This is a genomic window from Streptomyces sp. NPDC055966 (assembly GCF_042269865.1).
Classification (GTDB): Bacteria; Actinomycetota; Actinomycetes; order Streptomycetales; family Streptomycetaceae; genus Streptomyces.
The window spans coordinates 128,189-185,262 of the sequence record NZ_JBHJYK010000018.1 but is presented as its reverse complement, the minus strand read 5'-3'; the positions used below and the strand labels follow the sequence as shown (position 1 = coordinate 185,262).

47 protein-coding genes and 1 pseudogene (1 of these 48 cut by a window edge) are annotated in these 57,074 nt (G+C 72.7%); 23 read left to right on the top strand and 25 right to left on the bottom strand.

Annotation, left to right across the window (positions count from 1 at the left end):
* The 3 genes from ACFC8N_RS33195 to ACFC8N_RS33185 all read right to left on the bottom strand — a co-directional run.
* A protein-coding gene (locus ACFC8N_RS33195; protein ID WP_356029558.1) for a phospholipid carrier-dependent glycosyltransferase crosses the window boundary here: on the bottom strand, positions 1-1,689 show its 5' portion. 30 nt of this gene lie to the left of the window's left edge; the window shows 1,689 of its 1,719 coding nt (coding positions 1-1,689); the start codon lies at positions 1,687-1,689; the stop codon falls past the left edge of the window.
* A 92-nt stretch (positions 1,690-1,781) separates the two neighbouring features.
* Entirely contained in the window at positions 1,782-3,689 is a 1,908-nt protein-coding gene (locus ACFC8N_RS33190) for a phosphatase PAP2 family protein (RefSeq protein ID WP_376292264.1), read from the bottom strand.
* A gap of 230 nt (positions 3,690-3,919) precedes the next feature.
* Positions 3,920-4,819 (bottom strand): BadF/BadG/BcrA/BcrD ATPase family protein, encoded by a 900-nt coding sequence (locus ACFC8N_RS33185; protein WP_376292262.1) that lies wholly within the window; start codon positions 4,817-4,819, stop codon positions 3,920-3,922.
* 248 nt (positions 4,820-5,067) lie between these two features.
* Here ACFC8N_RS33185 and ACFC8N_RS33180 point away from each other — a divergent pair, with 248 nt between their 5' ends.
* The 6 genes from ACFC8N_RS33180 (at position 5,068) to ACFC8N_RS33155 (ending at position 13,368) form a co-directional block, all read left to right on the top strand.
* Entirely contained in the window at positions 5,068-6,213 is a 1,146-nt protein-coding gene (locus ACFC8N_RS33180; RefSeq protein ID WP_376292259.1) for an ROK family transcriptional regulator, read from the top strand.
* A gap of 276 nt (positions 6,214-6,489) precedes the next feature.
* The gene (locus ACFC8N_RS33175; protein WP_376292257.1) at positions 6,490-7,818 is read left to right on the top strand and encodes an extracellular solute-binding protein; all 1,329 of its coding nucleotides are present in this window, start codon (positions 6,490-6,492) and stop codon (positions 7,816-7,818) included.
* Between the two features lie 117 nt (positions 7,819-7,935).
* A complete protein-coding gene (locus ACFC8N_RS33170; protein ID WP_376292255.1) occupies positions 7,936-8,847 on the top strand; it encodes a carbohydrate ABC transporter permease in 912 nt (303 codons plus the stop codon).
* Positions 8,844-9,746 carry a carbohydrate ABC transporter permease gene (locus ACFC8N_RS33165; RefSeq protein ID WP_356029567.1) on the top strand — a complete coding sequence of 301 codons (903 nt, stop codon included), beginning with the start codon at positions 8,844-8,846 and terminating at the stop codon, positions 9,744-9,746. The genes ACFC8N_RS33170 and ACFC8N_RS33165 overlap by 4 nt, the downstream gene beginning before the upstream one ends.
* Positions 9,747-9,748: 2 nt before the next feature.
* On the top strand, positions 9,749-11,467 hold the full coding sequence (locus tag ACFC8N_RS33160; RefSeq protein ID WP_376292252.1) for a hypothetical protein: 1,719 nt from the start codon (positions 9,749-9,751) through the stop codon (positions 11,465-11,467).
* A gap of 71 nt (positions 11,468-11,538) precedes the next feature.
* Entirely contained in the window at positions 11,539-13,368 is a 1,830-nt protein-coding gene (locus tag ACFC8N_RS33155) for a hypothetical protein (protein ID WP_376292251.1), read from the top strand.
* Between the two features lie 3 nt (positions 13,369-13,371).
* Here the strand turns inward: ACFC8N_RS33155 and ACFC8N_RS33150 are convergent, their stop codons facing one another.
* A complete protein-coding gene (locus ACFC8N_RS33150; RefSeq protein WP_376292249.1) occupies positions 13,372-14,034 on the bottom strand; it encodes a nucleoside/nucleotide kinase family protein in 663 nt (220 codons plus the stop codon).
* Positions 14,035-14,141: 107 nt separating this feature from the next.
* Between ACFC8N_RS33150 and ACFC8N_RS33145 the strand changes: the two genes are divergently transcribed.
* Together ACFC8N_RS33145 and ACFC8N_RS33140 are read left to right on the top strand one after the other, a co-directional pair.
* Positions 14,142-14,882: an HAD family hydrolase gene (locus ACFC8N_RS33145; protein ID WP_376292246.1), complete on the top strand. Its 741-nt coding sequence runs from the start codon at positions 14,142-14,144 to the stop codon at positions 14,880-14,882.
* Positions 14,879-17,242, top strand: a complete 2,364-nt coding sequence (locus tag ACFC8N_RS33140) for a glycosyl hydrolase family 65 protein (RefSeq protein ID WP_356029574.1) — start codon at positions 14,879-14,881, stop codon at positions 17,240-17,242. The genes ACFC8N_RS33145 and ACFC8N_RS33140 overlap by 4 nt, the downstream gene beginning before the upstream one ends.
* A gap of 45 nt (positions 17,243-17,287) precedes the next feature.
* Here the strand turns inward: ACFC8N_RS33140 and ACFC8N_RS33135 are convergent, their stop codons facing one another.
* Together ACFC8N_RS33135 and ACFC8N_RS33130 are read right to left on the bottom strand one after the other, a co-directional pair.
* Positions 17,288-18,181 (bottom strand): M56 family metallopeptidase, encoded by an 894-nt coding sequence (locus ACFC8N_RS33135; protein ID WP_376292243.1) that lies wholly within the window; start codon positions 18,179-18,181, stop codon positions 17,288-17,290.
* Positions 18,178-18,561, bottom strand: coding sequence for a BlaI/MecI/CopY family transcriptional regulator (locus ACFC8N_RS33130; protein WP_356040217.1), 384 nt, complete (start codon positions 18,559-18,561; stop codon positions 18,178-18,180). The genes ACFC8N_RS33135 and ACFC8N_RS33130 overlap by 4 nt, the downstream gene beginning before the upstream one ends.
* A 215-nt stretch (positions 18,562-18,776) precedes the next feature.
* Between ACFC8N_RS33130 and ACFC8N_RS33125 the strand changes: the two genes are divergently transcribed.
* From ACFC8N_RS33125 to ACFC8N_RS33100, 6 genes are all read left to right on the top strand, one after another.
* Positions 18,777-19,784, top strand: coding sequence for a lysylphosphatidylglycerol synthase domain-containing protein (locus ACFC8N_RS33125; RefSeq protein WP_376292241.1), 1,008 nt, complete (start codon positions 18,777-18,779; stop codon positions 19,782-19,784).
* A gap of 74 nt (positions 19,785-19,858) precedes the next feature.
* Complete coding sequence (gene prcB / locus ACFC8N_RS33120; protein WP_376292239.1) at positions 19,859-20,713, top strand: proteasome subunit beta; 855 nt, start codon at positions 19,859-19,861, stop codon at positions 20,711-20,713.
* 228 nt (positions 20,714-20,941) lie between these two features.
* Positions 20,942-21,634 (top strand): DUF6230 family protein, encoded by a 693-nt coding sequence (locus ACFC8N_RS33115; RefSeq protein ID WP_376292236.1) that lies wholly within the window; start codon positions 20,942-20,944, stop codon positions 21,632-21,634.
* Between the two features lie 37 nt (positions 21,635-21,671).
* The gene (locus ACFC8N_RS33110; protein ID WP_376292234.1) at positions 21,672-22,115 is read left to right on the top strand and encodes a DUF6114 domain-containing protein; all 444 of its coding nucleotides are present in this window, start codon (positions 21,672-21,674) and stop codon (positions 22,113-22,115) included.
* 151 nt (positions 22,116-22,266) lie between these two features.
* Entirely contained in the window at positions 22,267-22,815 is a 549-nt protein-coding gene (locus ACFC8N_RS33105) for a hypothetical protein (protein WP_376292232.1), read from the top strand.
* 108 nt (positions 22,816-22,923) lie between these two features.
* Entirely contained in the window at positions 22,924-23,829 is a 906-nt protein-coding gene (locus ACFC8N_RS33100) for an alpha/beta fold hydrolase (protein WP_376292230.1), read from the top strand.
* Between the two features lie 4 nt (positions 23,830-23,833).
* Here the strand turns inward: ACFC8N_RS33100 and ACFC8N_RS33095 are convergent, their stop codons facing one another.
* Together ACFC8N_RS33095 and ACFC8N_RS33090 are read right to left on the bottom strand one after the other, a co-directional pair.
* The gene (locus tag ACFC8N_RS33095; protein ID WP_356040236.1) at positions 23,834-24,283 is read right to left on the bottom strand and encodes a hypothetical protein; all 450 of its coding nucleotides are present in this window, start codon (positions 24,281-24,283) and stop codon (positions 23,834-23,836) included.
* Positions 24,280-24,738 carry an RNA polymerase sigma factor gene (locus tag ACFC8N_RS33090; RefSeq protein ID WP_376292228.1) on the bottom strand — a complete coding sequence of 153 codons (459 nt, stop codon included), beginning with the start codon at positions 24,736-24,738 and terminating at the stop codon, positions 24,280-24,282. Before ACFC8N_RS33090 ends, ACFC8N_RS33095 begins: the two co-directional genes overlap by 4 nt.
* A 454-nt stretch (positions 24,739-25,192) precedes the next feature.
* Between ACFC8N_RS33090 and ACFC8N_RS33085 the strand changes: the two genes are divergently transcribed.
* Positions 25,193-25,729, top strand: coding sequence for a transglycosylase SLT domain-containing protein (locus ACFC8N_RS33085; RefSeq protein ID WP_376292225.1), 537 nt, complete (start codon positions 25,193-25,195; stop codon positions 25,727-25,729).
* Positions 25,730-25,735: 6 nt separating this feature from the next.
* Here the strand turns inward: ACFC8N_RS33085 and ACFC8N_RS33080 are convergent, their stop codons facing one another.
* Together ACFC8N_RS33080 and ACFC8N_RS33075 are read right to left on the bottom strand one after the other, a co-directional pair.
* A complete protein-coding gene (locus tag ACFC8N_RS33080) occupies positions 25,736-25,894 on the bottom strand; it encodes a hypothetical protein (protein WP_356039336.1) in 159 nt (52 codons plus the stop codon).
* 76 nt (positions 25,895-25,970) lie between these two features.
* Entirely contained in the window at positions 25,971-27,311 is a 1,341-nt protein-coding gene (locus tag ACFC8N_RS33075) for a S53 family peptidase (RefSeq protein ID WP_362819533.1), read from the bottom strand.
* Positions 27,312-28,133: 822 nt separating this feature from the next.
* Here ACFC8N_RS33075 and ACFC8N_RS33070 point away from each other — a divergent pair.
* Complete coding sequence (locus tag ACFC8N_RS33070) at positions 28,134-29,003, top strand: trypsin-like serine protease (RefSeq protein WP_356039341.1); 870 nt, start codon at positions 28,134-28,136, stop codon at positions 29,001-29,003.
* An 821-nt stretch (positions 29,004-29,824) separates the two neighbouring features.
* On the opposite strand, the gene ACFC8N_RS33065 is transcribed toward ACFC8N_RS33070, so the two are convergent.
* Positions 29,825-30,010: a hypothetical protein gene (locus ACFC8N_RS33065; RefSeq protein ID WP_376292222.1), complete on the bottom strand. Its 186-nt coding sequence runs from the start codon at positions 30,008-30,010 to the stop codon at positions 29,825-29,827.
* Between the two features lie 794 nt (positions 30,011-30,804).
* Here ACFC8N_RS33065 and ACFC8N_RS33060 point away from each other — a divergent pair.
* A pseudogene (locus tag ACFC8N_RS33060) lies at positions 30,805-30,987 on the top strand (IS630 family transposase); the annotation flags it as partial.
* Positions 30,988-31,027: 40 nt separating this feature from the next.
* Here the strand turns inward: ACFC8N_RS33060 and ACFC8N_RS33055 are convergent.
* The 6 genes from ACFC8N_RS33055 to ACFC8N_RS33030 form a co-directional block, all read right to left on the bottom strand.
* Positions 31,028-31,687, bottom strand: coding sequence for a formylglycine-generating enzyme family protein (locus ACFC8N_RS33055; RefSeq protein ID WP_362819536.1), 660 nt, complete (start codon positions 31,685-31,687; stop codon positions 31,028-31,030).
* Positions 31,688-31,965: 278 nt separating this feature from the next.
* Positions 31,966-33,339 (bottom strand): sensor histidine kinase, encoded by a 1,374-nt coding sequence (locus tag ACFC8N_RS33050; protein ID WP_376292219.1) that lies wholly within the window; start codon positions 33,337-33,339, stop codon positions 31,966-31,968.
* A 44-nt stretch (positions 33,340-33,383) separates the two neighbouring features.
* Positions 33,384-34,049 carry a response regulator transcription factor gene (locus tag ACFC8N_RS33045; RefSeq protein ID WP_376292216.1) on the bottom strand — a complete coding sequence of 222 codons (666 nt, stop codon included), beginning with the start codon at positions 34,047-34,049 and terminating at the stop codon, positions 33,384-33,386.
* On the bottom strand, positions 34,003-34,758 hold the full coding sequence (locus ACFC8N_RS33040) for a phosphatase PAP2 family protein (protein WP_376292213.1): 756 nt from the start codon (positions 34,756-34,758) through the stop codon (positions 34,003-34,005). The genes ACFC8N_RS33045 and ACFC8N_RS33040 overlap by 47 nt, the downstream gene beginning before the upstream one ends.
* The gene (locus tag ACFC8N_RS33035; RefSeq protein ID WP_356039359.1) at positions 34,755-35,357 is read right to left on the bottom strand and encodes a phosphatase PAP2 family protein; all 603 of its coding nucleotides are present in this window, start codon (positions 35,355-35,357) and stop codon (positions 34,755-34,757) included. The genes ACFC8N_RS33040 and ACFC8N_RS33035 overlap by 4 nt, the downstream gene beginning before the upstream one ends.
* The gene (locus ACFC8N_RS33030; RefSeq protein WP_356039361.1) at positions 35,354-36,016 is read right to left on the bottom strand and encodes a DedA family protein; all 663 of its coding nucleotides are present in this window, start codon (positions 36,014-36,016) and stop codon (positions 35,354-35,356) included. Before ACFC8N_RS33030 ends, ACFC8N_RS33035 begins: the two co-directional genes overlap by 4 nt.
* 238 nt (positions 36,017-36,254) lie before the next feature.
* On the opposite strand from ACFC8N_RS33030, the gene efeU reads away from it, so the two are divergent.
* The 3 genes from efeU (at position 36,255) to ACFC8N_RS33015 (ending at position 40,949) form a co-directional block, all read left to right on the top strand.
* The gene (gene efeU, locus ACFC8N_RS33025; RefSeq protein WP_376292211.1) at positions 36,255-38,291 is read left to right on the top strand and encodes an iron uptake transporter permease EfeU; all 2,037 of its coding nucleotides are present in this window, start codon (positions 36,255-36,257) and stop codon (positions 38,289-38,291) included.
* Positions 38,292-38,350: 59 nt separating this feature from the next.
* Positions 38,351-39,622 (top strand): iron uptake transporter deferrochelatase/peroxidase subunit, encoded by a 1,272-nt coding sequence (gene efeB / locus ACFC8N_RS33020; RefSeq protein WP_362819551.1) that lies wholly within the window; start codon positions 38,351-38,353, stop codon positions 39,620-39,622.
* A gap of 175 nt (positions 39,623-39,797) precedes the next feature.
* Positions 39,798-40,949, top strand: coding sequence for a HoxN/HupN/NixA family nickel/cobalt transporter (locus ACFC8N_RS33015; RefSeq protein WP_376292208.1), 1,152 nt, complete (start codon positions 39,798-39,800; stop codon positions 40,947-40,949).
* Positions 40,950-41,033: 84 nt separating this feature from the next.
* On the opposite strand, the gene ACFC8N_RS33010 is transcribed toward ACFC8N_RS33015, so the two are convergent.
* Entirely contained in the window at positions 41,034-41,237 is a 204-nt protein-coding gene (locus ACFC8N_RS33010; RefSeq protein WP_356034002.1) for a hypothetical protein, read from the bottom strand.
* A gap of 153 nt (positions 41,238-41,390) precedes the next feature.
* On the opposite strand from ACFC8N_RS33010, the gene ACFC8N_RS33005 reads away from it, so the two are divergent.
* Positions 41,391-43,244, top strand: coding sequence for a glycoside hydrolase family 15 protein (locus tag ACFC8N_RS33005; protein WP_376292205.1), 1,854 nt, complete (start codon positions 41,391-41,393; stop codon positions 43,242-43,244).
* Between the two features lie 225 nt (positions 43,245-43,469).
* On the opposite strand, the gene ACFC8N_RS33000 is transcribed toward ACFC8N_RS33005, so the two are convergent.
* Both ACFC8N_RS33000 and ACFC8N_RS32995 read right to left on the bottom strand, forming a co-directional pair.
* Positions 43,470-46,094 (bottom strand): SpoIIE family protein phosphatase, encoded by a 2,625-nt coding sequence (locus ACFC8N_RS33000; protein ID WP_376292345.1) that lies wholly within the window; start codon positions 46,092-46,094, stop codon positions 43,470-43,472.
* A 197-nt stretch (positions 46,095-46,291) separates the two neighbouring features.
* A complete protein-coding gene (locus ACFC8N_RS32995) occupies positions 46,292-48,793 on the bottom strand; it encodes a SpoIIE family protein phosphatase (RefSeq protein ID WP_376292203.1) in 2,502 nt (833 codons plus the stop codon).
* 230 nt (positions 48,794-49,023) lie between these two features.
* Here ACFC8N_RS32995 and ACFC8N_RS32990 point away from each other — a divergent pair, with 230 nt between their 5' ends.
* Entirely contained in the window at positions 49,024-50,637 is a 1,614-nt protein-coding gene (locus ACFC8N_RS32990; RefSeq protein WP_376292201.1) for a hypothetical protein, read from the top strand.
* A gap of 1 nt (position 50,638) precedes the next feature.
* Here the strand turns inward: ACFC8N_RS32990 and ACFC8N_RS32985 are convergent, their stop codons facing one another.
* The 4 genes from ACFC8N_RS32985 to ACFC8N_RS32970 all read right to left on the bottom strand — a co-directional run bounded on the left by ACFC8N_RS32985 (position 50,639) and on the right by ACFC8N_RS32970 (position 54,682).
* Positions 50,639-51,352, bottom strand: coding sequence for a 2-phosphosulfolactate phosphatase (locus ACFC8N_RS32985; protein WP_376292199.1), 714 nt, complete (start codon positions 51,350-51,352; stop codon positions 50,639-50,641).
* A gap of 29 nt (positions 51,353-51,381) precedes the next feature.
* Positions 51,382-51,669, bottom strand: a complete 288-nt coding sequence (locus ACFC8N_RS32980) for a DUF1232 domain-containing protein (protein WP_376292197.1) — start codon at positions 51,667-51,669, stop codon at positions 51,382-51,384.
* A gap of 40 nt (positions 51,670-51,709) precedes the next feature.
* On the bottom strand, positions 51,710-52,951 hold the full coding sequence (locus tag ACFC8N_RS32975; RefSeq protein ID WP_376292195.1) for a hypothetical protein: 1,242 nt from the start codon (positions 52,949-52,951) through the stop codon (positions 51,710-51,712).
* Positions 52,952-53,317: 366 nt separating this feature from the next.
* A complete protein-coding gene (locus ACFC8N_RS32970) occupies positions 53,318-54,682 on the bottom strand; it encodes an FAD-dependent oxidoreductase (protein WP_376292192.1) in 1,365 nt (454 codons plus the stop codon).
* Positions 54,683-54,898: 216 nt separating this feature from the next.
* Here ACFC8N_RS32970 and ACFC8N_RS32965 point away from each other — a divergent pair, with 216 nt between their 5' ends.
* On the top strand, positions 54,899-55,963 hold the full coding sequence (locus ACFC8N_RS32965; protein ID WP_376292190.1) for an NAD-dependent epimerase/dehydratase family protein: 1,065 nt from the start codon (positions 54,899-54,901) through the stop codon (positions 55,961-55,963).
* A gap of 9 nt (positions 55,964-55,972) precedes the next feature.
* Here the strand turns inward: ACFC8N_RS32965 and ACFC8N_RS32960 are convergent, their stop codons facing one another.
* Entirely contained in the window at positions 55,973-57,067 is a 1,095-nt protein-coding gene (locus ACFC8N_RS32960; protein WP_376292342.1) for an NlpC/P60 family protein, read from the bottom strand.
* Positions 57,068-57,074: the final 7 nt, after the last annotated feature.

Here is a 57,074-nt window from a genome sequence, read left to right as displayed (position 1 = left end):
CACATCGCCGACCGGATGACTGGAAGCGATCAGTTCGGCCAGTCGGCCGCGTGCCTTGGCGACCGCCGAATCCGACACCACGAGCAGCCCGTGCACCCGGTCCGGCGGCACGCCGCGCGGATCGGCGGCGCGGATGCCGTAGTACGACGGCACACCACTGCCCTTGTACACCAGCCACACCCGCTCGCCCGGATCGTCCCGGCGCAGCCGGTCGGCGAGCCGGCCCAGGTCCTGTCCCCAGTCCACGTTGGAGTCGTGCAGCAGCCGGTGGGTCTGCGCGGGCCCGCCGAACGCCTCGTTGGCGTACGGCAGGTAGTACGGGAAGGTCCGCAGCGAACTCACGGCCGTCCACAGCGCGAGCACGGCCGTCACGGCGGCCGCCCACCGCCTTCGCGGCCACGGCACCCGGCCCGGCATACCCGTCGGCGAGCCCGCCGGCACGCAGCAGGCCGCCGTCACCGCGAGGAACACCGGCACGCACAGCGCGTACCGCGTCCCGAAGTCCCGCGATCCCGTCATCGCTGCCGCCAGCAGCACGGCGGGCGGCAGCAGCAGGTACGGCGCCGCGGCCCGCAGCCGCCGCAGCGCGACCACCGCCACGGCACCGGCCGCGCCCAGCGCCAACAGGCCGAGCGGTGTCTTCACCAGCAGGGCGACGGGCAGGTAGTACCAGCGCCGGCCGGTGTACACGTGCCCGAACAGATAGCCCTGCCACGGGTAGTCCTCCAGCCCGAACTGCACCCGCATCCCGGCCCGGTACGCGGGCGGCAGCGGCAGCAGGTCGACCAGCGTCCCGCGCGGTCCGTGCAGCGCCGGGACCGGTTCGGCGGGGGAGAACCGCAGCCGGGGATCGACCACCAGATACGCGACCCAGACCACGGCCACCGCCACCAGCGCCATGCCGCCCGCGGCGGCGAGCGCGGTCAGCACCCGGCGCCGCCGGCCGGCCCCCGCGCACGCGACGCCCACGGACACCGCCGCGAGCCCCGTCAGCACCGGCACCGCCGGCAGTGCGCTCATCTTGGTCGCCACGGCCGCCCCCAGCGCCACCCCCGCCAGGGGCACGTACATCCTGGGCCGCCGGCGCGCCCGCCAGAGCAGCCATACCGCGGTCAGGACGAAGCCGGTCACCGGCATGTCCAGCGTGGCCAGGGAGCCGTGGGCGACCAGGTCGGGCGTGAAGGCGTACAGGGCGAGCGCCACCACCGCGCCCGCCGTGCCCGTCAGGTCGCGGGCGAACGCGAAGGCGACCAGCCCGAACAGCAGCGTCAGCACGATCACCGGCAGGCGTGCCCACAGCATCAGCCGCCCGGGGTCGTTGCCCGACTCGTACAGCAGATGCCGGCCCACGTCCCCCTGCGTGCCGGGGTACGACGCGTCGTAGCGCGGGTCCGCCACCGCCACCCCGGCCTCGATCAGCAGCTTGCCGAGCGGCGGATGCTCGGGGTTGTAGCGGATCCGGTGCTCGTGCAGATAGTCGGTGGCCGTCGCGACGTACACCGGCTCGTCGATCGTCGGGCTCTGCTGCACGGCCGTCGTCACCATCACCGCGGCCATCTGGGCGAGCAGCAGCAGCGCCACGAGCGGCACCAGCCACCGCCGGTGCCGGTGCAGCCCGGCGTACGGGCGGGCCGGGGCCGCGGCGGGAGCCGCCGGGCCGAGGACCAGGTGCTGTTCGTGCGCCATCATCCGCCCCGCGGTGGCACCGGCCGTACGGCGGCGGGAGCGTGCGTGGGCCGGATCATGGCCCTACTGTCGCACCGCTCCCGCCACCGGGGGCGTCACCGCTGCACGAGTCGTACCGACAGACCTTCTGCCGTGTACACGGGTACGGCCCGCAGCCGGTCGGAGTTCACCTCGATCCGCGCGAACCGGCCGCGCAGCCGGGGCACGTCGAGGACCGGCAGCGTGCTGCCCGCGGCCGGCGGCCGCTCGGTGTCGAGGCGCAGCGACAGCGCGGCCCCACCGCCCAGCACCGCCAGGTGACGGACCGTCAGCGGGGCCTTGCGGCCGGCGCGCAGGGTGATCTCCAGCGTGCCCGCGTCCTGGGCGTAGGCGCCGCGCACCCGCAGCCGCCCGGCCACCCGCAGGGTGCCGTCCGTGATCCGCACGTCCCCGTGGCCGAGGGCGTCCTCGCCGCCCGCGACCAGCGCGCCCTCGGCCAGCACGGTCCCGCCGGTGTAGCGATTGCGGCCGGTCAGCGTGAGCGTGCCGGTGCTGCGCTTGGTCAGGCCGCCGCGGCCGTCGATGTCGTTGCGCCAGGCGTCGGCCGCCGAGAAGCCGCCCGCCGCCGCGTCCAGCGTGACGGTGACGTCCGTGTCGAAGGCGCCGTAACCGTCCGCCGCGGCGAACAGGTCCAGCCGGCCCCACTGCTCGAAGCCGTCGAGCAGCACGTAGCCGGAGGGCAGCGCGGTGCTGCGCAGCACCGCGCGGCGCTGGTCCGCGCTGAGATACGGCAGCCGGGTCTCCAGCAGCACTTCGGCGCCCTTCGGCACGGTGAGCGGCACGTCGGGGCCCTGCCGGGTGAGGACGTACGTCAGCCGGGGCCGGACCGCGCGGGCGTTGGCGGCCCGGTCGGCGTACGGGTCGGCGCCGGTGTGCGCGTAGGAGAAGAGGGTGTCGGCGGTGGTGCCGGTCCGCTCGGTGAACCAGGCGAGGGCCTGGGCGCGGGCGGCGGCCTTCAGCTGGGCGTTCGCCGGGTCGGCGAGGGTGGCCGCGGCGAGCGCGGTGGCCATGATCCGGCCGCCGATGACGTCGACGGGGTGGTGCATGCCCGCCACGATCCGGGTGTGGCTCAGTTCGACGGCCCGCGCCACCAGCTCCTGGAAGCGCTCCGGCACGGCGTACGCGTAGGCCAGCGCGGCCAGGTGGAAGGCGTTGGTGTGGCCGCTCGGGAAGCCGCCGTCGTCGGTGGCGGAGGTGCCGCGCTGGCGCAGCAGCTGCGGGGCGACGGACACCGGGGAGTCGTACACCGGGAAACCGAACGCGTCCGTCCTGCCGGTGTCGACGACCTCGCTGTCCTCGTTCAGCCGCCACGGACGCGGGTACTCGTAGGCGTACTTGGCGGGGTTGCCGGAGGCGTACGGGCCGCGCACCGTGTCGACCAGTTCGGCGACCTTGCCGAGCGCCGAGTCGTGGGCGCCCGCGCCGAGCGCCGAGCCGGCCGGGGCGTCGGCGGGCACGGCGTCGCTGACGGTGGTCGCCGGAGTGCCGTCGGGGGCGCCGGTGATCGAAGTGACCGCCTTGGCGCCCGTCTTGTACAGGCCGGCCAGCGGGCCGAGGCCCGCGATCATCGCGTAACTCTGGTGCTGGCGGTCGTAGACGAACGCTTCCTTCGCCTGGGCGTCGGTGCGCTCGGCCGTGGTGCGGGCGCAGTAGCGCAGGTCGGCGCGGAGGATCTCGGGGCGCAGCGGGGTGCCGGTGTTCCAGGCGGCGCCGGTCTTCCACACCTGGGCGAAGCCGCCGAGGACCCGGACCACGGCGTTGGTCTCGGGCGTCAGGTTGGCGGCGACGTTGGTCCGGTAGTCGTCCACGAACGCGGCCGGCGCGGTGGCGGCCTTGGCGTCGGCCGCGGGCAGCCAGACGGCGATGGCCGGGGCGGCGAGCACGCCCGCCGACGCGGCCAGCGCGGTGGTGAGGAACCCGCGCCGGTTCAGCGCGGCGGAGGGGTGCCCGGCAGGTGACGGCATGCCTGTGCCTCTCGGAAGCGGTCCACGGAACGCGGGGCGCGATGTGCCGGCGTGTGCGAAACCGTGGAGAAGAAGGAGGAAGAAGTTGAACGAGTGAATATCTAGGGGTGGGGTGTGACCCGTCGGGAAGGTCCGGGTGATGTGCGTCCGGTCGGCAGGTGAACGCGGGGCGTTCGGCACACAGAAACCGACAACCGGCGCCCGGCACACCCCCGGTTCCGGCGCCGTGCTCACAGCAGCCCGCGCGCGAGCGTCACCGCCCCCGCCACCGGCGGCACCCGCAGCGGGCGCGGCCGGGCCGACGGCAGGGACGCGGCGAGGGCCGCGGCGAAGGCGTCGTACAGCGCGGGCTGGGCGAGGATCGTGCCGCCCGCGACCACCACGTCGTCGGTCGCCGCGCCCCGCCGGTCGAGGAGTTCGACCAGCGCGGCGAGCGAGCGGCCGCCGGCGGTGATGACGCCATGGGCGAGCGCCGAACCCGCCTCGGCGGCGGCGAAGACGGCCGGGGAGTGCCGGCCCCAGGTGGCGGACGGCTCGGGGGCGCTCTCCAACGCCGCGCCCAGCGCGGGCACTTCGGGCACGCCGAACGCGTCGAGGAGGGCCGCCGCCAGCGCGTCGGGTGCCTCGCCGCGGTCGTGGGCGGCCCAGCAGACGCGCACCGCCTCGCGGACCAGCCCGGCCGCGCCGCCCTCGTCGCCGAGCACCGCGCCCCAGCCGCCCACCTGCACGGCCGTGCCGTCGGCGCGCCGCCCCACCGCCACCGAGCCGGTGCCGGCGACGAGGCCGGCGCCCTTGTCCAACCCGGCGGCGGGGACGAGGAGTTCGGCGTCGCCCACGACCAGCGTGGGCACGTCGAAGTGGAGGTGCAGGGCGGTGCGGAGCTGCTCGCACTGGCGCGCGGTCTCGCAGGCGTGGCCGCCCACCGCCAGCGCCGCCGGACGCGGGCCGGCCGGCAGGGCCTCGGCGATCAGCCGGGCCAGCCAGCCGGCGGCGGCGACCGGGTCGTGCGGCCGCCAGCCGCCGCTCGTACGGACGTGGTCGGCGAGCGGGGTGTCCCCCGCCACGGCACGCAGCCGGGTCTTGGTGCCGCCCACGTCGATGCCGACGAGGACGGGCGTGGAGTCCTGCACGGGACCTCTTTCGTCGTGCGTCGTGTGCGCTGTGTTCTTCGTGCGCGCGGTGCAGCGACGGCGGGCGAACCGTGCCGGGGGAGCCGGGGGCAAGCCGGTGAAAGCCGGGAAACGGGGTGGTCGCAGCGGTCGGGAAGCCCCGGGACGGGCCTCTGGCGGAGCACGGCAGGCGAGTACCGTGAAGTTCGTTAGGAAATTAACTAACGAAGTACAGTGCGTCAAGAGTCCTCGCGACCTGTGGGAGAACCGTGGAACACGACGTGGTGGCGGCACCCCGGCTGACCGAGAGCGCGAGCGCGGTGTTCGCCGTGCTCGCGCAGGCGGGCAGCGCGACCCGGCCGCAACTGGCGAGCCTGGCCGGACTGTCCAAACCGACGGTGTCCTCGGCCGTCGCGGAGCTGGAGAGCGCCGGGCTCGCAGCCCCCTCCGGCACCGCCTCCAGCGGCACCGGCCGCAGCGCCGCCGTCTACCGGCTCGGCCCCGGAGCCGGCGCCGTCCTCGCCGTCGACCTCGGCCCGGAGCTCACCCGGGTCCGCGGCTGTGCGCTCGACGGCAGCCTGCTCGCCGAGGTCACCGCGCCCCGGGCCGAGGCCGCGGACGCCGTCCGCGAGGCACTCGGCGCGCTGCCCGCCGCGCTCCCGCCGCGCGCCATCGTCATCGCCGTCGGCGATGTCACCGCACCGTCCGGGAAGGGCGCGCAGATGCGTCCCGCGACCGCCAAGGCCGGTCCCGTCTTCGACGCCGTGGCCGTCGCGCTGCCCCCGGGCGTCCCCGTGCACCTGGAGAACAACGTCAACTGCGCCGCGCTCGCCGAGCTGCACGAGGGCGCCGCCCAGGGCCGTGCCACCTTCGCGTATCTGCGCGTCGGCGTGGGCGTCGGCCTCGGCATCGTCATCGGCGGACAGGTGGTGCGCGGGGCGAACGGCGCCGCCGGCGAGCTGGCCCGGCTGCCCTACCCCTGGGACGACGGCAGCGAGCCGCGCCTGGAGGCCCTGGAGGAGTACATGGGCGCGCGTTCCCTGCTGCGCCGCGCCGCCGAGGCCTGGCGCGAGACGGACGGGCCGTGCCCCAAGACCGCCGAGCAGCTGTTCGCACTGGCCGGCGAGGGACGGGCGCCGGCCCGCGCCGTCGTCGCCCGGCACGCCGCCGACGTCGGCCGGCTGGCCGCCGCCGTGACCGCCGTGCTGGACCCCGGGCTGATCGTGCTCGGCGGCAGCACCGGCGCGGACCCCCGGCTGCTGCCCGGGGTGCGGGCCGAACTGGCCCGGCTGAGCTGGCCCACCGAGGTGGTCAGCAGCACGGTCGGCGACCTGGGCACCGTCGTGGGCGCGGCCCGCCTCGCGGTGGCCCGAGGTGTCCGAACCGTGACCGAGCCCGGGCGGCGGAAGGATTGACGGCTTCCGGCCCGTTCTGCCAATGTCCGGACAAGCGCTTTCTAAGCCGGTCGGGACGTCGGCTTGGGTCGGCGTCCCGACCGTACGCGAAGTACGGCAGCCGCACGAGGGCGAGCTTGTGCGACGACGGCACTCATGGCCGGGGATCCCACCCGCGAAGGCGACGCGGCCGGGCGAGGCCGCGCCCCCGGGAAGCGAAATTTCACCTGCAGAATGCACCCGTGCCGCCTCGGTCGGCGCCGTGCTCCGTCCCCCTACGACGAAAAGGGATCGAAGATGACCAGTGTGGGTGTGCGGCGCTCCCGCCGACTCGGCCGCGGCGGCATACGCCGCGTGGTTCCCCTCGCTGCCGTGGCCGCGGCAGGTGCCCTTCTGCTCTCCGCCTGCGGGTCGGGGTCCGGCTCGGGCGGCAACTCCAAGTCGCTGACGTTCTGGATCTCCACGGTTCCGGGGCAGGACGCGGGCTGGAAGAAGCTGGTGGCGCAGTACAAGAAGGAAACCGGCGTCGACGTCAAGCTCGTCAACATCCCCTACGACGGCTACCCGGCGAAGCTCCACAACGCCGCTCAGGCGAACGCTCTGCCGGACGTGGCGGACGTGCCCGCGCTGGACCCGATCTGGTCGAACAAGCTGCTCGACCTCAGCTCCGTCGCCAACGACAAGAGCAACAACATCAACGGCAACTTCCTCGCCAAGGACTCGTCCGGGAAGGTGCTGTCCATCCCCTCGGACGTCACCGCGTCCGGCCTGTACATCAACGAGACCCTGTTCAAGAAGGCCGGCGTCTCCTTCCCGGCCTCGCCCCAGAAGACCTGGACCTGGACCGACTTCATCAAGGCGGCGAACACGGTCCGGGAGAAGACCGGCGCCAAGTACTCCCTGACGTTCGACCAGTCGCCGTCCCGGCTCCGCGCCATGGTGTACGAGATGGGCGGGCAGTACGTCCACGCCGACTCCTCCGGCAAGTTCTCGGTGGACGATGCGACCAAGAAGGCCGTGAACTACTTCGTCGGACTGAACGACGACAAGACCATGCCGAAGTCGGTGTGGACCAGCGGCGCCGACCCGTCGGCCATGTTCCAGAGCGGTGACGTGGTCGCCTACTGGTCCGGCGTGTGGCAGGTTCCCGCCTTCGCGGAGAGCATCAAGAAGTTCGCCTGGGCGAGCGTCCCGACTCCCGCCGAGCCGGTCCAGGCGAGCGACGTCAACAGCGGCGGCATGATGGTCGGGTTCAACAACAACGGCGCCGCGGCCACCGCCGCGCAGAAGTTCCTGGCCTGGGTGTACGCGCCGAAGCAGTACACCGAGCTGGTCGAGTCCTCCGGGTTCCTCCCCGTCGAGAGCGGTCTGAACCCGAAGTACCCCTTCACCTCCGAGGCGGCGCAGGCGGCGTTCAGGCTGTACAACCAGGAGATCCCGCTCTACGCCCCGATCTCCGGGTACTTCAACACCGCGCAGACGAACTGGGTGCTGAAGGGCAAGAGCCTCACCACCGACCCGACCAAGACGGAGCTCGGCAAGGCGATCAACGGCCAGCAGTCGGCCGACAAGGCCCTGGAGAACATCGTGGCCGGCTACAACCAGCAGGTCGGCGGCGGGTCGTAGACCACAGGGCCGGGCGGCGGGGCCGAGACACCGCCGCCCGGCCCCGGCCGCCCACGTGACGCCGGGCTCATGGCGTGAGCCCACAGGAACCCCTTCCACCAGCACGGAGTCAGGAAGATGACAAAACGCGCCTCGGACGTGTCCGCGAGCCCGCCCAGGAGACGCCGCAGCTACACGATCGCGCCGCTCGTCCTCATCGCGGCCAACGTCGTGCTCTTCGCGCTGTTCTTCGTGTGGCCGGCGGTGATCGGGCTCGTCTACTCCTTCACGAACTACACGGGGGTGGGGGCGTTCCAGTTCGTCGGACTGGACAACTACAGCAACCTGTTCGGGGACTCCTCCTTCTACGACGCGCTCACCCGGACGCTGCTGTACACCGTCCTCTTCGTTCCGCTGAACTTCGCGCTCTCGCTGCTCATCGCCAACATGCTGGTGAGCAAGCACGCCAAGGGCACGTCGGTCGCCCGCGTCGTCTTCTTCATCCCGTGGCTGCTGTCGCCCATCGTCGTGGGTGTCCTGTGGCGGTGGCTGTTCGGCGAGAACTTCGGACTGGTCAACTACGTCGTCGAGAAGCTCGGCGGGCACGCCGTGCCGTGGCAGTCGAACGCGGACCTGTCGCTGCTGGTGGTGGTGATGGCGGCGTCCTGGGCCTGGACGGGCTTCTCGATGCTGCTGTTCATCGCGGCGATCAAGAACGTACCGGTGTCGTACTACGAGGCGGCCTCGCTCGACGGCGCCGGCCCCTGGCGCCAGTTCATCAGCATCACGCTGCCGAGCATCGCGCCCACTTCGTTCATCGTCATCCTGCTCAACACGATCAACGCGATGAAGGAATACCCGCTGTTCGTCTCCCTCAACAACGGCGGACCCGGAACGTCGAACAACCTGCTGGTCCAGTACATCTACCAGACCGGCTTCCAACGGGGCCAGATCGGCTACGCGAGCGCCGCGTCGTTCGTGCTCATGCTCATCCTGATGGCCGTCGCGATCGTCCAGCTGATCGTCAACCGGCGGGTGGAGAACCGATGACAACCACAGACATGCCACGCCCGGTCGACGCAGGTCCCGGACGGGCCGTCTCGAAGAAGCGGACCCGCAGCGCGGGCAGCGGCGGGGTCCGGCGGGCGGTGTCCGCGACGACACTGCTGTGGATCCTGGCGTGCCTCTACGGGTTGCCGGTGCTGTGGTTCATCCTCAGCTCCCTCAAACCGGCCGGGGACCTGTTCTCCTATCCGCTGACGCTGGTTCCGCACCACCCCACCCTGTCGGGATACCTGACGGCGTGGCGCAGCGCCAACTTCTCCCAGTACTTCGTCAACACGACCCTCGTGTGCGTGATCACGACGATCCTCACGGTGGGAGCCAGCTGCTGCACCGGGTACGCGCTGGCCAAGTACGACAACAAGTGGCTCAAGGTCTTCTTCATCTGCATCCTGGCCACCACGATGCTGCCGTCCGAGGTCATGCTCGCCCCGGAGTTCCTGGTGGTCCGCAACCTCGGCCTCTACAACTCCTTCACCGGCATCATCCTCCCGGCCGTGCTCACCGCGACCGGATGCTTCATGTTCCGCCAGTTCTTCCTGACGGTTCCCGACGAACTCGTCGAAGCCGCACGCATCGACGGCGCCCGCGAACTGTCGATCTTCGTGCGGATCATGGTGCCGCTCTCCCGGCCCATCATGCTGACCCTCGCCATCCTGTCCTTCCAGTGGCGGTGGAACGACTACATCTGGCCGCTTCTGATGCTCAACGACCCCGACAAGTTCACCGTGCAGATCGGCATCCAGAGCATCGTCGGCGCGCAGAACATCAACTGGTCGGTCCTGCTCGGCGCATCGGTCATCTCCATGATCCCGCTGATCGTCATCTTCCTGGTCTTCCAGCGCTACGTCATGGGCGCCGACATCAATGCCGGACTGAAGGACTGACCGTGCCCACCCCGCTCGACCACGAGTTCGTCCGCGCGGTGGCCCGCGCCGCCGACCGGCTGGCCGCGCCGCTGGCGGCCGGCCCCGACGAGGAACCCGCCGGTGTACCGCACCGCGGCCTGGCACGCCGGGCGAAGACCCTGGTCGCGGCGTACCGTTCCCCGCACTCGGCACTGCACGGCAGCAGGCAGGCCGTCGCCGCCACGCTGACGCACCTCCGCGCCCTGCGGGCCGCGCAGACGCCCTCAGGCCTCTTCGCCGGCGGCGACAACGTGCAGTCACCGCCGGACTCCGCGTTCACCGTCAACGACGTGTGCGACGCGCACGTCCTCGCCGCCGGCGCCGGGCCCGAACTGCGCGACGTCACGGCCGCGCTCGCCGAGATCGCCCGCTCCGCCTCCGGCAGTCTCCTGACCGGCGGGGTGCACACCCCGAACCACCGCTGGGAGCTGTGCGCGGCGCTGGCCCGGCTGCACCGGTCGTTCCCCGACGGCCGGCTGCTCGACCGCGTCGAGGAGTGGCTCGCCGAGGGCGTCGACATCGACGCGGAGGGCCTGTACTCGGAACGGAGCGCCAACTACGCGGCCCACGTGTCCAACCCCTCCCTCCTGCTGCTGGCCGGCGTGCTCGGCCGCGCCGACCTGCTGGACGCCGTCGAACGCAATCTCGCCACGACCCTGGACCTCATCAGGCCGGACGGCACGGTGGAGACCGTCCACTCGCGACGGCAGGACCAGAACCACCCGTTCCCGCTGGCGCCCTACCTGCCGCACTACCGGCTGCTCGCGATCCGCACCGGCCGAGGCGACTTCAGCCGGGCGGCCCGGCTGGCGGCCGTCGGCGGCATCGAGGACCCCGGCCTGCTCGCCGAGACCCTCCTCACCCCGGACCTGTGCCGCGCACTGCCCGCACCGGCCGCGGAGACCCTGCCCCGTGACCGGTACCTCACCACCGCACGCCTCGCCGCCCGCGCTTCGGCCGGCGCGCACACGGTGGTGTACGGCGGCTCCGACGTGCCCGAGCACCGGCGCATCCGCTCGGGCCTCGCCTGCAATCCCACCTTCCTGCGTCTGTTCGCAGGCGACGCCGTCCTCGACGCGGTCCGTCTCTCGCGGGGCTTCTTCGACATGGGCCCGTTCCGCGCCGCCGGCATGCAACGCCTCGCCGACAGCCGCTACCGGCTCACCGAGACCCTCTCGGCCGCCTACTACCAGCCGCTCCCGCCGGGCCGGCGCCGGGACGACGGCGCCTACCGGATCGCGGACGAGGGACGCTTCTCGGCCGCGATGGCCTTCCCGGACCGGCCTCGGGACGAGGTCTCCCACACGACGCGCGTCGAGGTGGACCTGCGGGAGGACGGTGCCGACCTGCGGATCGACATCCGCGGACCACGGGTGCCCTGGGCCCTCGAACTGACCTTCCGGCCGGGCGGCGTGCCAGAGGGCGCCGTACCGATCGGCGACGGACGCTGGTGCCTGACGAGGGGGCCGATGACCTACCGGGCCGGCGACGACGAGATCCAGGTCGAGGCCGGCGTCGAGGCAGGCGAACCGCTTGCCGGGCCGGACCGGAGCGACGTACTGCGGTACGACCCGGGTCAGGACCACACCGTGGTGGGCGGCACCGATGCGACGACCGGGAACCGCGTCTACATTGGTGGACACGGCCCGCACACACTGACCGTCGCACTGCGCGCCCGCCGGCCCGCACCTGTCGTGTGACCCCGACGACCCACGCCATGGCCACCTCAGGCATGAAGGGCTGATCCCCGTTGCGCCTCCCGCCCCCTCCCGTGCACCTCCCCCGCCAGCTCCGCCCCCTGCACGACCTGCCCGACACCCCCGAGGCGTACGACGCCGTCCTCGCCGATGTCGTCGAGCAGGCCCTCGCCCGCCTCACCCCCGAGGGCAGCCTCGAACACCCCGACGCCCTCGACGACATCGGCGACACCTCGCTCGGCATCACCGCCCTGCTCGCCCTCGCCTGGCAGCGCGGCAAGGACCCCCGGCTGCCCGAGGCCGTCCGCCGCGGCCTCGCCTTCCACCTCCGCGAGCGTGTCTACACCGGGGACAACCCCGGATACCCCAACCTGCGCCTGACCAACTCGGGTCTGCCGTATGCCCGTTATGTCCTCGAAGCGGGTGCCCACCCCATCGGCGACTGGCCCAGCACGGTCTGGGCGTTGCTCCAGGCGGTCAACCTCCTCGACCGGGCCGAGGGCCTCATCGACGACGAACAGCACGCGAAACTAGGGCAGTTGGCCCACGGCTACTGGCGCTGGCTGACCGAGGCGACCTTCTTCAACCCGCAGGAGGCCGGCAACCAGGCCATCGGCTGCGTGGTCGGCGGTCTGATGCTCGCCCGCCATCTCCCGGAAAGGGAGGGGGAGTCGGTACGGGCACGGGCGCTGAGACTGTACGCCGAGGAGATCCGCGCCCACCGGGTCCGCGACCGGGGCGTCCTGCTGCCGCCCGAGCACGGCGGCGCCTACGACAACAACTACGGCCCCATCTCCCTGTCCTTCCTCGCCCAGGCCCACCGGGTCAGCGGCGCGGAGATGTTCGCCGAGGACGGCGACACCCTCGCCCGCTACCTCGACGCCCGGCTGACCAGCGGCGGCTACGACTGCGGCGGCCCGCGCTACAGCGAACAGCACTCCGGCTTCGAATCCGTCCTCGGCCTGCGCTACTTCGGCGCGCGCATCGGCGCCGACCTGGGCCGCTACCGGGGCGACACCCGCTGGGGCCGGCACGCGGTCCAGGATGACGGCCGGATCGACGGGCACTTCGCCTTCATGCTGGTCTGGCAGATCCAGGACCCCACGCGCTGGCACCGCACCCCGTCGACCGCCGTCGCCCGCCACCAACTGCGCTCCGGCACCGTCTCCGTGGCCTTCGACAGCCGGATGACCCCGGCCCTGATCGAGGCCGCCGGCACCTACTACCTGCCCGCCGCCGTGCACCGCCGGCACGGTTTCGGCCCGGTCACCGACGGCTTCCTGCTGTGCCGCCCGATGGGCGAGGTACGGGTTCGCGACGTCCGCGCCGACGGGCTCGCCGCCAAGCTGGTCACCAAGCCGGTCGTCGGCCGCGACCACGTCCTGCGCCACGTCCGCTCGCTGTACGTCACCGACGGCACGCGCCTGTGGGTGACGGTCGCCCTGGAACGGCTCGACGCAGCGCCGTACCTGCTGTGCGGGCTGCCGTACGCCGCCGACGACGGCGACCGGGTGCGCCGCGTCGCCGAGGGCGAGGTGACGTCGGCGGGCGCCCTGCGTCTCACCCACCCGGCGGCGGCGGGCGACGACCACTTCGACGCCCGCGCCGAACTCACCCAGGAACAGGCCGCGTTCGCGCTCGCCGCCGACCCGCGCGGCTACGGCAACCCCGACGAGGGCTGGCGGCACCTGGTCTCCTCCACCGCCCTGGAGGCCGGCCCGGCCCCGGGCGCGCCGCAGGGGCTGCACGTGTTCGCCGTACGGTACGGGCCGGGCGGAGCGTTCGCGCCCGTCCTGGAAGCGGCCGGGGAGGAACTCACCGTGCGCACCGAGGAGTTCACGGCGGTCCTCGGCCCTGTGGCCGGGGACGAGCGGGGCGAGCCCGCGCTCACCCTGCGCCGCTGAGCCTCAGCGCTCGCGGAGCACGACGGCCGGGAGCGCGGCGGGCGGCACCACCAGGTCCGCCCGCCCCCGCGTCGCCGCCACCAGGTCGGCGTTGCGCTGGTCCGTGCCCAGCACCCAGGCCACGGCGCTCTCGTGGTCCTTGCCGAACTCCTCGTGCCGCGCGACCAGTCGGCCGATCCGCTCGTCCTCGGCGATCTCGCAGAACCACACCTCGTCCAGACACGGCCGCACCCGCGCCCACGAACCCTCCGCCACCAGCAGGTAGTTGCCCTCGGTCACCACCAGCCGGGCGGCCGGCGCCACCGGGATCGCGCCCGCCAGTGGCTGCTCCAGGACCCGCTCGAACCCGGGCGCGTACACCACCTCGCCGGTGTCCTCGCGCAGCCGGCGCAGCAGCGCCGCGTACCCGGCCGCGTCGAAGGTGTCCGGGGCGCCCTTGCGGTCCCTGCGGCCCAGGCGGTCCAGCTCGGCGTCGGCCAGATGGAAACCGTCCATCGGGACGTGCGCCGCCCAGGGCGGTCCGTCCCCGTTCAGGGCGCGCACCACCTGCTCGGCCAGGGTCGTCTTGCCCGCGCCGGGGCCGCCCGCGATGCCGAGCACGGCACGCCGGCCGTCCCGGACGAGGCCACGGGCGCGATCGAGAAGGTCGTCGAAGGTCAGCGGCACACCGCACAGTGTGGCACCGCCGCGCGCGCCTCGGACTTTGCCGAGAAGTACCCTGCGGTGTGGCGTGCGCCACCCCTCGAACGCCGATCGTGGGGAAGAGTGCCGGTATGACTCAGCTCGGTCTGCCAGAAGCGATCCAGGCCTGTCTGTTCGATCTCGACGGGGTCGTGACCAAGACGGCCCTCGTGCACGCGGCCGCCTGGAAGGAGACGTTCGACGCGTTCCTGCGTGACTACGACGGCGAGACGGGGCGGCCGTTCGACGCGGACGCCGAATACGACGAGTGCGTCGACGGCCGCCCCCGCGCCGACGGCGTGCGCGCCTTCCTCGACTCGCGCGGCATCCACCTGCCCGAGGGCACCCCCGACGACCCACCCGGGACCCGCAGCGTCCACGGCCTCGGCAACCGCAAGAACGCCCTGCTCCTCGAGAAGATCCGCACCGGCGGCGTGGAGGCCTACGCGGGCACCCTGCGCTATCTGGAGGCGGTGCGCGCCGAGGGGCTGCGCACGGCGATCGTGTCCTCCAGCGCCAACTGCCGCGACGTGCTCCGCGCGGTCGGCGCCGAGCACTACTTCGACGTGCGGATCGACGGGGTCGTCGCCGCCGAGCGGCACCTGCCGGGCAAGCCGCACCCCGACACCTTCCTCGCCGCCGCCCGCGACCTCGGCGTCGAGCCGTCCCGTGCCGCCGTCTTCGAGGACGCCCTGGCCGGCATGGACGCGGGCCGCTCGGGCGGGTTCGGGTACGTCGTCGGCGTCGACCGCGTCGGCCAGCGCGAGGCGCTGTACGCGCACGGCGCGACGATCGTCGTGAACGACCTCGCGGAGCTGGGAGGCAAGGAATGATCACCGACCGGTCGTACGCCGTCGAGCCGTGGGCCGTCCGCGAGACCGCCCTCGACCTCGGCGTCCTCGCCCAGAGCGAGTCGGTGTTCGCGCTGTCCAACGGCCATGTCGGCTGGCGCGGCAACCTCGACGAGGGCGAGCCGCACGGCCTGCCCGGCAGCTACCTCAACGGCGTGCACGAGGTGCACCCGCTGCCGTACGCCGAGGCCGGGTACGGCTACCCGGAGTCCGGCCAGACCGTCATCAACGTGACCAACGGCAAGATCCTGCGACTGCTCGTGGACGACGAGCCGTTCGACCTGCGCTACGGCCGGCTCGTCGCCCACGAACGCGTCCTGGACCTGCGCCGCGGGGTGCTGGAGCGGACCTGCGAGTGGACCTCGCCGGCCGGCTCCACGGTCCGGGTGCGCTCCACCCGGCTGGTGTCGCTGACCCAGCGCGCGGTGGCCGCCGTCGCCTACGAGGTCGAGGCCGTCGGCTGCCGCAGCCGCGTGGTGATCCAGTCCGAACTGGTCGCCAACGAGACGCTGCCCGCCTCCGACGGCGACCCGCGCGCGGCCATGGCCCTCCAGTCGCCGCTGGAGCAGGAGGACCACTTCGCCGCCGACCAGCGGCTGCGGCTGGTGCACCGCACCAAGCGCAGCGGTCTGCGCGTCGCCGTGGCCGCCGACCACGTCGTGAGCGGCCCGGAGCGTACGACGACCCGCAGCGAGAGCGGCTTCGACGTGGCCCGGCTGACCGTCACCTCCGTGCTGGAGCCCGGGCAGACGCTGCGGGTGGAGAAGCTCGTCGCGCACGGCTGGTCCGGCACTCGCTCGCTGCCCGCGATGGCCGACCAGGTCGACGCCGCCCTCGCCGCCGCCGCGCACGACGGCTGGGCGGGGCTGCTCGCCGACCAGCGGGCCTTCCTGGACGACTTCTGGGCCCGCGCGGACGTCGAGGTGGAGGGCGACGAGGAGATCCAACAGGCCGTCCGCTTCGCCCTGTTCCACGTCCTGCAGGCCGGCACCCGCGCCGAGCAGCGCGCGATCCCGGCGAAGGGCCTGACCGGCTCCGGATACGACGGGCACGCCTTCTGGGACACCGAGATGTTCGTGCTGCCCGTGCTCACCCACACCGCGCCCACCGCCGTCGCCGAGGCCCTGCGCTGGCGGTACAACACCCTGGACGAGGCCCGCGAGCGCGCGGCCCAACTCGGCCTCGCCGGCGCCGCGTTCCCCTGGCGGACCATCGCCGGACCGGAGGGCTCGGCGTACTGGCCGGCCGGCACCGCCGCCTTCCACGTCAACGCCGGGATAGCCGACGCCGTCGTCCGGTACGTCGAGGCCACCGGTGACGACGGCTTCGAGCGCGAGGTCGGCGCGGAACTGCTCGTGGAGACGGCCCGGTTGTGGCGCTCGCTCGGCCACCACGACACCCGCGGCGACTTCCACATCGACGGCGTCACCGGACCCGACGAGTACAGCGCGGTCGCCGACGACAACACCTACACCAACCTGATGGCCCGGCGGAACCTGCTCGCGGCGGCCGACGCCGTCGAACGCCACCCGGACCAGGGCGCCCGGCTCGGTGTGGACGCGGAGGAGAGCGCGGCCTGGCGGGACGCCGCCGCGGCGATGCACGTCCCCTACAACGCCGAACTCGGCGTCCACGAACAGCACGCCGGGTTCACCCGCTACCAGCGCTGGGACTTCGCCGGCACCCGCCCCGGCCAGTACCCCCTGCTCCTCCACTTCCCCTACTTCGACCTCTACCGCAAGCAGGTCGTCAAACAGGCCGACCTGGTGCTGGCCATGTACACCTGCGGCGACTGGTTCGAGCGGGGCGACGCGGGCGCGGCCGAGGAGCAGATCGCCCGGAACTTCGCCTACTACGAGCCGCTGACCGTCCGGGACTCCTCGCTGTCCGCCTGCTGCCAGGCCGTCATGGCCGCACGGACCGGTCATCTCGACCTCGCCTACGCCTACACCGCCGAGGCGGCCCTGATGGATCTTCAGGACCTGGAGCACAACACCCGCGACGGGCTGCACATCGCCTCGCTGGCCGGCACCTGGATGGCGCTGGTGGCGGGCTTCGGCGGACTGCGCCGCGACGGCGAGAACCTGCGCTTCGCACCCCGGCTGCCCGAGCGGCTGAGCCGGCTCGCCTTCCACGTCCGGTTCCGCGGCCGCACGCTGCGCGTGGACATCGGACCGGACAAGGCGACGTACGCGCTCCTCGCCGGCCCGCCCCTGACCCTGCGCCACCACGGCGAGCCGCTGACGGTGACCACCGCCGACCCGGCCGTCCGCGCCGTTCCGCCACCGGTGCGCCGCCCGGCCCCCGAGCAGCCGCCGCACCGGACGCCGCACGCGGACTGAGGCCCGGCGGCACACGCCGCGCGGGCGCGACGTGTGCCGCCGGGCTCAGCTCAGTGCGCCGGACAGCAGCCCCATCAGATCGCCCGTCGCGTCGGCGGCCAGCAGGGCGGGCAGGGCGCCCAGGGCGAGGACGGCCGCGGCGGCGGTCCACAGGCGTGGGGGAGGGGTGGTCTGGAGGGCCGCGATCCGGCGGGTGACGGCCCGGTCGGTGAAGCCGAGGGCGCAGGCGGCCCGGGCGCGGCCCGCCGTGAGCGCGGCCCGGGCCAGCGCGCGGGCGGTGGTCCGGCGGTCCCCGACCAGGTCCGCGGCCTGCTCGTCCGCCCAGCGCTCCACCAGGAACGCGACGGCCGTACGCACCGGGCGCAGCAGCGGATTGGCGGCCGCGGCGAGCGTCACCGCCGTCACCAGCGCCCCGTGCCGGTACGTGAGATGGGCGCGCTCGTGCGCGAGCAGCACCCGGCGTTCGGCCGGGGTCAGTGCGCTCAGCATCGCCGAGGTCACCAGGATCCGGCCGGGCCGGCCCGGAATCGCGAACGCCTGGGGCACCGCGGAGGCCGCGACGATCAGCTCGGTGTCCGCCGGCTGCCCTGCGCACAGCCGCCGCAGCGCCCGCCGTGTGGACCGCTCGGCGCGCACCGCCCGGTGCAGCCGTACGGCGACGACCAGCAGCGCGGCACTCGCGCCGAGCCCGATCACCTCCGGCACCGGGTCCATGACCGGACGGCCCGCCTCGCGCGCCTCACGGATCACCGGCGGGGCGTCCCCGAGGAGCGCGGCGGCCAGCAGCACCAGCGACCAGGTGGTGGCCGCGGCCGTCAGCATGGCGGCCGACGCCAGTACCGGTGCGGCCAGTGCCGGGGCGACGCGCCGGGCGATCACCGGTCCGACCAGTGCCAGCAGCAGGGACAGCACCAGCGGTCCGTACACGTCGAAGATCATGCGCCGCCCCCGGCGAGCACCTCGCGCAGCGCGCGCTCCTCCTCGGGGCTCAGCCCGGTGACGAACTGCTGGAGCGCGGCGATCGGGTCCGGGCCCCGGTCCAGGGCCTCGTGCATCGCCTCGGCGGTCAGCTGGGCCGCGTTCTTCGCCGGCCGGTACGCGCCGCGCCGCCCGGCCGCGTCGCGCAGCACCAGCCCCTTGTCGTACAGACGCTTGAGGATCGTGTGCACCGTGTTGTAGGCGAGCGCCCCGTCGACCTCGGCCTGGATCTCCGCCGGGGTCAGCGGCCGCTCGGTGGCCCACAGCGCGGCCAGCACCTCGCTCTCCAGCTCCCCGGCGCTGCGCCGCTCCGCCCTGCCGCGGGACTCCGTGCCAGCCATGCCCCCACCTTACAGCGCGTAGTGCGTGGGCCGGATGGGCCTGTCCGTCCGACAAGAGGCAGCGATACGGGGTAGTTTGGGGGTGTTTCCCCTTGGCCCTACAGGCTGTAGGGTTGCAGGGGCTCGGCCCGCCACGGGGCAAGAGGGGTGATCATGGCCGCCAGTGCGCACGCCACACACGCGGTATCGCGCGATGCCCACGCCCGGAGCGGCCGATGACGGCTCCCGGAACGGAAACGACCGCGGGCACGCAATCGTCCCCGCCCACGGCGACGGCCCTGCCCGCGGAACTCGCCTCCTCCTCCGTCGTCCACCGGCCCGCGCCCTGGCACCTCGGTGTCCTGCTCGCCGTCCTGCTCGGCGGGGCCTACCTGGCCCGCCGGCACTGGCCCGCGCTGGAGAGCGGAGCCGGGCGACTGGCCGGTGCCGACCAGGGGTGGATGCTGGTCGGCGCGACCGCGGCCCTCGGCACCTGGGCGGCCTCGGCGCTCGCCCAGCAGGGCGCGGTCGTACGGCGGCTGCCCCGACCCCGGCTGGTCGCCGCCCAGTTCGCCGCCTCCGCCGCCAACCACCTGCTGCCCGCGGGCCTCGGCGCGGGCGCGGTCAACGTACGGTTCCTGATGCGCTGCGGACTGCCCGCCGCCCGCAGCGCCGGCGCCCTCGCCGTCAAGGCCGCCACCGGTGCCGTCGTCCGCCTCGCACTGATCGCGCTGCTCGTCCCGGCCTGCCCCGGCCTGCTGCGGCTGCCGCACCTGTCCACGACCGTCCTCGCCTGCGCCCTGGGCGCCGTACTCCTCCTGGCCGTGCTGCTGGTGACCCCCTGGTGGCCGCGGTGCCGCCGGGCCCTCACCACCGTCCTCGCCGACATCCGTGCCCTGCACGCCCGCCCCGCCCGCGCGGCGGCCCTGTGGGGCGGCTCCCTCGCCTTCGCCGGGCTGCACTCCCTGGTCGTCGTGGCCGTCGGCCAGGCCGTCGGACTGCCGCTGCCCCCGCTCCAGGTCGCCCTGCTGTACCTCACCGCGAGCAGCGCCGCCGCGCTGCTGCCCACACCGGGCGGGCTCGGCTCCCTCGACGCGGCGCTCGCCCTCGCCCTCACCATCGCCGGCGCCCCCGGCGCGGCCGCCGCCTCCACCGTCCTCGGCTACCGGCTGCTGACCGTGTGGCTGCCCCTGGTCCCGGGCCTGCTGGTGCTCGCGGTGATGGTGCGACGCAAGGCCCTGTGAAGGGCGGGGAGTTTCCCGCGCGGCCACTTCAGGTAGGAGTCGGGTGTCGTATGCCGTACTGGAGGGGGAGAGCCATGACCGGGACCGAGACAGCGGGGCTGCCGAGCGAGGCGTTCTTCACACCGGGGTCGTCGTCCTTCACCGAGTTCCTGGCCGCACACCGCCCCGGACTCCTGCCCACCACGCCCCGGCTGCCCGGCGGCGTGCGGACGGCACCCGACAGCTTCCCGCACGGCACCACGGTGCTCGCCCTGACGTACGGCGACGGCGTGCTGATCGCCGGCGACCGCCGGGCCACCATGGGCAACCTCATCGCCCAGCGCGACCTGGAGAAGGTGCACCCCGCCGACGACTACACGGCCGTCGCCTTCGCCGGCACCGTCGGACTCGCCGTCGACATGGTCCGCCTGTACCAGGTCGAGCTGACGCACTTCGAGAAGATAGAGGGCACGGCGATGACCCTCGCGGGCAAGGCGACCCGGCTCGCGGCCATGATCCGGCAGAACCTGGCCCAGGCCATGCAGGGCCTCGCCGTCGTCCCGCTGCTCGCCGGGTACGACCTCACCGCACCCGACGGCGGCCGCGGCCGCATCTTCGCCTTCGACCCGGCCGGCGGCCTCTACGAGAAGTACGACTTCTACGCCGAGGGCTCCGGCTCGCCGTACGCCCGGGGCGCCCTGAAGAAGCTGTACCGCCCGGGGCTGACCCGCCGCGAGGCCGTGCTCGCCGCGCTCCAGGCGCTGTACGACGCGGCGGACGACGACTCGGCCACCGGCGGACCCGACCTGAACCGCCGTATCTTCCCCGTCGTTTCGGTGATCACCGCGGACGGCTTCGCACGGCTGCCGGAGGAGGAGACCGAGGAGCTGAGCCGGGAGATGATCCTGCGCCGCGAGGACCGCCCGGACGGCCCGCACGCCGCGCCCTGACCCCGCCCGGCCCCTTTGGCCCGCATTCTCGAACAAATCGAGATCGGGCTTTTCGGAGAGCACGCCGAAGCGCGGGTGACGGAGAAATCCTCATATGATTGTCGGCCGCGCCGGTGGTGAAATTCGGGGTGCCGCCTTTGTCGCGCACCCGGGCGGCACGATAGGTCATCCGGGCGGCTTCGCACGAGAACGGCGGCGCCGGGCTTGCGGACCATCCCGGAGTGTCCGATGCTCGACCCGTCGCCGTTCAACGAAGTGGATGGGGAATTCGGCAGATATTCAAGGACGATCGCCGTGCGGAGTGGGAAAATGCGAAGGACGCGCTGGAAGCGTTTTGCCGCCATCCTGGCCCCGAGCATTGCCGGCGCAGCCGTCCTGACCGTGAGCGTGGCTCAAGGCGCCCTCGCGGCATCGTTCTTCATCTCCGGTGAGACCTTCAAGATCGCCGCGGACTCCCTGACCGGCAGCGGCATGAGCGTCTACGGCATGGTGGACGTGACCCGCAAGGGCAAACTCGTGCCGGTCACCGTCACCGGGGTGAGGACCGCGAAGATCGACGGGCTGTGCCTGTCGGTCCGCTTCCCGATCCCCGTACTGGGCACCTACACCCTGCGACTGACCGGCGACCACGAACGTCCCGCCACGGCACGGGACATGTTCTTCGACATCAGCCTGCTCAACGCCGGCGAGGCGAACCTGAAGAACCTGGACATCGGCGTCGCAGCCGGATCGCTCACCTCGGGGGAAGTGTCCCCCGGCGACCGGGACTCGAAATTCTTCGACCCGAACAGCGTCGCGATGCAGAGTACGACCACCACCATGCGCAACCTCCGTGTCAACAGTGTCGCGGCTTCCCTCGGCTCTCTCGACCTGCCCGGAGCGCGCCTGTCGTTCACATCGGGCGCCCACGAATGCTTCTGACCCGCCGGCGTGCCCGAAGAGTGGTGAGCCCTCTGCGATGAAGACCCCGACCATGCCGGCCGAGTGGCGTGACGCCCTCTCCCGTGCGAGACACGGATGTCGCATCTGGCGCGACACCCGACCCTTCTGGGCAGGCCTGATCACTCTGTCAGCGGGTCTGCCGATCATCTATTTCCCCTACGCACACCTGAGTTGGGGCAGCGTCACCCTGGCGCTCTCCAGCACTGCCGGTGCCGCGTCGCTGGTCATCGGCGTCCTTCTCGTCGTACTCGGCCTCCTGCTGTGGTTCCAGCAGAACGCGCGCCTCTTCGCGGGAATCGCCGCCATCCTGATGTCCCTGGTCGCCTTGCCGCTCGCCAACTTCGGTGGCCTTCTGCTCGGTACGCTCCCCGGCCTGATCGGCGGCTCCCTCGCCTGCGCCTGGATGGCACCCGAGGACACCTCGGCGCCACCGGCGGACGGCGGACCTCGTGCCCGGTGACCGCTCCGGCGTCCCGCCGTGCGACGGTACGCCGGTCGCGATCGGCATGCGCACGGCACGCGTCCCGAGCGCGCGCACCCCATGTCCCGCAATTCGCGGACCAGTCGGGCAGCTGTTGCTGCTGGGCTCACTGCCTCTCGCTCTCCTGGCGATGACGGCCGAGGCACCGGGAACGGGACCGGCCCCCGCCCACCATCCCTCGCGCCACCGCACACGACCGCACGAGCGGGACCACGTGCTCGCCGAGGACTCCTGGACCCTCACCTCGCGGCGGCTCGTGCTGCACGGCACCCGGTTCGCGGGTGTGGTCACCGTCAGGACCCCGGCGGGAACCGAGCGCCTGCTCAAGTTCACCGTCCGCTCCTTCGAAGCCGCCGACCTCGACCTGACGGTCCGAAGGGGTCTCACCACCTGGCACCTGAAGGCCGGCGCCGGCACCGTCGCCACCGCCGGGAGCCCGGCGACGCTGTACGCGGAAAAGCTGGTCGGCACGGGCTTCGGACCGGGCCGCAGGACGGCCGCGCCCCGCGGACGAGTCGTGATCAGCCCGAGCTCCGTTCCGCACTGGCTCTCTCCTCGGCTTCCGGCCGCGCGGAACGTCCGCCGTCGAGCGGTCATCATCGAAGGGGCGGTCCTCTACCGGATCCGCCTGACCGGCGGAACTCTGAAACTGCCCAGGCCCCACCTCACGACGACATAGCCGCCGGCAGACGAGCGTGCTGCCGAGGGAACGTTCTGGCCCGGCCCCTCCTCCTGGCATGCCGAAGCGGGTCCTCAGGAGGCCCGCCGGAGGCGAGAGGTGTTCGCGATGACATCACGTACCGGCCCGATGACGGCAACCGTCGACAGGCCGCTCCCGAACGCCCGAGGAGCGAGTCACAGTTGGCCCGAGGTGCGCGGCATCCGGCTGCACGTCGCCGAGTACGGGACCGGGGCGCCGGTCCTGCTGCTGCACGGCTTTCCGCAGCACTGGTTCGCCTGGCACCGGGTCGCCGAGCTGTCCGCCGCGGGCCGTCGGCTGATCTGCCCGGATCTGCGGGGCTTCGGCTGGTCGGAGCAGACCCGACGCGGCTACGACATCGACGGCCTGTCCGACGACATGCTCGCGCTGCTGGACGTACTCGGGCTCCACCGTGTGGATCTCGTCGGGCACGACTGGGGCGCCCAGATCGGCTTCCGGATGTGTCTGCGGGCCCCGGAGCGCTTCCGTGGGTACCTGGCGCTCAACATGGCGCACCCGTGGCCGCGGCAGCGGGCCGTCCTGCCGAACCTGTGGCGGCAGTGGTACACCGCCTTCGTGGAGTATCCGGTGATCGGCCGGGCCGTGCTGCGCCACTGGCCGGCGTTCTGCCGCTGCCTGCTGCGTCACCAGGTCGCCGACCGTTCGGTCTGGCAGCCCGGCGAGCTCGCGGAGTTCAGTGCCGCGGCGCAGGTCAGCGCGCATGCCGGGCAGGCCATGTTCTGGCAGTACGTGGTCCGCGAGATCCCGGCGCTGCTGCGCGGCGTGCGGCGCGGGCAGCGGCTGACCGTCCCGACGGTGCTGCTGGGCGGCGAGCGGGACAACGTGATACCGCCGTCCATGCTGGCCGGGGGCGAGGGCCACGCGGACGATCTGACCGTACGGATCGTGCCGGGCGCCGGCCACTTCCTGCCCCGGGAGAGTCCCCACGCGGTCGCCGGGGCGATGAGGGCGCTGTTCGCGACAGGGCGTTGAACGGCTAAGGACGCAAGGCCGCCCGCAGTGCGACCTTCCCGATGAAGGCCCGGCTGCGGCGGGCCCCGAGTGCGTACGCCCACTGAACCGGCCGCAGGGCGGCGGGACGCGCCGCGCCGAGCATGGCGAAGCGTGTGCCGTCGCCCTCCGGTACGGCGGCCATACCCCCGACCACGAGTCGCGACTGCATGAGACACCAGCCGGGAGCGAGCCGTACCTCGAAGGCGCTGCGGCAGCCCAGCGGGCCCACCGCCAGGGCGCGCTTGCGATCGGCGTCGCCGGGCGGCACGCGGAACTCGCGCAACCCCGGCACCAGATGGGGCAGCTCGCCCGCAAGATCCGAGGCGACCGCCCACACCCTGTCGTACGGCAGCTCCAGACGCTGCTCCTCGTACATCGTGGTGTGCAGGCCCGCGGCCAGCAGCCGGAGCCGGGTGACGGCATCAACGGTCATTGCTGCCATGCCTTCCGGAACGCCGAACGGGCGCGGTGCAGCCGGGACTTGACCGTACCCGACGCGATGTCCAGCATCTCGGCCGCACGTCGTTCATCAAGCTCCTCAAGCTCGCGCAGGACGAGTACGGCACGATGATGCACGGGCATCCGCGCGAGCACGTCCCGCACCTGTGCCGACAGTTCGCCGTCACCGACGTCGACGAGGCCGCTCAGGCGGGCGACTTCGTCGGGATCGACGGCCCGCTCGACGGCGGTTCGCCGCGCCACCCGCACCGCCTCGCGCACGGTGACGGTGCGCACCCATCCGTAGAACGCCTGTGGATCGCGCAGCCCCCGCATCCCGACGAAGACCGCGGTCAACGCCTCCTGGACGGCATCCTCGCAATCCGACAGAGCGATCGGCCGGCACAACCGGGTCACATACGGCGTCACCGCGGTCAGCACCTCGTCCATCGCCAGTGCATCGCCCGCCCGCGCCGCCCGCACCAGTGGGGCCACGGCATCCCACGGCGGCCGGGATTCTCCTGCTGAGCCGTCCATCACCGCGGACACTACAGCCCGCGGGCCGCCCCTCCTCAGGGGCCGTGAGGCGTGACGCCACCCATAGGAGCCAGATCACATCCTATCCGGCGTCGTACCAGCAGAATGCCCTGAACAGGCTTTGAAGCTGACATACGCACTCATATCGGTCATTCCTCCGATCTGGGGTAGTACGTCACATCATTGCGTCCCGCCTCGACCACCGCTAACCATGTTTCTCGTCGCCGGGAGCCAGGCGGCAGCCCGGCGGATCCCCGCCGGGCCCGACCGCTCCCGTCCGCGGTTCGGGGCGCCCGCCCCGTCCCACGCGCAGCCGTCAGCAGCGGCCGCCACCCCACGATGTCCCCCACCGGAGGGTTGCTCTCGCATGACCATGACCGCTCGTAGCCGCATCGCCCGCCTGCGCACTCTCGCCCTCACCGGCATCACCACGACCGGCGCCGCAGCCGCGGCCCTGACCCTGATGCCGACGACCGCGCAGGCCGCCGAAGCGACGCAGGCGCCCGCCTCCCATGCGGTCACGGCCTCCAAGAAGGTCGCGGGCAGTGAAAGCCGTACCATCTCCCGGCAGAAGTCCGGCACCAGCGGTAACCTCGACGGCTGGATCAAGCAGGCCCTCGGCATCATGAAGGCCAAGGGCATCCCGGGCAGCTACGACGGCCTCAAGCGCAACATCATGCGCGAGTCCGGCGGCAACCCCGCCGCCCAGAACAACTGGGACGTGAACGCGCAGAAGGGCACCCCCTCCAAGGGCCTGCTCCAGGTCATCGACCCCACCTTCAACGCCTACCACGTCTCCGGCACCGCCCAGAGCGTCACGGACCCGGTCGCCAACATCACCGCGGCCGCCAACTACGCCGCCCACCGCTACGGCTCCATCGACAACGTCAACTCCGCCTACTGACCCCGGTCACAGGCCCGCCCCGGCACCGTGATACCGCCCTCGGCCTGCCAGGCCGCGCTCGACCATCGCGTCGGTGATCGCCTGCGCGACGGCTCCGGCCAGGTGGTCGCCAAACAGCCGCGCACCGGCAGAGGCGATGTGCTTCGTGTCCGCCGAGCCGAGCATCCCGTACAAGGCAAGGGCTGGGCCCGCGCCGCACCAGTGCGACGCGGGCCCAGCCCTTGTCGGCGAGGAATCGCCGTCAGAAGGCCCCGGTGCCGTTGGGCGTGCCGAGGCCGGTCGGCCCGTCGTATCCCGGCCTCGCGGTGCACAGGTAACTGCCGCCGCAGGAGCCGTTGTTGCCCGAGGTGACGTCGTTGAGCGCCGACGTGTGGCTGTACGGGTACGAGCCGTTGACGACCTGGGAGGTGTTTCCGGCCAGTGCGTAGACGCTCGCGATGATCGGCGACGCGACGCTGGTGCCGCCGACCTCGACCCATCCGTCGGCACCCTGCGCGAGACCGAGCTGCAGCTCGGTGTCGCACAACAACGCGCCGCCGCAGCTGCTGTACGTGTCGTAGACCGCCACCCCGGTCCTGGGGTCGGCGACCGCGGACACATCGGCGACGGAACGCCTGGCACATCCGGAGTCGTGCTGCCAGGACGGCTTGGCCTCGTACGCCGAGCAGCCCGAGCCCGCGCCGCTCCAGGCGGTCTCGCTCCAGCCGCGGGAGTTGGACGCCTTGCTCAGCGAGGTGCCGCCCACGGCGGTGACGTACGGGGAGGACGCCGGCCAGGAGACGCCGTAACCGGAGTCACCCGAGCTCGCCGTGATCGCGACGCCGGGATGGTCGAGATGTGAGTCGACGGAGGAGACGGTGTTGTCCTCGGACCCGCCCCAGCTGTTGGAGACGGAGACGACGCCCGATGTGGCGGCGGCGGTGTCCTCGGCCTTCATCAGATCCGGCACGTTCGTCGACTTCGCCTCGACCAGGAGGATGTGGCAGCCGGGGCATGTCGCCGAGACCATGTCGAGGTCGAGGCTGATCTCCTCGGCCCATCCGTAGTCACCGGAGGGCAGCGGAGCCGCCTGTCCGCTCTGGTTCACCTTGCGGAAGCAGCCGTTGGCGGTGGTGCACGACGGCAGACCGTAGGCGCTGCGGTAGGCGGCCAGGTCGGACTCGGCGTGCGGATCGTCCATGGCGTCGACGATGGCCACCGTGCGGCCGGATCCCGAGGTGCCGCCCAGGTTGTAGGCGGAACGCAGATCGGACGGCATGTATCCCGCCGTGGTCGGGGACCCGCTGGTGAACGGTGACATGCGGCCCGAGGCGGTGCGGTGGGCTTTCATGACCCCGAAACAGCGGGCTTGTCCCACCTTCGAAGGATGGTCGCAGCCGAAGTCCGTCGTGCCCGTGGAGGCGGACGAGCGCGGGGCGGGCGAGAGAGCGGCGGCCTGGGCCCCGGTGGCCAGGCCGATGGTGAGGGTGGTGGCGGCGAGTGAGAGCACCGCGGTGAGGGCACCTGCCGTCCGCCGCACCCGGCGTCTCGGTTGGTGGTGGTGGATCACCAGGGATCCGGAGGGTATCTCGCTTCGGTGCATCAAACCTCCGTGCGGTTTCAGGCGGTTTCAGGCGGTTCAGACGGGTCCGGACGTGACGAAAAGCAGCATTGACAAACGGCATGTCGGTTCAGCTGCGGGCCGGTTGGTTCACCATGCGGCCGCTCTCCTGCGCTGGTCAAGGTCATGCCAATGCAGGTCTTGTGAGGCTGCCGCGGCGAGCGAGTGAACCGCCGTTGGTGCTGGTGTGCCCGCGGCGGTGGTCACTTCAGGACAACGAACATGCCTGCACCGCCTGTGGGGTGAGAGCAGGACGGTGACGGGAAGCCGCCACCTTCCTGCCCGAGCTGACAAGCGGCAACGAGCTCGCCGAGCGTGGCCCGGACCCCCGCGGTGTGCATCGTCCCGGGCACCGGACTCTTCGACCTGGAAGGCGCCCGGCAGGCTCCCGGCCGGATCCTGGAGCTCGCCCTTCCGCCCCGGACGGTTGTGGACGTTGCCTGGGACACGGACGGTACCGACGACACGTGCGGGCACGGGCATCCCGAAGTCCTGACCGGCGCCCGAGGACTCCGATCCGCCAGACGGACATGGGAATCGCGTTCCCGCCACCACGCCTGACCGGCCGACCGGACGAGCCGATGTCACCGGGGGGATGCCTTGAGCCGGATGTGTCCGGCGTATCCCGCGCGCGGACGGCGTCCCGGACGCCTAGCGCCCTGGTCGCCGGGCAGGTGCAGGAGCACGACGTGGCGGGTGGCACGCTGGACCAGGGTGCCGATGGGCGATCCGGACGGTGGATTGTGACGGGAGCCTCCCGGTGATGCACCTCCCACATCACGGGCCCGCGTCGATAATGACCTTGTGCGCTCGCTGATCAGGAATTCCATACTGCCCCTGACGCTGGTCATCGTCGGGGCGGCCGCAGTGGTGGGCGACGCCGCGGAGGAAATCCACACGGCCAAGAGCAGCGGGCGCAGCGGTTTCGGCAAGTCCGGCGAGCCGGGCCAGCCCTCGCAGGGCCAGGACCAGGACCTCTTCGCGTCGGCCCCGGCCAAGGACGGCAACGCGTACACCCCCCGCAGGACCGAGGAGAACGCCCGGATCGGCGCGATCTTCCAGAAGGACGACCAGGGTGCCCACTTCTGCACGGCGAGCGTGGTGCGGAGCCGGGGCCGGAACATGTTGATCACCGCGGCCCACTGCGCCTTCGACGCCGAATCCGGACAGCCGGTGAACGACCTGGTCTTCGCCCCCGGCTACCGCAAGGGCGACGAACCCGCCGGCCTGTGGAAGGTCAGGAAGGTGGTCGTCGACGACCGCTGGGCCGCGTCGCAGGACGAGGACCTCGACGTCGCCTTCCTTGTCCTGGACCAGAAGGACGGCAAGGACATCCAGGACGTCCTGGGCGGGAACACCCTCGGCATGGACCGCGGCTTCGACAACAAGGTCAAGATCACTGGCTATCCCAGCAGCCGTGACACCCCGGTCTCGTGCCAGAACCGCACCACGAAGTTCAGCGACACCCAGTTGCGCATCCAGTGCGCCAACCTTGAGGACGGGACCAGCGGAAGCCCCTGGCTCGCCGACTACGACCCCAAGAGCCACACCGGCACGGTCATCGGCGTTCTGGGCGGCCATGAAGGCGGCGGTGAGCAGGATGATGTCTCCTACGCCGCGTACTTCGACGACGACATCGCCAAGCTCTACCACCACGCCCAGGACGAGGACTGAGCCCGACTTGCCCGTTCGCCGTCCTGGGACAGGATGGAACAGGTTCAGCGACTGGATCATTACGGTGAAACGTTGACACAATTGGGAATTGGTCAAGCCTGAGGAAGACTCGTCGACGTTGCCGGCCAAGCATCCCCAACTCTCCGGCTTTGACGGGCCTGCCAGGAAGATGTGGCTCGCTCTCGCCGAATCCGGCGACAGGTCTTCTGTGATGGAGTCGGCCGGATTGCCAGTTCCGCAAGGAGGCGGACGTAATGGCACTGGCATTCGAGCGGGTTCATTTCGACATCAACGACCAGCAACACCCAGGACCCCAACGACGGCACGCCCGTCATCGACGTGGCGCTGCAGGACTTCAGGATCACCGCACTGCGGGACGGCAGGGACGGGGAGTACATGATCGGGCGTGAGGAAGTGAAGGTGGAGATGGTCGGCCGCCAGGTCCAGGTGACCGTGTAGCTGCGCGACCACCCCGTTCACAACGACAACCCGGGCTTCGGGTTCAACGGCTACATCGACGCACTGGTCATAGCCGATGTCGCTGCCCGCCCCCACTGCTGCGCCCGCTTGCCGTACGGCGTCGCCGGCGCCAGCCCGCCGCCCGTGCCATCACGGCCGCCTCGACGAAGCCACGCTCCGCGCCCTCTGACCACCACCGCGGCCCCAGCCCACAAGCCGGGGCCGCGGTGGCACCGGACCGACAAGGCGCCGCCCGGATCACATCCGGACGGCGCGTCATCACATGCCAGACGTTGCCTGATGCGGCACTGGAACGGCCCGGGACTGGTTCACCGCCACGGGCGGTTTGGCGGGTTGGTGGTCTACAGGAGGCCGTACTCCATGGGTGTCGCGTTCGGGGTGGCCAGAAGGCCGTACTCCGTCGCGGACGCGTCCGGGCTGACCTTGACGTACTGTGTGCCGCCCTGCACGGCATGGGCGGTGTCGCTGGTACCGCCCCCGCCGCCGACGGAGAGCAAAATGGCGACGAGCAAACTGGCGCCGAGCATGACAGAAGTGCGGAGCCTCATCAGTTCCCCCGTGGATTTTTTTGGACCAGTTGGGCTCAGATCTACACAAAGTCTATTACGTAGCAGGATAGTTGACTACCCGCCAGCATGAACTCTCTTTTCAGCCTCACCGCGTACCCGAGGTTGATTGAATCCTCCGCGTTGCGGGATTGATCGACTCCATATCGGATACGGACCAGGAGATCGATCAGCAGCGACTTCGCCGCACTTTTCCGGCACGATCGAAGCCGGCAGCGTCGGGAATGCGATGTTCGGCGGAGGACGGAGCCTGGGCGTGCAGCAAACCGACTGGTCAGCCGCCGGTCCAGCTGGGGGCGCCGAGGGTGTGGAGGAGGACGGCGACCGAGGCCAGGGTGAACACGATCAGCGTCAAGCGCTGCCAGGTGAGGGTGTGGGACATGGCTGATGCGCTGCTTGAGCGGCGTTGGCTGGGTGGTGCATGGCGGTTGCCACGAGCAGGGCCGCGGCGACGACCAGGAGCACGTCTCCGATGCTGACGACGGCGCGCAGAGGGGAACGGGGATGGCGTCGCCCAGGGCGAGCAGACCGGTGCCGCGCCCGGCTGGCACGTTCTTGGCAGCGCCGGGAAGGCCGGCGGTAGCCGGCTGCGCGACCTGCACGACGGCCGCGAGTCACAGCAGCCACAGCCATCGCAGCCACACGCCCGGCAGCCTGCCCAGCCGACCGCCGCTGAGAGGCCGGGTGCCGCGGAGAAGGCCGGCGTCACCTTCGACGGCTCGCAGGAGCAGAAGCGGACGCCGGCAAGAGTCCACAATCCCGTCGAGGGCGTGGGGGCACACGTCAAACGCAGCTTGGTCGACCTCGCCGTCGTCGCTCTCGACCGTCTGGAAGTGCTCGTCCGCAACCGGCTCAAACGCCTTCAGTACCGGCCCGACACCCTCGACGGCTTCATGGCGGGCACCGGCCTGACTCTCGATGAGTCTGCGTCACCTTGACGAGCCGAAGTCAGTAACTGGGCGGTACGGAATGAGGCTGTTACGGCCGAGGCGGTGGTGTGGAGCGCACGACGCGAAATCCCACGTCGTCGATCCGGAAAGCCGGGTGACTGCGCCGCCGCACCGACGCCCGGCAGCTCCAGTGCTCGTCGGCCCATCCACCACCACGGAGCACCCGGTAGGCCCCATACACCTCGGCGTCGTAGACGTCCCAGCACCAGTCCCACACATTGCCCAGCATGTCGTACAGGCCCCATGGGTTGGGCTGCTTGTCGCCGACAGAGTGGATCCGCCCATCGGAATTGCCCTGGTACCAGGCGACCTCGTCGAGCCGGCCGTACCGCGGGCCAGTAGTGCCCGCACGACAGGCGTGCTCCCACTCAGCCTCGGTCGGCAGCCGGTACCCGTCTGCGGAGGCGTCCCACTCGGCCGTCTCGGCGTCGACGCACAGGCGATACGCGGGCGTCAGCCCCTCCCGTTGGGACGAGGCGTTACAGAACTGGACCGCGTCCCACCACGAAACACCCTCAACCGGCAGCCGCTCACCCTGGGCGCTGCTCGGCCGTCGACCCGTGACTCGTGCGTACCAGGACTGCGTGACCGGGAACGCCGACATCTGAAACGGCGCGACCTCGACCGGCCAACTGCTCTGCGTCCGCCGGTCCGACAGCGTCACCCGTCCCGACGGGACCGCAACCATCTCGTTCCCTGCCCCCGCGTCCACAACAGGCCACCCTACCGGCGTCTGCCCACCGCTCTGCCGATCTTTCCGATCGGCGGTGGAGCCAGATCAACTTCGTACACCGCGGAGGGGAGGAAGGACCAGTAGCCCAAGGGCAATGGGCGGATGCCGGCAGGGCATTGACAATGATCGTCTCCGAGCCCTGACACTGCGCCGAACGCACCACGTCACTCCACCCGATGACGATCCGCAAGGACGTCACCGCGCACCGAGCCATCCGGCCGAGCCGGGCCCGGTCAGCCCGTCGGCAGGATCACCACGAACCCCGCCCCCGGCCCGTGCCTCGGGTCGTAGGACACCTCGCCCCCTGCTGACCTGGCCAGACGCCGGGCGAGCGGCAGGCCCAGGCCCGCGCCGGAGTGTCCGTCGGCGGGGTCGGCCCGTTTGCCGGGCTGGAAGAGCAGGTCCGTGAAGGCGGCCGGTACGCCCGGGCCGTCGTCCGTGACCTCGATCCGGATGCCGTCGTCCGAGCGGGACGCGGCGAGCGTGACCGTCGTACGCGCGTACCGCACCGCGTTGGCCAGCAGCGGACTGACGATCCGTTCGAGGAGCGCCGGCTGCACCCCGGCGGTGAGCGGTTCAGGGACGGTCACCCGCACGGACGGGGAGGCGTCCGGCTGCGTGGCCAGTTGGCGCAGCACCGTCGGCACGTCGGCCGTGCCGGGAGCCGTCGTCATCCCCTCGCGGGCCTCGGCCAGCAGGGTGTCGCAGATGGTGCGCATCGACTGCGCGGCCTCGGCGACGACGCCGAGTGAGGCCTTCGTGTCGGCGTCGGAGCGCGGGCGGGCGTGCCACCAGTCCAGCTCGGCGACGATCCGGCTGAGCGGGGTGCGCAGTTCGTGGGACAGCTCGCCGGTCAGCTGCCGCTCGTGCCGCAGCACCGCCCGGATGCGGTCCAGCAGGGAGTCCAACGAGGTGCCCAGCGCGGCCAGTTCGGCCGGCCCGCCGCGGCCCGTGAACCGCTGCGCGGAGCCCACGGCGCTCCACTGCGTCGCCTGGTCCGTCATGGCCCGCACCGGCCGCAGTGCCCGTCCCACCGCCAGCCGGGTCAGCGCGTAGGTGCAGCCGAGCATCACCGCGTCCAGCGCGAAGGAGCCGAGCAGCAGGGTCCGGGCCGAGCTGCGGTACGGGGCGAGGTCCAGTGCCGCGACCACGGTGGCCCGCGTCGCGCCGCCGGGTACCGGCTCCGCGCACAGCCGTATCGTGTCGGGGCCGTGCACCGTGCGGCACGCGCGCCGGCCCCGGGCGGCCAGGCCGTCGGCGGCACCGGTCAGTTCACCCGGTCCGGACGGGGGCCGCTCCAGCAGCCGGCCGCCGGCGTAGATCCACGCGTTGGTGTCCAGCAGGCGGTCGCCCGAGGTCTCCAGCACCCGCACCCGGCCGTGCCGGGTGTCGACGGTCGTGGCCACGGCCGCCGCGCGGGTGCGCAGCGTGTCGTCCGCCTCCTGGTCGAGGCGATGGCGGACCACGGTGTTGAACACCACGGTGAGGATCACCATCAGCAGCGCGGCCGTGGTCAGCGCGACCAGTGAGAGCCGCCCGCGCAGGGTGCGCGGGGCGAGCCGGGCGAGGAGAAGGCGGAGCGGGCTGGCGGGTACCGGGGCCCTCATCTCAGGGAGTCCTCATGTCAGGAAGTCTTCATGGCAGTTGGTCGTCATGTCAGGCGGTGGCCGATTCCGCGGGCCGTGGCGATGCTCAGCTCGCTGCCCGCCGCGCGCAGCTTGCGGCGCAGCCGGGTCAGATACTGGTCCAGTGTGTTGTCGCTGACCTGGGCGCCCTCAGGCCAGGCCGCGCGCAGCAGGTCACGGCGCCGTACCAGTTCCCCGCCCGCCGCGGCGAGCGCCGCCAGCAGCCGGAACTCGGTCGGGGTGAGGTCGAGGCGGCCGCCGTTCACGGTGGCGCTGTGCCGGACGGCGTCCAGCACCAGGCCGCCCGGCGTGGCGGCCGCGGGCGGCGGGGCGGCCCGGCGCAGCGCGGCGCGCAGCCGGGCGGCCAGCTCGGCGAGGTGGAAGGGCTTGGGCAGGTAGTCGTCGCCGCCGGCCGAGAAGCCGGAGAGCCGGTCGCTCAGCCCGTGCCGCGCGGTCAGGAAGACGACCGGGGCGAGGAAGCCGCCCGCGCGCATCGCCTGGCAGACGTCGCGTCCGTCGGCGTCGGGCAGGCCGACGTCCAGCACGACGGCGGATATGTCCGGTGTCGCCAGCCGCAGGGCGGTCGCGCCGTCGGCTGCCGTGACCGTGTCGAAGTCCTCGTCGTGCAGACCTCGGCGCAGTACGTCACGCAGGGCGTGATCGTCCTCGACGATGAGGATCCTCTGGCGCATCACTCTCCACCGGCCCGTCGGCCGGATCGCTCGGGTGGGGTGGGCCTGGCTCCGGGGGAGCGGGCAGGTGGCGCGCGGGCAGCCGGCGGGCCGCCGTGCCGGCGAACACGGCGAGCCAGCCGACCGCGAACAGCCAGCCGCCGACGACGTCGGTGAACCAGTGGACGCCGAGGTAGACGCGGGTCAGGCCGACCCCCGCCGCCCAGAGGGCGACCAGCGCGCACAGCATGGTCCGGCCCCGCGGGGCGCGCAGGGCGAGGGCCAGGATCAGCAGCCCGGCCGTCAGCGCGCTCGTGGTGGTGTGGCCGGAGGGGAACGACCAGCCGGAGGCCTGGGCCAGCCAGTCGTGGCGCGGCGGCCGGGCGCGGGCGACCAGGTCCATGACGCCGTAGCGCACCGCCTGGCCCGCGACGAGGCAGGCCACGCCGAGCAGCGCGGCCGTCAGCCGCTGCCGCGCGGTGCGCCCCGCGATCAGCCCGGCCAGGGCCGCCAGGACGTAGGGCACGGCACCCGTGCCCGTCGAAGTCAGCCCGCGGGCGAGCGCCACCGCGGCCGGCGGGCGGTGCGCGACGGACCAGGACAGCAGGCCCCGGTCCAGGTAGAGCGGGCCGGCCTGGTCGCTGATCAGTACGGCGGTCAGCACCGCGAACGCCAGCCAGGCGGCCAGGGCGACGGTGCCCGCCGACTCGGTGAACCGGCCGCGGTTCATGACACCAGCAAGGGCCGCAGCCGCGTTCCCGACAGCCGTCTCGGCAGATCCTCCGGCAGTCGCTTCAGGGCGGTCATGGCAAGGAAGGCCACCGCCGCGCCGACCGCCGCCCCCACGGCGACGTCGTGCGGATAGTGCACCCCGACCCACACCCGGGACGCCCCCATGGCGCCCGCGCACACGGCCGCCACGACGCCGAGGCGCCGGGAGACGAAGAACAGGGCCACCGCCGCCGCGAAGGCGATCGTGGCGTGGTTGCTCGGGAACGACCAGTCGCCCCGCGCGGGACACGCCTCCAGCGTGCGGAAGGCCAGATGCCGGCACGGCCGGTCCTCGGCCACCAGCGGTTTCACCACGCTGGTCACCGCGTAGGCCAGCACCACCACCGCGGGGACGGCCAGCGCGGTCAGGGCCGCCGTGGTGCCCTCGCGGCGGGCCCGCCACCAGCCGGCGAGCATGAGCAGCGCGAACACCGCCAGCCCGTACGCCGACCACACCGCGATCACGCCGTCCAGCCAGCCGGGGGCCCGGTGGGCGAGGTCCACCACGTCCCGGTAGAGCGGCCCGTCGACCGACGAGCCCGTCAGGGCGAGGTTCATCCGCGCGCCTCCTTGGCGGCGCGGCGGGAGCGCAGCAGCTCGGCGGCGATCGGCAGCAGGGACACCACGACGATCAGCGCGATCACCGGCAGCAGGTACTTGTCGACGTTGGGGATCGAGGAGCCCAGCGCGTATCCGGCGAGGGTGAGGCCGAGGCTCCACACGAGCCCGCCCACCGTCTGCCAGACGGTGAACGTGCGCGCCGGCACGCCGAGCGCGCCCGCCATGGGGTTGAGCACCGTGCGCACCACCGGGACGAAGCGGGCCAGCACGATCGCCTTCGCGTGGCCGTAGCGCTCCAGCAGTTCCTCGGCGCGCTGCGCGCCCTCGCGCAGCTTGGCCGACCGGGTGCGGGCCAGCAGCGCGCCGCCCGCCTTGCGGCCGATCAGGAAGCCGCACTGCGAGCCGGCCAGCGCGCCGACGGCCGCGGCGGTGAGCAGCGGGCCGAGGGAGAGATGCAGTCCGCTGCTCGCCGAGCCCGTGCACAGCAGGCCAGCCGTGAACAGCAGCGAGTCCCCGGGCAGGAAGAACCCGATCAGCAGGCCGGTCTCGGCGAAGAGCACGACGCCGACACCGAGCACGCCGAAGGCGGCGAGCAGGGAGTGGGCGTCGAGCACGTTGACCGCGAGCTGCGATGCCAGGTGTGGGGGAGTGGCCATCGCCGTACGCCCTTCCTTCGGGTTCCTTCGACGTACGTCTCGAAGGACATCTCGACTACATCCGACTACATATTTGTAGACGGTCGACGGAGGTGTAGACGAACGGAGAGCGCGGATCGTTCCCGGACTTTGCCTTGCCATTGCTATTTCATGACTGACTGATTGCATGGCCATCGTCATGATGGTCCGCGAAGGTTAGGCATGCCTTCACTAAGTAGGTCTGGGAGGGCAGCAGGTCATGTGGGACGACGCGTTTCCGAGTTTCCTGATCGGATTGAGGGAGGGACTCGAAGCCGGACTCATCGTCTCCATCCTGGTCGCCACCCTGGTCCGGGCCGAGGCGCGCTCGCGGCTCCCGCAGGTGTGGACCGGCGTCCTCGCCGCCGTCGCGGTGGCCATGAGCTTCGGCGCGGTGCTCACCTTCACCGCCGCCTCCATGCCGCAGACCGCCCAGGAGGCCTTCGGCGGCACCCTCAGCGTGATCGCCGTCGCGTTCGTCACCGCCATGGTGTTCTGGATGCGCCGCTCCGCCCGCAGCCTGTCCGGCGAGCTGAAGGAGAAGGTCACCGGCGCCCTCGCCATGGGCTCCGGTGTGCTGATCCTCACCTCCTTCCTCGCCGTCGGCCGTGAGGGCCTGGAGACCGCCCTCTTCCTGTGGACCACCGCCCAGGCGGCCGGCGAGTCCGCGGGCCCGCTGACCGGCGCCGGCATCGGCCTGGTCCTCGCCACGATCCTGTGCTGGGGCCTGTACCGCCGGGTGCTGAAGATCAACCTGACGAAGTTCTTCACCGCCACCGGCGCCGTCCTGATCGTCATCGCGGCCGGTGTCCTCGGCTACGGCCTGCGCGACCTCCAGGAGGGCGGCGTGCTGCCCGGCAAGACCGCCTACGCGGTCGACCTCGGCAGCAGCGTCGACGCCGGCTCCTGGTACAGCACCCTCGTCCAGGGCGTCTTCAACCTCACCCCGACCATGACCTGGCTCCAGGCGGTCGCCTACGTCGGCTACCTGGCCGTCGTCATGACCCTGTTCGTGCGCGGCGTACGGGCCACGACGCCGAAGCCGGCCAAGGAGCGCACCGAGGCCGAGGGCCAGCCGAAGGCCGACCGGCCCGCCCGGCGCCGCCCGGTCTGGGTCGTGCCGGCCGCCGTGGTCGCCGTACCCGCCGTCATCGCCGGAGCCGTCGTCGCCCTCTCCCGGCCCAAGCCCGCCGGCGACCAGACCGTCGCCGTCTCCGAGAGCGAGTGCGGCAAGGGCTTCACGGCGCCCAAGCCGGGCCGGCAGACCTTCCAGATGAAGAACACCGGCGGCAAGACCTCCGAGGTGTACCTCATCGACCCGTCGACCAGCGCGGTCTACGGCGAGATCGAGGGCCTCGCCCCCGGCACCACCCGCGACCTCGTCGCCACCGTCGCCGGCGGCACCTACGCCTGGCGCTGCGTGCCCACCGGCGGCAAGGCCGTCACCTCCAAATCCGTCACCGTCACCGGCGGCGGCGCGGCCAAGCCGGTCGTCCCCGTCTCCGAGCAGGACCTCGCCACGCCGCTGAAGCAGTACAAGGCGTACGTCGGCCAGGGCCTGGACACCCTGGCCGGCCAGACGAAGACGCTCGCCGACGACATCGCGGGCGGCCACCTCGACAAGGCCCGCACCGACTGGCTCACCGCCCACCGCACCTACTCCTCGCTCGGCGCCGCCTACGGCACCTTCGAGGACTTCGACAAGAAGATCAACGGCCGGGCCGACGGACTGACCGACGGCGTGCACGACAAGGACTTCGCGGGCTTCCACCGCATCGAGTACGGCCTGTGGCACGGACAGTCCGCCAAGGACCTGACCGGCCCTGCCCAGCAGCTGGCCGCGGACGTCGTCGGCCTGCGCAAGGCGTTCCCGGGCCAGGACTTCGACCCCGGCGACCTGCCGCTGCGCGCCCACGAGATCCTGGAGAACACCCTCCAGTTCGAGCTGACCGGCGACACCGACGAGGGCAGCGGAACCAACCTCGCCACCGCCGACGCCAACCTCTCCGGCACCCGCGAGCTGCTCACCGTCCTCAGGCCGCTGCTCACCGGCCGCGCCCCGAAGGTCCTCCCGACGGTCGACGCGGACATCGCGCGCGTGCAGAAGCTGCTGGACGCCGCCCACGACGGCGGCCACTGGACGCCCGTCGACCAGCTCGCCGCGAGCGACCGGCAGCGGCTGAACGGCGCCACCGGCCAGCTGCTGGAGGACCTCGCCCCGATCCCGGACCTGCTTGAGATCCGGAAGTCCGCCTGATGACCGACCACGCCTGCCCGATGCCGTCCGCGCACCCGCACCCCGAAGGGACCCCGCCGATGTCCACCGCCGACCAGCCGACCTGCCCCGTCGGCCCCGCCCGCCGCTCCTTCGTGCGCACGGCGCTGGGCGCCGGGGCCGCCGGAGCGGTGCTGGCCGGCGGCGGCTTCGCCCTGGGCGAGAGCGGCGGCACCGCCGAGGCGCAGACCTCGAACGCCGACAGCAGCGCGAAGGTCCCCTTCCACGGCGCCCACCAGGCCGGCATCGTCACCCCCGCGCCGGCCGCCGCCACCTTCGTCTCGCTGAACGTCATCGCCGACGACCGCGCGGGCCTGACCGACCTGCTGAAGACCATCACCGAGCGGGCCCGCTTCCTCACCTCCGGCGGCGCCCCGGCCGACCTCGGCGTCGGCGCGCCGCCCTCGGACAACGGCATCCTCGGCCCCGAGGTCCCCTCCGACGCCCTCACCGTCACCGTCGGCGTCGGCGCCTCCCTCTTCGACGACCGCTACGGTCTCGCCAAGGCCAGGCCCGCCCGGCTCACCCCGATGCGGACCTTCCCCAACGACAACCTGAACGCGGCCGAGTGCCACGGCGACCTGTCGCTCCAGATCTGCGCCCAGAGCACCGACACCGTGCTGCACGCGCTGCGCGACATCGCCCGCCACACCCGCGGCGCCATGCAGATCAAGTGGCGCATCGACGGCTTCCAGAACGCCCCGCGCCCCACCGGCGCCCAGCGCAACCTGCTCGGCTTCAAGGACGGCATAGCCAACCCGGACGTCACCTCCGCCCGCGAGACGGACAAGCTGATCTGGGTCGGCGCCGGCCAGGGCGAGCCCGCCTGGGCCACCGGCGGCAGCTACCAGGTGATCCGGATCATCCGGATGCTGGTGGAGTTCTGGGACCGGGTCTCGCTCAGCGAGCAGGAGAAGATGTTCGGCCGCCGCAAGGACACCGGCGCCCCGCTCGACGGCGCCAAGGAGACCGACATCCCCCAGTACGCCAAGGACCCGAAGGGCAACGCGATCCCGCTGGACGCCCACATCCGGCTCGCCAACCCGCGCACCGCGCAGAGCGACAGCTCCCGCATCCTGCGCCGCGGGTTCAACTACGACCGGGGCGTGGACAACGTCGGCAACCTCGACATGGGCCTGGTGTTCGCCTGCTACAACCAGGACGTCAAGCGCCAGTTCGAGGCCGTGCAGACCCGGCTCATCGACGAGCCCCTCGTCGACTACATCTCCCCGACCGGCGGCGGCTACTTCTTCGCCCTGCCCGGTGTGAAGGACGCCAAGGACTGGCTCGGCCGGGGCATGTTCTCCGCCTGAGCCCCCTCCGGTTCATCGTTTCTGCAGGTCAGGGGCAGGGCTTTCCCGTTTCTTTTCCGTTTCCATGAGAAAGCCCTGCCACCCCCTTTATTGCACACGAGTTGCAAGTAGGAGAGGATGGCGCGAGGCTGCGCGGTGCAGCCGCACCCGTACGACCGAAGGACACACTCTCCCGATGACGGCCGCCCCTGGTTCCGCTCCGTCCCTCCCCGCCCAGGCCGACGGCAGACCGTCACTCTGGCACCGCGTCCGCGGCTCCATGACGCGGCAGGAGTGGACCAGGGTCGGCGGGATGGCCGGCTTCGTGCTCGCGCTGCACGTCATCGGCTGGGGCACGCTCGTCGGGATCATCGCACCGCAGCACTTCAGCGTGGGCAAGGAGTCCTTCGGCATCGGCATCGGCGTCACCGCCTACACGCTCGGCATGCGGCACGCCTTCGACGCCGACCACATCGCGGCCATCGACAACACCACCCGCAAGCTGATGGGCGAGGGGCAGCGCCCGCTCTCCGTCGGCTTCTGGTTCTCCCTCGGCCACTCCAGCATCGTCTTCGGCCTCTCCCTGCTGCTCTCGCTCGGCCTGAAGACCCTGGCCGGCCCGGTCCGCGACGACAACTCCCACCTGCACGAGGTCACCGGCCTGATCGGCACCACGGTCTCCGGCGCCTTCCTCTACCTCATCGCCGGCATCAACCTCGTCATCCTGGCCGGCATCTGGAAGGTGTTCCGCAGGATGCGCTCGGGCCACTACGACGAGGCCGCCCTGGAGACCCAGCTCAACAACCGCGGCTTCATGAACCGCCTGCTCGGCCGGGTCACCGGCACCATCCGCAAGCCGTGGCAGATGTACCCGCTGGGCCTGCTCTTCGGCCTCGGCTTCGACACCGCCACCGAGATCGCCCTGCTGGTCCTCGCCGGCTCCGGCGCCGCCTCCGGCCTGCCCTGGTACGCCATCCTGACGCTGCCGGTGCTGTTCGCCGCCGGCATGTCACTGCTGGACACCATCGACGGCTCGTTCATGAACTTCGCCTACGAGTGGGCCTTCTCCAAGCCGGTCCGCAAGGTCTACTACAACCTCACCATCACCGGCCTGTCCGTCGCCGTCGCCCTGATCATCGGCACCGTCGAGCTGCTCGGCCTCCTCGCTGACAAGATGAACCTGCACGGCGTCTTCTGGGACTGGATCTCCGGCCTCGACCTCAACACCGTCGGCTTCGTCATCGTCGGCCTGTTCTTCGCCACCTGGGCCGTCGCCCTGCTGATCTGGAAGGCCGGCCGCATCGAGGAGAAGTGGACGGCGGGCCTGGCCGAACAGTCGGCGGACTGACCCGCCGGGACCGGCGCGAGCCAGGGGCGCGGGGCCGTGTGCCGCACACGGCCCCGCGCCCCTGTATCCGGCTCCCCGGACGCCTTACGGCAGCAGCCTCTCGACGGCCGTCGGGTCCGTCTCCATCTTGCGACGGGCCCAGTCGAGGTTCTTCGGAGTGACGTCCCTGCCCGCCGCCATCACGAAGTCCTCCGGGGTGACATCCCGGGAGGGAGCGGTGTGCAGCAGGGCGTCCGGGGTGCAGTGGTCGTCGGACGACCGGGACTCGTCGGGTGTGCTGGTCGACATGATGCCTCCTCCTCGGTCCGGATGACCGCATCCGTGCCGGTGCCGCCGAACGGGGCACACTCTCACCATTGCCCGCAGCGCCTTCCCACGCCACCGGAGCGCACACGCCCCTAAGCTGGACAACATCTCGCTCCGTACCCCGGGAGGCCACCGATGGCCGAGACCCCGTTCACCGAGGGCGCCCGCCCCGGGCCCCGCTATCTGCCCATCGCCGAGCACGGGCTCATCGGTGACCTGCGCAGCGTGGCCCTGGTCGGCACCAACGGCACGATCGACTGGTACTGCTCCCCGTCCTTCGACGCGCCCAGCGTCTTCGCGGCCGTCCTCGACGCCGAGCGCGGCGGCTCCTTCGAACTGGCCGCCACCGTACCCGCGCGCACCAAGCAGTTCTACTTCCCCGACACCAACGTCCTGATCACCCGCTTCTTCACCGAGGACGGCGTCGGCGAGGTGCAGGACTTCATGCCGGTCACCTGCGACGGCACGGCCGGCCCCGGCGAGGCGGGCCGGCACCGGCTGATCCGGCGCGTGGTCTGCGTCCGCGGCACCGTCCCCTTCCGGGCACTGGTCGCGCCGCGCTTCGACTACGGCGCCGCCCCGCACACCCTGAGCAGCGTCGACGGCGGCACCGTGGTCTTCGAGTCCGCCGCGCAGGCACTGGCCCTGACCTCCACGGTCACCCTGGAGTGCGACGCCCGCGACGCCCGCGCCGACTTCAAGCTCGCCGAGGGCGAGACCGCCGTGTTCGCCCTCGACCAGTTCGGCGGCACGGTGACCCCCCGCGGCTGCGCCCGCGCCGAGGCCGAGCACGAGTTCAACACCACGGTCGCCTACTGGCGGCGCTGGCTGCACCAGTCCCGCTACCGGGGCCGCTGGCGCGAGATGGTGCACCGCTCCGCCCTGACCCTGAAGCTGCTCACCTACGCCCCCACCGGCGCCATCGTCGCCGCGCCCACCACCAGCCTGCCCGAACAACTCGGCGGCGAGCGCAACTGGGACTACCGGTACGTGTGGGTGCGCGACGCCGCCTTCGCCGTCTACGCGCTGCTCAGGCTCGGCTTCAGCGGCGAGGCCGAGGCGTTCATGCGCTTCCTCACCACCCACGTCAGCCCCCGCGCCGACGGCGACGACTCCGCACCGCTCCAGATCATGTACGGCATCGACGGCCGCACCGACCTGCCCGAACGCGAGCTGCCCCACCTGGAGGGACACCTCGGCTCCGCGCCGGTCCGGATCGGCAACGCCGCCGCGGACCAGCTCCAACTGGACATATACGGCGCCTTGATCGACTCCATCTACCTCTACGACAAGTGGGCCCAGCCGATCTCCAGCGACCAGTGGGACGACGTGTGCGAACTGGTCGACTGGGTCACCGCGCACTGGGACCAGCCCGACGAGGGCGTGTGGGAGACCCGCGGCGGCCGCAAGAACTTCACGTACTCGCGGCTGATGTGCTGGGTCGCCATCGAGCGGGCCATGCGCCTCGCCCGCCGCCGCGGCCTGCCCGCCGACCTGCTCCGCTGGGGGCAGGCCCGCGACGCGATCTACCGGCGGATCATGGACTGCGGCTGGTCACAGCGGCGCGGCGCCTTCGTGCAGTACGAGGGCGGCGACGTCCTCGACGCCTCGCTGCTGATGATGCCGCTCGCCAAGTTCATCGCCCCCACCGACCCCAAGTGGCTGTCCACCCTGGACGCCCTCGGCGACGATCTGGTCTCCGACTCCCTCGTCTACCGCTACGACCCGCAGTCCAGCCCCGACGGGCTGCGCGGCGACGAGGGCACCTTCTCCATCTGCTCGTTCTGGTACGTCGAGGCTCTGGTCCGGGCCGGCCGGCTCGACGAGGCCCGGCTGGCGTTCGAGAAGATGCTCACCTACGCCAACCATCTCGGCCTGTACGCCGAGGAGATCGGCCGCACCGGCGAGCAACAGGGCAACTTCCCGCAGGCGTTCACCCACCTGGCCCTGATCAGCGCCGCGTTCAACCTCGACCGCGCCCTCGGCTGACCGGTCCGCTCGAAGAGCGGCCGGAGCTCACGTACGGCCGGCCGCGCGGGTCGGACGGGCCGAGCGAGGACGCCCGCTGCGCGTCGGCCGCCCGCGCGAGCACCCGGTTCTGCCGCTCCCGGGCGGGCTGCCTCCGCAGACAGCGGTCCGGCCGGTCCGTCAACGGCCCTTCGTACCCGGGGAGTTCGCGCACCGCCCTGCGGAGTGCGGGGACGGCGGCGGCCGTCACGGCAGCGGCTGCTCCGCCCAGATGATCTTGCCGTTGGGGGTGTAGCGGGTGCCCCAGCGCTCGGCGAGCTGCGCGACCAGGAACAGCCCCCGGCCGCCCTCGTCGGTGCTGGCCGCGTACCGCAGATGCGGCGAGGTCGTGCTGGCGTCGGAGACCTCGCAGATCAGCGTGCGCTCACGCAGCAGCCGTACCCCGATCGGGGCGCGGCCGTAACGGATGGCGTTGGTGACCAGCTCGCTCAGGATCAGCTCCGTCGTGAAGTCCAGCTCCTCCAGCCCCCACTCGGTCAGCGTCTGTGTCACCGCGGCCCGCACCTCGGACACCGCCACCGGGTCCGAGCGCACCTGCCACTCGGCGACCCGGTCGGCGCCCAGCACCCGGGTGCGGGCGACGATCAGCGCGACGTCGTCGCTCGGCCGGGCAGGCAGCCGGTCCAGGACCGTGCGGCAGGTCTCCTCCGGGGAGGCGTCCGGCGTCCGGCTCAGGGCGTCGCGCAGCAGCTCCAGACCCTCGTCGATGTCCCGGTCGCGATCCTCCACCAGCCCGTCCGTGTAGAGCACCAGCCGGCTGTCCTCGGCCAGCTCCAGCTCGGCCGTCTCGAACGGCAGCCCGCCCAGGCCCAGCGGCGGACCCGCCGGCACCTCCGGGAACTCCACGCCGCCGTCGCGGTGCACCACCGCAGGCGGCGGATGGCCGGCCCGGGCCAGGGTGCAGCGCCGGGAGACCGGGTCGTAGACGGCGTACAGACAGGTCGCGCCGGTGATCGCGGCCGAGCCGTCGGCGGAGGTCTCGTCCTGGTCGATCCGGCCCACCAGCTCGTCCAGCAGCCCGAGGAGTTCGTCCGGCGGCAGATCCAGCGACGAGAAGTTGTGCACCGCCGTGCGCAGCCGGCCCATGGTGGCCGCCGCGTGCAGCCCGTGCCCCACCACGTCGCCCACCACCAGCGCCACCCGGGCACCGGACAGCGGCAGTACGTCGAACCAGTCGCCGCCCACCCCGGACTGCGCCGGCAGATAGCGGTACGCGATGTCCAGCGCGCCCTGCTCGGGCAGCGTGCGCGGCAGCAGACTGCGCTGAAGGGTCACCGCCATGCTGTGCTCGCGGGTGTACCGGCGGGCGTTGTCGATGGACACCGCCGCCCGCGCGACCAGCTCCTCGGCGAGCGCCAGCTCCTCGGAGTCGAACGGCTCCGGCTTCTCCGAGCGCCAGAAGTTCGCCACCCCCAGCACCAGACTGCCCGCCCTGAGCGGCACGGTGATCAGCGAATGGATGCCGAACTCCAGCACCTGGTCGGTGCGCTCCGGATTCTGGGCCCGCCAGCCCGGCGCGTCGCGCAGCCGGGGCACCAGGACCGACTGCCCCGTCGTCAGACTGCGCGCCTGCGGCGAGGTGGCCACGAACCGGATGTGCTCGCCCACCGGGTACAGCGCGGAGCCCTCGCGCACCCCGGCGCCGGCCGCGCGGCGCAGCGCGGTGCCGGGCCGCGGCTCCTCCCCGTGCAGCACCGCGTCGAACAGGTCCACCGTCGCGAAGTCCGCGAACCGGGGCACCGCCAGCTCGGCCAGCTCCGCCGCGGTGCGGGTCACGTCCAGGCTGGTGCCGATGCCCACGCCCGCGTCGTACAGCATGTTCAGCCGCTCGCGCGCCACCTCCGCACGCCCCGACAGGGCCCGCAGCTCCGTCGAGTCGCGCAGCGTGGTCACGCTGCCCGCCGGGCCGCCGCGCAGATCGGTGGGGCGCTGGTTGATCGCCAGCAGCCGGTCCTTGACCAGGTGCACCTCGTCCGTCGCCACCCGTCCCGAGGCCAGCAGCGCCGCCGTCTCGTCGTCCAGGCCCAGCTCCAGCACGCTGCGCCGCTCGGCGTCCTCGGGCAGGCCCAGCAGCCGGTGCGCCTCGTCGTTGGCGAGCAGCAGCCGGGCGTCGTCGCCGACGATCAGCACGCCCTCGCGGACCGCGTGCAGCACCGCGTCGTGGTGCTCGTACATCCGGGTCATCTCGTGCGGGCCGAGGCCGTGCGTCTGGCGCAGCAGCCGTCTGCTGACCAGGGCGGTGCCGCCGGTCGCGAGCGCGAGCGCCGCCGCTGCCGCCCAGAGCAGCAGGGGCAGTTGCTGGTCGGCGGTCCCGCCCACGTGCGCCGTGGTGATCCCGGCCGAGACCAGGCCCACCACCTTGCCCGCGGAGTCCCTCACCGGCACGACGACCTGCACCAGCGGACCTATCGTGCCGTTGACGTGCTCGGTGACCGTGCCCCCGGCCACCGCCGGCGCGATGGTGCCGACGAACTTCTTGCCGATGCGGTCCGGCTTGGGGTGCGTGTAGCGGATGCCGTCGGTGTTCATCGCGACGACGAAGTCGACGCCGGTCGACTTGCGTACGGCCTCGGCTTTCGGCTGGAGGATCTTCGTCGGATCCGGGGTACGCAGCGCGGCCGCCGTGCCCGGTGCGTTGGCGAAAGTCTCCGCGACCGCGAGCGAGCGGTTGCCGGCCTCCGTGTCGCTGTCGCGGCGCACCTGGAGCACCTGCGCCACCACGGCCGCCACGACCAGCAGCAGCACGATCACGACCTGGAGGAGGAAGACCTGCCCGGCGACGCTGCGACCGGTCACGGCCGCGCGCAGCATGCCCGCCCCGCCGCCGTCGGTGCCCGGGGCGTCCGGCGAGGGACCACGCGATGCGTCCGGGCGCCCGGACGCGCGGGGCGGCCGCGTCGAGTTTCGGCCGGACAGTCGCACCATGTGCCCATGTCTACACTGCCCGGCCCGCTCAGGCGAGACCATGACCATCGTCGATGGTCGCGGCCGCGGTCCGCGCCGTCCGGTCACGGGCCGGACGGCCGGGCCGACCGGCGGGCGGCGAGCAGCAGCGCCACGTCGTCGGGGCGGTCGGTGGCCAGCCGTGCGGTGGCGGTCAGCCGGTCGGCGACCCCGGCCAGCGACCGCCCGCCGCGCTGCCCGGCGGCGGCCCCGGCCCTGCCGAGCGCCAGCCGCAGCGCGGTGATGCCGTCGTCGATGTCGGCACCGGGCCGCTCCACCAGCCCGTCCGTGTACAGGGCGAGGATCGCGTCCGGCTCCAGCAGCAGCCCGGCCACGGGGTAGCGGGCGTGCGGATCCACGCCCAGGACGACCCCGCCGGGCAGGTCCAGCACCCGGGTGCTGCCGTCGGGGCAGCGCAGCAGCGGCGGCGGATGCCCGGCCCGGGCGACCACGGCCCGGCCGGTGGCCGGATCCAGCCGCAGATAGCAGCAACTGGCGAACTGGCCCGGGTCGAGGTCGATCAGCAGCCGGTTGGTACCGCTCATCACCTCGTCCGGCGGCCGGTCGCCCAGCGCGAACGCGCGCACGGCGCTGCGCAGCTGGCCCATCGTCGCCGCCGCCTGCACCCCGTGCCCCTGTACGTCGCCGATCACCAGCGCGATCCCGTCACCCGCCTCGACCACGTCGTACCAGTCGCCGCCGACGTCCATGCCCTGTGTGCCGGGCAGATAGCGGCCCGCCGTCTCCACCCGGGGGTGCGCCGACAACCGGTGCGGCAGCAGGGCCTGCTGGAGGCCGCGGGCGAGGGCGGCCTCGCTGTCGTAACGCTGCGCCCGCTCCATCGCGTGCGCGATCAGCCCGGCGAGCGCGGTGAGCACCGTGCGCTCCTCGGTACTGAAGGAGCGCCTGCCGTCGAAGCCGAGGATGCACGAGCCGACCGGCCGGCCGGAGGCGATCATCGGCAGAAAGGCGCGGGCGCCCTCGTCGGCGTCCAGCGGCATCCCCGGATAGGCGGCCGCCATCTGCTGCATCGACTCGAAGAACAGCGGCCGTCCCGTGGTCAGGCACTCCACACCGGGCAGGTGCGCGTCGAGGCCGGTGCCCTCGAACGGGGCGAGGAACCCCTGCGGGAAGCCGGTCTCCCAGGCGAGATACAGATGCCGGTCCTGGAGCACGTAGATGGCGAGGCGGCGGCCGCCGAACGCCGGCAGCAGCTCCTGCACGACCACCGCCGACACCTGCCGGGCGGTCACCGCGTCCGTCAGTGCGATGGCCAGCGCGATCGGCCGGTACAGCGGCGTCATCGAGTGGTCCGGCGGACTCTTCGGCGGCTGCGCCTCGGAGACCGGCCCGACCGGTGTCTCCATCCGGCTGGCCGGCACGAGCGTGCAGGTCAGCAGGTCCGCCCCGGGATGCGCGGACACGGCGAGCCAGTCGCCCCCGCCGGGCTCCCCGCCCGCACCGGCCGGGCGCTGCGCGTGGAAGTGCACCGGATCCGCGGCCAGCAGGGCACCGCGCAGATGATCGTCGTACGGCGGGCCGGTCAGCCACGGCAGCGCCTCCCACAGCGGCCGCCCGAGCAGCAGGTCCCGCTCCCGCCCGGTGAGCCTGACCGCGGCCTCGTTGACGTACACGACCAGGCCCAGCCGGTCCAGGCAGAACACCCCCTGCGGCAGCAGATCCGCCGCGCCGTCCGCGGCGGCGCCCGGGCCGGGATCGAACACCACCCCACCGACCCGACCGGCGGACTCCTCCGTGGCCGGCCACAGGTCCAGCAGCCGCGGCGTGCCGTCCGGCGCCCGCAGACTCAGCGGCGCGCCGGGCGGTTTCCCGGCGGCGGTCTCGCGCAGGGCGGCCAGGATCCGGTCCGCGTCGACCGGGGCCACGGCGTCCGCGAGCGCCGTGTCCGTCCCGGCGAACTCCCCGGGCCGCAGCCCGAGCAGGCCGTGCAAACAGTCGTCCGCGTGCACCGCGCGGGTCTCCGGATCCCAGCTGAACCGCCCGACACCGGCCCGCACGGGCCGGCTGGAGGGCGGCCGCACACCGAGCGGTTCGGCGTCCCAGACGATCGCGCTCGCGTCCCCGGCGGCGAGTGCCAGCAGTTCGGCGCCGAGCCCCTCGGCGATCCGGGCGAGCAGTTCCTGGTCGAGTTCCCCGGCCGGGGTGTCGGTCTCCGCCGGGCGCAGCACGGTGAGCACGCCGAGCGGCTCGCTGCCGCCCGGGACCGGGATGTGCACCGACCCGAGCGGGAAGGGCAGGCCCGCTGCGAACTGCGGATACCGGCGCACCGTCTCGGCGGCGTTCGCCAGCACCACCCGGACACCGAGGCGGTAGGCGTCGGCCACGGGGAAGGGACGGCCGACGTGCAGCCGCCACCAGGGGCGGAACAGCGGGCCGGGCAGCCCGCAGAGCACCGCGAGCCGCAGCAGGCCCGGCGTGCCGGAGCGCAGATACACCCCCGCCACCCCGCCGCGCGCCACACCGAGCGCGCTGGTCGAGGCATCGGTCAGCAGCGCGGCCAGTCTGGCTCGCGTACCGACCACGTGCTCGCCGCCGCTCCCAGCCATCGGTCCTACCTCGTGCCCTGCGCCTCCGGGTGGCTGACACAGCAAGAATGCGCCAGGAGGAGTACGGAACGCACCTCCGATGCGCGCCACTCACCTGGCCTATTCACGGGGAGGCCCGGGTGGCACGTCCGGCGGACGGCAATTCCTAATGGAGGCGTAATGGAGGTGTACTGCTGCTGCCGTACGAGGGGGGGCGCAGAGGTGGCCGCACCCCGTCGACTGGAGCCGAGATGACCACCTGCTCTTCGTCCCCCCGCCCTGACGACGCCCTCACGGCCCCCGCACCGGCCACCCTCGGCGTCCACGCCCCTCTCCCGGACCTCCTGGCAACACCGGCGGCGCTGTCGCCTCGGCCGGTGCCCGAGAGCTTCGAGCGGCGCCCGGGGGAGATACCGCACGAGCTCCCGTACGCGATCCCGTACGAGCTCCCGTACGAGGGCCTGCGCGACAGTGTGCGGGACGTAGAGGGCGAAACGTCCGAAGGGGGCGGGCGCGACGGCGGCGGTGTGCCGGACCGCGATCCCCTGCGCGGCCTGGTCCACACGGCCGTGGCCGACCGGCCGATCGAGGACGTCGTCCGGCTCATCACGCTGCTGGAGAGCTCGCCCGAGCACTCCCGGGCCACGGTGGACGCACTGCGTGCGATCGGCCTCGGCCGTTCCGTGGAGGATCTCGCCCGCCTGGTCGCCCTGCTCACCCGGCCGCCCCGGGGGACCGACAGCGCCGACGAGGCGATCCGCGCCGCCGCCCAGGGCCGTCCCGTGGAGGAGGTCACCCGGCTCATACGGCTGCTGCACCACGCGTCGGTGGAGCCCCACTGCCGGGAGACCGTCCTGCAGGCGGCGGCCGTCAACCTGCCCCTGGAGGAACTGGCCGAGCTGATCGGCCGGTTGGCCACGGACCGCACCGCCTTCGAGTCCGGCCCGGTTCGCCTCGCTCCCGCCGCGGCCGTCTGCGGCACCGGCACCATGTCGATGCCGGCCGGCGAACGGCAGGACCGGCCGGCGGACGGTGCGGTCGGACGGGAGGAGCCGCGGCCGGCGAGGCGCAGGGTCGTGCGGGACCGGTGGGTGGCCGCCGCGATGGCAGCACAGTGGGCGGCGGAGCGGCCGACGGCGACAGAACGGGAAGCGGACCGTCCGACGGCCGCAGGGCCGGTGACGGACGGCGCCGCGCCGACCCCGAGCACGGCGGACGTGGTGACGGATGTGGCGGCGAGGGACGAGCCGATGAGGGACGTGGCGACGGCGGGCGTGGCGGTGAGGGGTGTGGCGGCCGCGGACGTGGCGACGAGGGAAGAACCGACGAGGGAGGTAGCGACGGCGGACGTCGCGACAGCGGACGTACGGACCAAGGCCCGGCCGCTGACGGGCGGGTCGGCCGGGCAGCGGGCCGTGGAAGGCTCTGGGACCTACGAGGCGCGGGGTCGCCGGAGTTCGCGCGCGGCCCTGTGGCCCGCCCGGGGCGCCGCGCTGCTCGTCCTGCTGTGCGGGGTGGCCCACGCCCCGCGTTCCTGGGCCGGACCACGCCAGGGAGTGCTCGTGGCCGGGGCCGTCGCCGCGGGGCTGTGCCTGCTGCTGGCGCTGGTACTCGCCCTGCCGCCGCGCACGGCGATGGTCCGGCTCGGTACGGCGACCGCCGCGCTCGGCGTCGGCGCCGCACTCGCCGCGGGCCAACTGCTCCGCGGACGGCTCGGCCTGCCGGATGCGTTCCGGCTGTGGGACGTGACCCTGGCCCCGTGGTGGCTCGCGGGTACGGCGGCGCTGGCCACCGCGCTGGCGGCCCTGGTCGTGCTGGTGGTCGTCCTGGTCGGCGGGCGTGCCGGGCGTAGCGCCGCGAGCTGACTCAGCGCGCCGCGGGGGCCGGCTCCGCCCCGCCGGCGTACACCGGTCGCAGCTCCAGGCGGCCGTCCGTCCGGGCGGCCGTCATGGCGAACGGGAAGGCGTCCGCCTCCAGGCACATCGCGACGTCCTCGGGGTGGACGCCGGCCCAGCCGCGCCGTACGCCCTCCGCGAGCCGGGCGGCGCCGCTGGAGCGCCGGGCCCGGTCGAGATAGGGGCCGGGGTCGGTGTCGTCCGCGCGGACCCGGGCGGCGATGTACTCGGCGCAGGCGAGATCCTCCTCGGCCCGCCCGCCGTCCCCGGTGACGACGAAGGTCACCGCCCGCGGCCGGGCCCGCCGCAGCAGTCCGGCGGTCGCGCCCGCCACCGCGAAGCTCGCGCACAGCAGCAGCCCGGCGTCCGCCACGGCCAGCGCCCCGGCCGTCCCGGCGGTGGTCTTCTGCACGACCGTACGGCCGCGCACGTCCAGCGTCCGCAGTCGCGCGGGCGAGTTGGCCAGGTCGAAGCCCGGTACCGGGGCGCCGTCCTGGAAGGCGAGCCAGCCGGGGTGACGGGCCTTGAGTTCCAGGGCCTCCTGCTGCGTACCGGCGACCACGATGCGCTCGGCGCCGCGCCGGAACGCCCACGCGGCCACGGTGAACGCCCGCATGACATCGACGACGACGGCCACGTCCGGAGCGCTCGGCGTGCCGGGTATACCGGTGAACTCGGTCCGCATCGCTCCATGGTGCGGCATCCGGCGGCCGGTCAGGGCCCGTTCGGCGTCGCGGGCAGCGGCCGGGCGGCGCGCAGGCTGCGCAGTGCGAGGAGCAGGACGGCGATGTCGTCCAGGTAGACGGGGTCGGGCAGCAGGTCGGTGGGGAGCAGCAGATAGGCGACGGCGCCCCAGAACACCCAGCGCGGGCCCGTCGGCAGCCCGGCCCGCCGCAGCGCGTTCCGGGCCCGCACCAGCCGCTCCAGCAGGCCGACCGCGACGGCGAGCAGCACCGCCGCGACGACGGCGCCGGTCACCAGCAGGGTCGTGGCGGTGTCCAAGCCGTCTCCTTCCGGCCCTGTCCGGCGCGCTGTCCGCGGGTCACGGCGTCCGGTCCGTGGCGTCGGCCGGGTCCGCGCCGCTGTTCCCGGGCGCGTGAGAGGCGGGCGCGTCCGGTGCGGCGTGCGGTGCGGCGTCCGCCGGTGCGTCGTCGTCCGGGGCGGGTGCCTGCTGTCGCTGCCCCTTGGGGGTGAACCGCAGCCGCTCGAACGTGCGCGTCAGCTGCTGGAACGCCCCCGGCGTGCGGGCCGCGGGCCGTTCGGGCGCCGACGCGGGGGCGGGAACGTCGCGGTACGCGGCCAGGGCTTCCAGTGCCTGCTCGGCCGCGTCCTTGTACAGGTCCCGGGACTTCGTCATCGCCTCCAGCGCCTCCGCGTACCGGGCGACCAGCCGCCGCTCGCGCTCCAGCTCCTCCTGGAGGGTCAGCAGGGTCCAGTGCTCGCGCAGATCGTCCAGCGCCGCCTCGGCCTCCCGCGGCAGGGGCCGGGGCAGGGCGGCGAAGTGCCGCAGCGCGGCGAAGAGTTCCGTCGGCTCGGTGCCGTCCAGGAAGACGCTGCGCACGCGGTGCTCCGCGCCGTCGTAGCCTTTGGGCGCCGGGTCCGGCGGCAGCACGACGGCACCGCCGCGCGGAACCTCGACACCGAGGTCCTTCAGCGCGTAGTTGACCGCGCGGAACTGGTGCGGGGCCGCGCGGTGCTCCACCACGCGGTGCCGCAGGCCGGGCGGCAGCAGCCGGGCCAGCGGCAGCCGGCCCCGCGCGTCCGGGGTCATCGCCTCGTGCACGACGACATGGACGCACCACCCCTCGCGGGCGACGTCCCGCAGCCTGCGGCGCATCTCCTTGTCGTCCTCGGGCAGCGCGTTGACCTGCCGCAGGCGTACGCCGGTGACCGTGGCGTGGTGGTCCCAGGCGCCCTCGTCGCCCTCGCCGGCCGCGCCCTCGGGCCAGAACAGGGTGGCGGGCGAGGGCCAGGTCTCGTCCCAGGGGCGCTCCGCCTCGGCGACGAGCCGCCACTCGTGGCCCTGCGGCCGGCCGTCGTGCGGTACGAGGGTGAGGCGGGCCCGCACGGTCACCGTGCCGGCGGCCCGCCAGCGCGCCTCGAAGACCCGCCCGGCCGTGCCCTCGGGCTCGGCGGGCTCGGCGAAGTCGTCGATGTCCCCGCTCTCCCGGTGCCGGCGCAGGGTGCGGCGCACGACCTCGTCGGGGGCGGTACCGGTATGGCGGCCGCGGACCGCCCAGACGGTCTGCGGGGCGGCGGCGCGGTCGGTGGCGGAGTTCGACATGGGCCAATCTGCTGATGGGGGCGGGTGAGCTTCCCAGTATCACCGCTCGGCCGGCAAGCGTGTCGTCCGGGGCCGGGAGGCAGCGCGTGCCGCAGGGGTGCGCGCCCCCGTGCACGAGGTGCGCGCCGTGCACACGGGGCGCGCGCGGAACGCCTCGGGTGAGCGCCCTACGCACATGGTGGGGGCGTGTTCCGGTCCCCACAATGGTCGGCGAACGGGGTCCGCCCGCCCATCCGCGTAGGGGTGGACCCCGTTCTCACGCATCGGGAACGGAGTGAGGGGGCCGGCGCGACGGCGCCGGCCCCCTCGGAGCCGTACAGGAATCCGGGACCTCCCCCTGATCAGGGACCTCCCCGGATCAGGGACCTACGCCCCGCTCTCCCGCAGCATGTCCTCACGCTCGACGATCTTCACGCGCTCGCGGCCCTGCGGCTCGCCCAGCGCACGCTCGGCGGCGTCCAGCTTGTACCAGCCGTCCCAGGTGGTGAAGCGGACCTCGCGCTCGGCGAGGAAGTCGTCGACGGCCTCCGGCTCGGGCGAGACCGGGGTGTGCAGGCGGCCGTTCGCGTGGTCGTCCAGCAGGTTGGCCACGGTCTCGTTGGCGTCGCCCTTGGTGTGGCCGATCAGGCCGACGGGACCGCGCCGGATCCAGCCGGTGACATAGGTGGACCGGAGGTGGTCGCCGCCCTCCTCGATGACCCGGCCGCCCTGGTCCGGGACGGTGCCCGAGTCGATGTCCCAGGGCAGCTTCGGGAGCTTCTCGGAGAGGTATCCGACGGCGCGGTAGACCGCGGTGACGTCCCAGTCCTTGAACTCGCCGGTGCCCTTGACGTTGCCGGTGCCGTCGAGGGCGGTCCGCTCGGTGCGCAGTCCGACGACCCTGCCGTCCTCGCCGAGGATCTCCGAGGGGGACTCGAAGAAGTGCAGGAACAGCTTGTGCGGCCGCTCGCCGATGTCGCGGATCGCCCAGTTCTCCAGCGTCTTGGCGACCATGTCGGCCTGCTTGTTGCCGCGCCGCGTCTCGATCGAGCCCGCGTCGTAGTCGATGTCCTCGGGGTCGACGATGACCTCGATGTTGGGGGAGTGGTCCAGCTCGCGCAGCTCCATCGGGCTGAACTTGGCCTGGGCCGGGCCCCGGCGGCCGAAGACGTGGATCTCCACGGCCTTGTTGGCCTTCAGACCGTCGTGGACGTTCGGCGGTATCTCGGTCGGCAGCAGTTCGTCCGCGGTCTTGGCGAGCACACGGGCCACGTCGAGGGCGACGTTGCCGACGCCGAGCACGGCGACCTTCTCGGCCTCCAGCGGCCAGGTGCGCGGCACGTCCGGGTGGCCGTCGTACCAGGAGACGAAGTCGGCGGCGCCGTAGGAGCCGTCCAGCTCGATGCCGGGGATCGGCAGTTCGCGGTCGGCCGTCGCGCCCGTCGAGAAGATCACCGCGTCGTAGAAGTCGCGCAGGTCGTCCAGGCTGATGTCGGTCGGGTAGTCGACGTTGCCGAACAGCCGGATCTGCGGCTTGTCGAGCACCTGGTGCAGGGCGGTGACGATGCCCTTGATGCGCGGGTGGTCGGGGGCGACGCCGTACCGGATCAGACCGAACGGTGCGGGCATCCGCTCGAAGAGGTCGATGGACACGCCGGGGTCGGCGGCCACCTCGGACTTGAGCAGGGCGTCGGCGGCGTAGATCCCGGCGGGACCGGCTCCGACGATGGCTACCCGCAGGGGGCGCGGCATGATCAGGTTCCCTTCGAACGTGGACAGGCGGCTCGAATGGGAAGAAGCCTAAGCTAAGGCAGCCCTAAGTTAGTACGGGGGTCCCGTCTATGACCCCATAAGGTGATCTTATGGCTTGTTCAGGAAATCCTTATGCGCGGGGTTCCCTGCGGGGGCGGCCACGAGGATCCTTTCGGGGGCGGCGGATGCCGGCCGTGGAGGGCGGGGTGGGACGGCGTGGGCGGACTCGCGGGGACCACGGTAGCGGTGACGGGTGGCAGCGGCTTCGTCGGCAGTCACCTGGTACGGCGTCTGCTGGAACGGGGCTGCGCGGTGCACACGACCGTGCGCAACCTCGCCGACGCCCGCAAGGTCCGGCCGCTGTGGGAGCTGCAGGAGGAGTTCCCCGGCCGGCTCACCCTCTTCGCGGCCGACCTGCTGACGGAGGGCTCGTTCGACGAGGCGTTCGGCGGCTGCTCGACCGTCTTCCACGCGGCCTCGCCCTTCCTCATGCCGGAACGCATCCGGGACGGCCGGCGGGACGTCGTGGACCCGGCGTTGCTCGGCACCCGTAACGTCCTCGCGGCCGTCGGGCGCACCCCCGACGTCGGCACCCTGGTGTTCACCTCGACCGTCGGCGCGATCTTCGGCGACTACGCCGACGTGCTCGCGATGGACGGCCAGGTGCTGTCGGAGCGCTACGTCAACACGACCAGCACGGCCTTGAACAACCCCTACCACTACGCCAAGACCCTTGCGGAGCACGCCGCTTGGGAGGCGGCGGCCGCACAGGACCGCTGGCGCATGGTGTCGGTCAACCCCGGTCTGGTCCTGGGCCCTTCGTTCACCCCCGCCTCCGACTCCGGCAGCCTCTTCCTGCTGGACGAGCTGTTCCGGGGCTGCTTCTGCTACGGCGCACCGGACTTCAGCTTCACCACCGCCGACGTCCGGGACGTCGCCGACGCGCACATCGCGGCGGCGGAGAACCCGGCGGCCGAGGGCCGGTACATCGTGGCCGCCGAGACCATGGCGTCGTTCCACGAGATGTCCCGCATCATCCGCGCCCACCACCCCCGCGACCTGCGGCTGCCGCGCACCGGACTCCCGCACTGGCCGGTACGGATCCTGGGCCCCGCCTTCGGCCTCACCCAGGACTACATCAGCAAACACCTCGGCATCCGCTTCCGCGTCGACAACAGCCGTGGTGTCCGTGAACTCGGCCTGACCTACCGGCCGTTGGAGGAGACCCTGCTGGACCACTACGAGAGCCGACACGCACACCGGCGCCGGCGCCACGGCTGAGCCAGGGGGTCAGGCGGGTCGTACGATCCGGTGGATCGCCGCCTCCCCGGCGCCGTAGATCGACTCCTCGCGGATCGTCGAGCCCGGGCCCGGCGCGTGGACCATCATGCCGCCGCCGACATGCAGACCCACGTGCCGGTCGTCGTCGAAGAAGAGGACCAGATCACCGGGTTCGGCACCGGCGAGCGTGACCGGGGCGCCGGCGAGTGCCTGCTCGTGCGCGGCACGCGGCAGGGTGACCCCGGCGGACCGCCAGGCGGCCTGCGTGAGGCTGGAGCAGTCGTACGAGCCCGGCCCCATCGCACCCCACACACACGGCTTCCCGATCTGCCCCCGAGCGAACGCGATGGCCGCGGCGGCGCGGGCGGCCCGGGACGACTCGGGGGTGGGGGAGGGGGCGGTGGCAGCCGTGGCGGGCGCCGTCGGGTACGGGATCGGGCCGGTGCCGGTGCCGGTGCCGGTGCCGGTGCCAGTGCCGGGCGTGGGCATGGCCGGGGACTGGAGCACGCCCGCCTCGGCGAACGCCGGGGGCGGGAAGGAGCCGGTGGCGAGGGCCGAGGCGGCGGCATCCGGCCAGACGGTCCCGGCCGGTAGCTGCGGCGCCGTCCCCCACTGCGCTTGCTGCCACTGACCGGTCGACGCCTGCCACTGACCGGTGGCCGGGCCGGTCACGGCCGCGCCGGGCTGCGCCGCGTCGGGCCGGGCGGGCGCGGCCATGGGGGGATCCGTCGGCACGGGCGCTGCCGGTACGGCCGGTGCGGGTGCCGCGAGCCGGGCGGCGTACCGGGAGAGGACGTCGCTCGCCGCCGCGAGCTTGCGTCGGCTGCTCGCCTTCGAGTTGGCGAGGGAGGGACGGCCGGGCGCGGCGGCGCCGGGGAGCGTCCTGGGTTCCGGTAGGGGCGTGGCCAGGGCGGCAGGCGGTCCGGCGACCGGGGCGAGGGCCGTCTCGACAGAGCCGCGCTCGAACGCCGCACCCTGCACGCCAGGTGCCGTCAGGGCCGTCGCTTCCAGCGCGCCGGGTGTCATCAAGGCCGTGGCATCCTGCCCGCCGGGGGTCATCAGCATCGACGCGCCCTGCGCTGCGGGGGCCATCAGGGTCACCACGCCCTGT

Coding starts and splice junctions, on each gene's coding strand:
- ACFC8N_RS32975 (WP_376292195.1), bottom strand. CDS start 52,951: ATGTCGAACTCCGCCACCGACCGCGCCGCCGCCCCGCAGACCGTCTGG.
- ACFC8N_RS33170 (WP_376292255.1), top strand. CDS start 7,936: ATGACAAAACGCGCCTCGGACGTGTCCGCGAGCCCGCCCAGGAGACGC.
- ACFC8N_RS32995 (WP_376292203.1), bottom strand. CDS start 48,793: ATGGCTGGGAGCGGCGGCGAGCACGTGGTCGGTACGCGAGCCAGACTG.
- ACFC8N_RS33110 (WP_376292234.1), top strand. CDS start 21,672: ATGAAGACCCCGACCATGCCGGCCGAGTGGCGTGACGCCCTCTCCCGT.
- ACFC8N_RS33165 (WP_356029567.1), top strand. CDS start 8,844: ATGACAACCACAGACATGCCACGCCCGGTCGACGCAGGTCCCGGACGG.
- ACFC8N_RS33005 (WP_376292205.1), top strand. CDS start 41,391: ATGGCCGAGACCCCGTTCACCGAGGGCGCCCGCCCCGGGCCCCGCTAT.
- ACFC8N_RS33035 (WP_356039359.1), bottom strand. CDS start 35,357: ATGAACCTCGCCCTGACGGGCTCGTCGGTCGACGGGCCGCTCTACCGG.
- ACFC8N_RS33135 (WP_376292243.1), bottom strand. CDS start 18,181: ATGATCTTCGACGTGTACGGACCGCTGGTGCTGTCCCTGCTGCTGGCA.
- ACFC8N_RS33055 (WP_362819536.1), bottom strand. CDS start 31,687: ATGGTTGCGGTCCCGTCGGGACGGGTGACGCTGTCGGACCGGCGGACG.
- ACFC8N_RS32970 (WP_376292192.1), bottom strand. CDS start 54,682: ATGCCGCGCCCCCTGCGGGTAGCCATCGTCGGAGCCGGTCCCGCCGGG.
- ACFC8N_RS32990 (WP_376292201.1), top strand. CDS start 49,024: ATGACCACCTGCTCTTCGTCCCCCCGCCCTGACGACGCCCTCACGGCC.
- ACFC8N_RS33090 (WP_376292228.1), bottom strand. CDS start 24,738: ATGGACGAGGTGCTGACCGCGGTGACGCCGTATGTGACCCGGTTGTGC.
- ACFC8N_RS33075 (WP_362819533.1), bottom strand. CDS start 27,311: ATGCACCGAAGCGAGATACCCTCCGGATCCCTGGTGATCCACCACCAC.
- ACFC8N_RS33040 (WP_376292213.1), bottom strand. CDS start 34,758: ATGAACCGCGGCCGGTTCACCGAGTCGGCGGGCACCGTCGCCCTGGCC.
- ACFC8N_RS33095 (WP_356040236.1), bottom strand. CDS start 24,283: ATGACCGTTGATGCCGTCACCCGGCTCCGGCTGCTGGCCGCGGGCCTG.
- ACFC8N_RS33080 (WP_356039336.1), bottom strand. CDS start 25,894: ATGCTCGGCTCGGCGGACACGAAGCACATCGCCTCTGCCGGTGCGCGG.
- ACFC8N_RS33140 (WP_356029574.1), top strand. CDS start 14,879: ATGATCACCGACCGGTCGTACGCCGTCGAGCCGTGGGCCGTCCGCGAG.
- efeU (WP_376292211.1), top strand. CDS start 36,255: ATGTGGGACGACGCGTTTCCGAGTTTCCTGATCGGATTGAGGGAGGGA.
- efeB (WP_362819551.1), top strand. CDS start 38,351: ATGTCCACCGCCGACCAGCCGACCTGCCCCGTCGGCCCCGCCCGCCGC.
- ACFC8N_RS33190 (WP_376292264.1), bottom strand. CDS start 3,689: ATGCCGTCACCTGCCGGGCACCCCTCCGCCGCGCTGAACCGGCGCGGG.
- ACFC8N_RS33050 (WP_376292219.1), bottom strand. CDS start 33,339: ATGAGGGCCCCGGTACCCGCCAGCCCGCTCCGCCTTCTCCTCGCCCGG.
- ACFC8N_RS33145 (WP_376292246.1), top strand. CDS start 14,142: ATGACTCAGCTCGGTCTGCCAGAAGCGATCCAGGCCTGTCTGTTCGAT.
- ACFC8N_RS33045 (WP_376292216.1), bottom strand. CDS start 34,049: ATGCGCCAGAGGATCCTCATCGTCGAGGACGATCACGCCCTGCGTGAC.
- ACFC8N_RS33115 (WP_376292236.1), top strand. CDS start 20,942: ATGCTCGACCCGTCGCCGTTCAACGAAGTGGATGGGGAATTCGGCAGA.
- ACFC8N_RS33105 (WP_376292232.1), top strand. CDS start 22,267: ATGACGGCCGAGGCACCGGGAACGGGACCGGCCCCCGCCCACCATCCC.
- ACFC8N_RS33175 (WP_376292257.1), top strand. CDS start 6,490: ATGACCAGTGTGGGTGTGCGGCGCTCCCGCCGACTCGGCCGCGGCGGC.
- ACFC8N_RS33030 (WP_356039361.1), bottom strand. CDS start 36,016: ATGGCCACTCCCCCACACCTGGCATCGCAGCTCGCGGTCAACGTGCTC.
- ACFC8N_RS33000 (WP_376292345.1), bottom strand. CDS start 46,094: ATGCTGCGCGCGGCCGTGACCGGTCGCAGCGTCGCCGGGCAGGTCTTC.
- ACFC8N_RS33130 (WP_356040217.1), bottom strand. CDS start 18,561: ATGGCTGGCACGGAGTCCCGCGGCAGGGCGGAGCGGCGCAGCGCCGGG.
- prcB (WP_376292239.1), top strand. CDS start 19,859: ATGACCGGGACCGAGACAGCGGGGCTGCCGAGCGAGGCGTTCTTCACA.
- ACFC8N_RS33015 (WP_376292208.1), top strand. CDS start 39,798: ATGACGGCCGCCCCTGGTTCCGCTCCGTCCCTCCCCGCCCAGGCCGAC.
- ACFC8N_RS33010 (WP_356034002.1), bottom strand. CDS start 41,237: ATGTCGACCAGCACACCCGACGAGTCCCGGTCGTCCGACGACCACTGC.
- ACFC8N_RS33100 (WP_376292230.1), top strand. CDS start 22,924: ATGACATCACGTACCGGCCCGATGACGGCAACCGTCGACAGGCCGCTC.
- ACFC8N_RS33065 (WP_376292222.1), bottom strand. CDS start 30,010: ATGCTCGGCGCCAGTTTGCTCGTCGCCATTTTGCTCTCCGTCGGCGGC.
- ACFC8N_RS33125 (WP_376292241.1), top strand. CDS start 18,777: ATGACGGCTCCCGGAACGGAAACGACCGCGGGCACGCAATCGTCCCCG.
- ACFC8N_RS32985 (WP_376292199.1), bottom strand. CDS start 51,352: ATGCGGACCGAGTTCACCGGTATACCCGGCACGCCGAGCGCTCCGGAC.
- ACFC8N_RS33085 (WP_376292225.1), top strand. CDS start 25,193: ATGACCATGACCGCTCGTAGCCGCATCGCCCGCCTGCGCACTCTCGCC.